We start from the raw sequence: 57,671 nt of genomic DNA on the forward strand, positions 1-57,671 counted from the left end.
TCGCCGGCGAGCCGGCTCCTACAAAACCTGCATACCTCCTGCCCCGTAGGAGCTGGCTTGCCAGCGAAGGCGCCCGCACGGCCTGCACCTCATCCAGAGGCCTCTTCGCCGGCGAGCCGGCTCCTACAAAACCTGCATACCTCCTGCCCCGTAGGAGCTGGCTTGCCAGCGAAGGCGCCCGCAAGGCCTGCGCACCATCCAGAGGCCTCTTCGCCGGCGAGCCGGCTCCTGCAGACCCTGCATATCCCCGGCTCCGGCGATCAGAAACAGGTTTCCAGGTTCTCGATCACCTGCAGGCGCTCATCCACCAGCAACCCGGTGCGCCATTTGTCGAAGGTCAGGCAGGGGTGCGAAGTACCGAAGGAAATGATGTCGCCAATGCGCAGCTCCACTCCCGGCGCCACCGTGAGAAACGCATGCTGGTCCATCACCGCAGTGACCTTGCACGCCCCCACGTCATCCCCGGCACTGGCCTGGGCCCCGGCGCGATAACGCCGCAGCGGCACCGGCAAGCCGGCGTCATAGGCCACATCGCGCTTGCCCAGGGCCACCACGGCAAAGCCCGGCTCCGGCAGCGACTGCACATGGGCCCAGACCTCCATGGCCGGGCGCAGGCCCTCCTCCAGGTCGGCGCGGCGATCCAGCACGCAGCACTGCGCCTCTTTATAGATGCCATGGTCATGAGCCACGTAACTGCCCGGGCGCAGCACACTGAGGAAGCGGCCCTTGGCGTTGTGGGTCTCGAAGGATTCGGCAATCAGGTCATACCAGGCTGACCCCGAGGCGGTGATAATCGGCCGCTCGATGGCGAACAGCCCGTCGTTGTGCAGGTCCACCGCCAGGCGCACCAGGGAGTCGGCGAACTGGCGGATGCCACTGATGGCCTGATCGCCATGGATCACCCCTTCATAACCTTCGATACCGCACAGCGCCAGGGCCGGCTGAGCCTGGATCGCCTTGGCCAGGGCCAGCACCTCTTGCTCGGTGCGGCAACCGCAACGCCCACCGACCACGCCGTACTCGATCATCACCTTGAGCGTGACCCCACGCTGGGCGAAAAACGCCCCCAGGTCGGCGACGCTGTCCGGGTGATCGACCATGCAATAGAAATCGAAATCCGGATCCGCCAGCAGCTCGGCGATCAGCGCCATGTTCGGCGCCCCCACCAGCTGGTTGGCCATCAACACCCGGCGCACGCCATGGGCATAGGCAGCGCGAGTCTGTACCGCAGTGGCCAGGGTGATGCCCCAGGCGCCGGCGTCCAACTGCCGCTGAAACAGCGCGGGCATCATGCTGGTCTTGCCGTGGGGCGCCAGCTCGGCGCCGCTGTCACTGACGAACTTCTGCATCCAGCGGATGTTGTGTTCCAGGGCCTCGCGATGCAGCACCAGGGCCGGCAGGCTGACGTCTTGCAACAGGCTCGCGCCCTGGGCAGCGGCGCCCTTTTCCACCAGTGGCAGGTTCAATACGGAAGACATCTTGGCACTCCTTATCAAGGCAGCTGCGCACAGCCGCGAAACAGTCATCAATCGTTGATACGCCGGGCCAGACGGTTGGCGCTGTCGATCAGCACCCGGCGATATTCCTGGTAGTTGCGCTGGGCATCGGCCCTGGGCGCGACGATGCAGAGCGTGCAGATGCACACCCCGTGCTCATCGCGCACCGGTGCGGCAAAACAATGGGTAAAGGTGTCGGCCACGCTGTCGAAGGAAAAGAACCCATCCTCGGTGGCCTGGCGGATTTGCTTGAGAAACGTCTCCAAGGGCAGACGCTCACCGTCGGGCAGAACGAAGTCCCGTTCATCGATCAGGTCGACAATCTGCCCATCGCTCAAATGCCCCAATAGCAACCGCCCGGAAGCGGTCCAGGGAATCGGCGCGTTCTCGCCGATGTTCGAGGAAATGCGGAAGTGCCGCTCGCCCTCCTTCATCAGCGCCACCGTGTATTTGCGCCCGTTGAGCAGGCACATCTGCGCGGTTTCCTGGGTCTGGCGGACGATTTCCTGCAAGGCCTGATCGGCCTCGCGGCTCAGGTCGAAATGACGCAAATGGGCCTGGCCGAGAAAGTACAACTGGCGGCCCAGGTACACATGCCCCTCCTGGCCCACCGGTTCCAGTACCCGCCGCTCCAGCAGGGAAGCCACCAACTCATAGACCGTGGACTTGGGGCCGCCAATGCCCTTGGCGATATCGTTGGGCCGCAACGGCTGGCCGATCTCCTTGAGGAAATCGAGAATATCGAACGCCCGATCCAGGCCCTTGGCCCGACGCTTGATGTTGTCTTCGCTCATCTACCTGCGCCCCCTCTATCGCCCCGTAGGAGCCGGCTTGCCGGCGAAGAGGCCCTCAAGCCTTGTGCCACCCTCAGGGGCGCCTTCGCTGGCAAGCCAGCTCCTACAGGCCAGCTCCTACAGACCGTGGCCATCAGGCCTTCTTCTTGTAGGCCACACAATCGATCTCGACCTTGCAATCCACCATCATGCTGGCCTGCACACAGGCCCGGGCCGGCGCGTGTTCGGGCTTGAAGTACTCACCGAACACCTTGTTGAAACTCCAGAAATCCCGCGGGTCTTCCAGCCACACGCCAACCCGCACCACATCCTCCAGGCCATACCCGGCCTCTTCGAGAATGGCCACCAGATTGCGCAGCGTCTGATGCGTCTGCTCGACGATCCCACCGTGAATGATCTCGCCATCCAGCGCCGGCACCTGGCCGGACACATGCAGCCAGCCATCGGCTTCGACGGCGCGAGCGAAAGGACGCGGCTGGCCACCGCCTGCGGTGCTACCGGTGCCGTAACGGGTGATGCTCATGAGAGGTTCTCCTGGTTGAAGGCTGAGCAGACAAGACCACCCTCGGGAAAACAAAGGCGGCCTGGGTCACACAGCAATAATTCCGCTACAACGGAATTAAATATCAAATAACGGAATAAATTCCGCAGGAGTGTGCCATGGGAAGCACGGAACATGACAGGGGGGTCAGAACGATCGGGCCGGGAGCGACCATGGATCGGCCGTCCAGTTGCATGGCAAACCCGAATACCCTCCCCGCCCCACAGCCCTCTCGTGCTTACGCCTTGAACGTCAGAATCGGCGAAAACCGCGCCATCACCGATACCGTCCCTTCTTCCACCTGGGAACGAATCACCTGGCCAATTTCCTTGTAGGCCCCCGGTGCTTCTTCAATCATCCGCTCTTCCTTGGTGGTGATGCACTCCACGCCCTGCAGGCCGAGGAAGGCCTTGTCCTTCTTGGCCTTGAACACCACCTCGCTGCGCGACATGGAGCGCCCGGCGCCGTGGCTGGCCGAGCGCAGCCAGCGTTCGTTGCCCAGCCCGGTGAGCAGGTAGGAGTCATGCCCCATGCTCCCCGGAATCAGCAGCGGCTGCCCGGCATAGGCCGGTGTGGCGCCTTTGCGGTGGACGTTGCCGCCTTCCTCGCGCAGCACGATGTTGTGCGGTACATCGACAATCAGCGGCGCTTCGATGCCCGCGCCGAACACCTGCCGAGTGCGCTGGCGCACCATTTCGGCGATCAGTGCGCGGTTGGCGTCGGCGTAGTGCGCGGCGCTGTGCATGGCCAGCAGGTACTCATCGGCCATCTCGCCAAACAGGGCGAATATCTTCGAATCGGGATGCTTGATCCCCGCCGGCCACAGGGCCTTGGCCTTGTCCATCCAGCGTCGGCCTACATAGAAGCCCACGTCGCGAGAGCCGGTGTGGATCATCATCACCACCTGCCCCACGGACAGGCCCTGGGCGAAACAGGCCTGGCGATCCACCAGTTCGGTGACGACCTGGATCTCGACAAAGTGATTACCACCGCCCAGGGAACCCAGGCCCGGGTCGCGAAGGATCTTGCGCGAAAGGTCCTGCAGGGCCTCCGGTGCATAGTCGGCGCTGCCGCGGGCAAAGGACGACTCATGCAGGCCCGAAAGCTCACGCTGCAATTGAGCGAAATCTGCCCCGGCAAACAGCCCGATCGGGTCCTGTTGCTGTACCTGAGCCCAGAAATCCCCCAGCCCCGAAGCAAACAGCGCGCTCATGGCCGTGGGGCTGGTGGGAATATTGCGCGTGCCTTCCAGCAGATCGCCACGCACCAGGGCGGTCCACTTGGCCTTTTGTGCCATGAACTGCTCGTAGTTCAGCCCCAGCTTGTGCAGGCGCATGCCGCAATTGATGTCGGTGCCGATGGCTTGCGGCACCACCATGTCGTGGCTGGTGACGATCACGCTACCCACCGGAATCGGGCTGCCGGTATGGAAATCCGGCGTGGCGCAGGCGCACTTCACTTCGCCGCCATGGGGGTGGGCGACCTTGGCGAAATCCATCAGTTGCAGGATGGCTTTCTCTTCGATGGCAAAACTGTCGGGCAGCAGCAGATCCACCTTGAGGCCGGCGTCATTGGTGGACGAGATAGAGAGGGAATTGGAATTCAGGCGTTCGATGGCCACCCCGGAACGGGCGAGCTTGTGCTGAATTCTTTTCAGAGGAGTCTTGGTCATTTTTCAACTGCTTTTCTTGGACGCAACAAAACAACCACCCTTTTGGTGGCTGGAATTGTCTGGTCAGCAGCGAAACTTAGACGGCGCGGATAATGGGGGAATGACGCTGTGGATGTAAATAGCCGGGGAGAAATTATTTAAGAAGGCGCCTGGCGAGACGCCTTCGCCAGCAAGCGGGCTCCTACAGAGCTGCGCGGGGTCAGAAGTTGAAGCGCACGCCCTTGATCTGCACCTTCTGCACCTGGCAGTTGGCGGCCTGTCCGGCATATGCGCCTTGCGCCAGCAACCGTCTTCGCGAGCAAGCTCGCGCCTGCAACGGCGGCAGGCGTGCCAGGGTCTGCTGCCAGAGGAAGCGGCCCTGGGCATAGCTCTGGGTCTTGAGCCGTAGTAACTGCTAAGGCCCCGGCGCATGCCGAGACCCTGAACGATGAAACCGCTCAACGATAACTCATCGTCAAGGTCGCCATCCCACGGACCGTTCCTGGGGTGACTCGCGAAGCGGTCTGGACATAACGCGCGGTCAGGGGAATGTCGTAGCTCGAGACCCCAGCGGAGATATTCCCCGCCCACCATTGATTGACAGAGCCCGAACCGTAGCCGAGAACAGTCGCTCCCTTGAGGATCTGCACCCCCACTCCCGAGGCAGTCGACCCGGCGCTCAGCGACAAGGTGCTGCCCTGGTTAGCCCAGTTGTTCACATCTATGAACGAGACATAAGCCCCGATCGAAGCCCCGGCATCCCCTCCCGAACATGACAGGTTGATTTTGAAGGGCACCGCTTTGGAGGTACTCCCCACTCCGGAAAAGGTCATGTTCGATGTTCGCCCCAGGGGCACTGAAATCTGCGAGCTGGACACACTGCAGGTCGGTACCCTGAGCTGCACCGTCACTGCGCTTTTACCGCTGGTGTAGACCGTCCAGCCTTTGGAGTTGCAGATACCAACGCAGTTGAACGCAACGTTCACCAACCCGTTACCAGCCAAGGTCCCACTCTGGATGTCGCCGATCTTTATGATTTCCAGCCACATGGATTGCTTGTAGACATCACCCTTGACCCATCTGAGTTTTACGGATGACTTTCCGCTCCCCACCAGATACTGGCTGGACCCGGACTGATTTTCACGCCATCTCCATTTGGCGTTCCACCTGAATCCGACTCCAGGCACGTTGCTCGAGTAGACGTTGTAGTAACCTGGGGCCAGCGTAGCGCCTTGAAGCTTGTAGACCATGGGCTCGGAACTGAATATTTGCGGCCATGGATCCCTCATCATCGAGTCCACCTCTGCGGTGGTCGCAATGACGTCGCCATTCATGGTTCCTGCACTGATGTAAATGCTGGCAGGCAACTGAATGATCGATGACTCGGGAGAGAACTCCCCGCCGGCATACGCCGGCCCCTCACCCCATAGCGACAACACCAGGACAAGAGCCGAGAGCAGAAGGGTGCGCTTCATGAAAGTACGGTGCCTGTTCAAATGTCCACGACGTTTGGCGCTCTTTCCACTGAGGACGAGGCGACCCAAACTTCGACTTTAAGCCCCCCCCCATCACGGCACCTATCAGCCCGAACACAGAACGCTGTCGATAAATCCTCAGGAGCCAAGGACCTATCCTACAAAGCGCTGTTGCAGGGGTCAGCAACACGCCAACGACAGCAGCCCTCCCCCCCTTGCCCAGCAACGAAATGTTCCATTGAGTCGCTGAAATCGGGCTATTCTGCGCGCCCCCAATACTCATTCGCCTCAGCAAGGACAGCTGCCCATGACCCGCGCCATTACCCTTGTCTGCGACAATTTCGCCGACTGGGAAACCGCCCTGATCAACGCCACCGGCCGTGGCTACTATGGCTTCGACTGCCGTTACGCTTCCCCCAAGGGCGCCATCGTGACCTCCATGGGTGGCCTGCGGGTGACCCCGGACCTGGCGTTGGAAGATATTCGTCTGGATGAGGTGGACCTCTTGATGGTCTGCGGCGGGACGGTCTGGCAAAGCCCCCAGGCGCCGGATATCCGCGAACTGCTACGCGCGGCCAAGGAGCGCAAGCTGGTCCTCGCCGGTATCTGCGACGGCACCCGCGAACTGGCCCGGGCCGGGGTGCTGGACCAGCTCAAGCACACCTCCAATTCGGCGGACAACCTGCTGGCGGTGGGTTATGCCGGCGCCGCGCACTACCAGGATGTGCCCCACGCGGTAGCGGACCAGCGCGTGATCACCGCCCCGGGCAGCGCTCCAGTGAGTTTCATGGCACAGATTCTCGGCACCCTGGGCATCAGCGACGACAACCTGACCTTCTACCTGGGCCTGCACGCCGCCGAGCACCGCCAGCAAGCCTGACCCTCCCCTGTAGGAGCCGGCTTGCCGGCGAAGGCGATCTCCCGAACGCCTTGGCTGGCAAGCCAGCGCCTACGCAAGGTAGTGGGTGGGCGGCAGTGCGGGCGTGTAGCCGTGGATTATTTCACCAGTCGAAAATCCCGGTGGCCCAACCATGCCGAAAAGTCCGCAGCGCTGAAAATGCTCTCGCCCTCATGCTCGAGGATCGCCAGCCCCGCCAGAAATTCGCTGTCCCGGGTGTAGGCACGGATGCTGGCGCCGAAGGCCAGTACGCCATCCAGGTGACGGGCCAAGGCCAGCGCCGCCTGCCCTAGGCGCTGGTGATCCGCCTGGTCTTTATCCATGGCCGCCAGGCTCAGAATGTCTTCAGGGAGCCATCCCAGTTGCCCGGCCAGCCCGGCATATTCCGCCAGTTCCCCTGGATATTCGGCCCCCATCCCAAACAGCATGGGGCTGCCGTCAATGAAGAACGAGCTCGTACCGGCCCAGGGTTGATCCGCAATTGCGGCCAGACAGGCCCGCACCCGGTTTTCGAGCAAGCCATCGATCTGGCGCGGTAAAAGCACCCTGACAGTCGGCCCGGCCATTGATTCACCTCCTCCAGCGCGCCGCATCCGCATCAGGGATAACAGGCGAGCCCTTGTTCGCTGCATCAGCAGGCATCAATGCTCAAGCCCCCTGCCGGTCAGTGCATTCACCGGACCGGGAGCATAAAAGCCCGTGGTGCAATAGCCAAGCTCAGCGCCTGGAACCATTGACCCCCAACACCTCTTCCAACCGCTTCGCCTCGCCCTCCGTCAACAAGGGCGCAGGCGGTTGGACAAGGCGCTGGCTGGACAGGGCGGGCACCGGGGCCGTTGGTTGGGCCGCCTTCGCAGTACGGCTGCGGCTCGCGCTGCTTTGCGGGTACAGCGCTTCATCCAGGCATTTGTCGCGCATGCCCTGGCTGGACAGGCCGTGGCAACCGGTGCCGTTGGACAGGGCGCGGGCGCCGCAGGTGGCCTTGCTGTCGGGGTCCTTGAGGTCGATGCAGCCCAGGGAACCAAAGCCATGGCCCAGTACCGAGGCGGGGTCTTCGGCGCAAGCTGCGCCGGCACACAGGAACAGGGAAGTCAGCACAAGTGCATTTCGCATAGGGGCGCGTCCATGGCTAGCGTAGGTCCCCCGGCGCCTTTCCGGCCGCCGGGCAGGTCTGTCGAGGGAAAAAGCCGTTGTAGCAGATGAACATGACCGTTTCCCTTCCCCATAACCACCGCGGTTGCGTGACTAGCGGAAACGCCCCGCCAGGAAGGGTTGCAGGGTCACGCTCGGGGTCAGCCCGCTGGCCTGTTCCGCCACCAGTTGCCCACTGATGGCGGCCAGGGTCAGGCCAACGTGACCGTGGCCGAAGTTGTAGTGCACCTGGGGCAGCAGCCGCGACTGGCCGAGCACCGGCTTGCTGTCCGGCAGCGAGGGACGAAAGCCCATCCACCGGGAAACCGGTTCGTGGTGCAGGGTGAGGAAGCGTCGCGCCGCCCGGGCCAGGTAGTGATAGCGGCGCGGGTCCGGCGCGGCGTCGAGGCCGCCGAACTCCACCGTGCCCGCCACCCGCAGCCCTTGGGCCATGGGCGTCAGGTAGAAACCGCCGGAGCCCCAGCACACCGGGCGGCTGAGCAAGCCGCCAGCCTGATCGAACAGCACGTGATAACCGCGCTCGGTGTCCAGGGGAATCTCGTCCCCCAGGCTCTGCGCCAGGCGGCGGGACCAGGCGCCGCTGCACAACACCAGGCGTTCGGCGGGCAGTTGCTCGCCACTGCCGAGGCGGGCAAGCACCCGCTCGCCGTCCTGGGCGCTGCGCTCGACCCCCTGCAACTCATCGCGGCGAAACACTCCGCCGCGCTCGATGAAGCACCGCAGCAAGCGCTGGCTCAATGCGAAGGGATCGAGGGTGCGGCTGACCTGGGGCAGTTCCAGCGCCAGGGCCGCACGGGCGTTGAGGGCCGGCTCCATGGCCCGTAGCTCCGGCCCTTCCACCAGGCGCATGGGCACCTCGAACCCCTGGTGATAGGCCAGCATGTCGATAGCGCTCTGCCGCTCGTGGGCCTCGAAGATGTACAGCGAGCCGTCATGGCGCACCAGGTCGTTGGCCCCGGCATCGTCGAACAACGCCTGCCAGGCGCCCATGCAGGGCTTGAGCAGGCTGTGCAGATCATGACTGATGGCCTTGACCCGCGGCTCGCTGGAGCTTTGCAAAAAGCGCCATAGCCAGGGGGCGATCCGTGGCAGGTAACCCGGGCGGATCGCCAGCGGGCTGTCGCGCCGCAACAGCATGCCCGGGGCCTGGCGCCAGATGCCGGGGGTTGCCACTGGCTCCACGGCATAGGTGGCGAAGGTACAGGCATTGCCGAAGGAAGTGCCGCTGCCCGGCGGCTGGCGGTCCAGCAGGGTCACCCGCCAGCCCAGGCGCTGCAGCCACAGGGCGCTGGCCAGGCCCACCACCCCGGCCCCCACCACCACGGCGTGGCCGCGTTGTTGCTGACTTGCAATCATGCCGCGCTCCTCATGTGCCGCTGACGACCCGGGTCCACAGGCGAGTGCTCAGGCGCATGCCGGCCGGGGTCATGGTCTTGATCGGGAACAGCGTATCGAGCACCGACTGCGGCGGGTAGGCCGCCGGGTTGCTGCGCAACTGCGGTTCGATGTAGGGCAAGGACGCCGCATTGCCGTTGGCGTACTGCACGAAGTTGCTGATGTTGGCGATCACCTTGGGGTCCAGCAGATAGTTCAGGTAGGCGTAGGCGTTGTCCAGGTGCGGGGCGTTCCTGGGAATCACCACCATGTCCATGGCCACGGTGGAGCCTTCCCTGGGGATGCTGTAGCCGAGGTTCACGCCGTTTTTTGCCTGCTGCGCGGTGGCCATGGCTTGCAGCACGTCGCCGCTAAAACCCACGGCCACGCAGATGTTGCCGTTGGCCAGGTCGCTGACGTACTTGGCCTGGTGGAAGTAGAGGATCGAGGGGCGGATCGCCTGCAGCGCCGCTTCGGCCTTTTTCAGGTCCGCCGGCTGTTCGCTGTGGGGGTCCAGGCCCAGGGCATTGAGGGTGATGGGCACCATCTGTGTCGGGTTGTCGAGAAAGGCCACGCCGCACTGCTTGAGCTTCTGGATGTTCTCCGGCTTGAACAGCAGCTGCCAGGACTGGGTGACATCGGTGTCGCCGAAGATCGCCTTGATCTTGTCGACGTTGTAGCCGATGCCCACGGTCACCCACATATAGGGAATGCCGTACCTATTGCCCGGGTCGCTGGTTTCCAGCAGCTTCATCAGCTTGGGATCGAGGTTGTTCCAGTTGGGCAGCTTGCTGCGATCCAGGGGCTGGATCGCCCCGGCCTGGATCAGCCGCGGCAGAAAGTGGTTGGACGGGCTGGCCAGGTCATAGCCGCTGCCGCCGGTCATCAGCTTGGCCTCGGTGGTCTCGTTGCTGTCGATCACGTCGTAGGTAGTCTGAATTGCGGTGCGCTGGGTGAACTGGGCCAGGGTGTCCGGAGCGATATAGCCGCTCCAGTTGGCGATGCTCACGGTCTCGGCCGCCTGGACGCTTGCGGCGCACAAGGCCAGGGATAAAAGTGCCGTAGTGGTGCGATTGATCATGTTGCCGCCCTCTGTGCTCTTATTATTGCGGCGTTTCATTCGCCGCGACGGTTAACGTTCGTGTCGCGCGCGCTGCACTTCCCAGCCCATGCGCAAGCTTGCTCCAATGTCGAAAAACGGTCGGGGTGGCAGGTAGCCGGGCCGGGCCTGGGACAGCACGTCCCGCAGCAGCGAGGAGTCGCAGCCGGCGGCCATTTCCACCAGCAGCCGGCCCCACAGGGTGCCCCGCGCCACCCCCGAGCCGTTGCAGCCGGCCACCGCGTGCAGGCCTTCGGCGACCCGGCTGAAGTACGGCTCGCCGGAACGGGTGCCGCTCAGGTGCCCGGTCCAGGTGTATTGCAGGTCGGTATCGGTAATGCCGGGAAAGCGCTTTTGCAGGCCCCGCAGGTGTTCCTGGCGGCGCACCGCCAACTGCGCCGGGCCGAGATCGCGCTGGCGATACTCGACGGTGTTGCGCATCAGCAGGCGGCGCCCGGGCAACAGGCGCACCGTGGCCGCCCCGGGCAAGGTGGAGAGCACGCCCCAGCCCAGCTCATCCAGCAGCCGCTGCCAGTGATCTTCCTGCAGGGGCCGGGTGATGCTGGCGCTCAGCTCCAGGGGGAAGGTGCGGCTGTGCCGGACTCCGAGCCGGGGCAGAAAGGCACCGACACAGGCCAGCACCTGGGGCGCCTGGATCTCGCCCTCCCCGGTCACCGCCCGCCAGCCCCGGCCCGGCAGAGACTGCAGGTCCTGCACCGGGCTGTTCTCGAACACCTCCACCCGCTCCGGCAGGCGCTCCAGCAGGCCCTTGACGTATTTGGCCGGCTGCAGCAGCGCGTTGCCACCGGCGCAGTGGATGGCCCGCTGGTAGAAGCCGCTGCCCAGGCGCTGCTGCAAGGCCGCGCCTTCCAGGTACTGGGCCTGGGCGCCCGCGGCATTCAGGGTAGCGACTCGGGCGCCGCTGTCCTGCAAGTGCTGCCCCTGGTGCACGGCGAAGTGATAGCCGCCAGCGTCGAACTCGCACTCGATGCCCAACTCGTCAATGCGCCGGCGCACCTCTTCACCGGCAGCGATACCGATGCCGCAGGCAAGCTGATAGGCCGAGTGGCCGGGCCGCCCCAGCAACTCATCGGCGCCGGGCAATTCATGGCTGACCACAAACCCCGAGTTGCGCGCCGAAGCCCCCTGGGCCGCCCGCTGGCGATCCAGCAGGACGATGCGTTGCTGGGGAAACATCCGCGCCAGGGCATGGGCCGCCGAGAGGCCGGTGATGCCACCGCCAATGATCAGCCAGTCGGCTTTCTGTAGGCCCTTGAGGGTTGGCCGCTGGGAAGTCTGCCCTGCCAGGGCGATCCAGCCACATACATTGTTCAAAGCCTGTCACTCCTGCACAATCCATGCGCCCGGAGCATTCAACAGAACACTCAACCCGGCGCCACATGCCTACAATCTATGGATATGACGGCTTTATTTCGAACGTTATTAATTCATCCATCTATTCGGAAAACGCATGGATAACCCTCTTCGACTGCCCTCGTTGCAGGCCCTGCAGACCCTGGTCAGCGTGGCCCAGACCCACAGCTTCACCGAGTCCGCGGCGCGCCTGCACCTGACCCAAAGCGCGGTGAGCCGGCAGATCCAGCAACTGGAGGAGCACTATGGGGTCAGCCTGTTCGAGCGCAGCAGCCGAAGGGTCTCGCTGACCGAACAGGGGCGCGATGTCTGCACGGTGGCCACCCAAGTCCTGAGGTCCCTCGGCTCCCTGCAGGAACGCCTGGCCCCGGCGCCCCTGGACCGGCCGTTTCGCATCCGCATCTTTGTCTCCCTGGCGGTGCGCTGGTTGCTGCCGCGGCTCAGCGGTTTCTACGCCGCCAACCCCGGGCTGTGCCTGTCGATCGAGACCGTGGGCGGGGCCACGGTAGACCCCGGCGGCGATTGCGACGCCTATGTACTGTACCTGCCGGAAGGCCTGGACGAGCGGCCGCTGACCCCGCTGTTCGACGAATACCTGGTACCGGTGTGTGCCCCAACGCTCAGTGACGGGCAATTGCCGCCGCGCTCCCTGGAGGAACTGGCCGGGCACGCGCTGATCCACGGTTCTACCAGCCGCCAGGAATGGACCGCCTGGCTGCAGGCCCAGGACGACCAGACGCCCCACAGTTACAAGCATCTGCTGTTCAACCTCGACGACCTGGCCCTGGACGCCGCGGCCCGGGGGCTGGGGGTGGCCATGACGGACCTGATCCTGGCCCAGGACTCGATTGCCCGGGGCAGCCTGCTGATCCCCTTTGGCCAGGCGCTCAAGACCGGCGGGGTCTATGCCCTGTGGCTACGCGACAGCGGCGCCGCGCATCCGGCCTGCGAAACCGTATTGAACTGGTTCCAGGCTCAGGCAGCCGAACGGGATCTGCCCGCGGCACGAGGCCTGGCTGGGGCGATTGCAGCAGCCCTGCCCACCCTGGGTGGCAGTAAATCCCTGGCTGAATGACTGGACCAGGCCCTGCTGCTCATGGGCCTGGGCAAACAACATTGAAGGGCCGATGAACACTGCCCGGGAAAGCTCGAGCGCCGCCGGCGCTCAGCTGTAGAGCGTCACCATTGCCCAGGCAAAACACGCCAGCACCAGGGCCATCCCCACTACATACACCGCTAAAGCACGACCCACAGCATCACTCCACGAACCAGGCAGTCATCAACACACTCACTCTCGGGGTGAGTCATGGCGCGCATTCTAGCAGCGCGCGACGTCATTTTGACACGAGCCTCTAAGCCTGATTAAAAGCCTCCCGACAAATGGTATTGGCGTCAATTTAATGGCTTAAATCAGCCTGACTCTTCTTAACGGGCAGCCGAACTGCGCAACATCATCTTGCATTGCGCCCAGTGTTTTCTTTCCGCCGAGAAACCTGCTGCCTCCGGGATCAATGCAAGCCCCCTTTTCCCGCTAAACCGCGAACCTGAGCGCTATCAGCGCCTGCACTCCTGGTTGGACAAGAGTGATTCTCACTGCTTTGATCTCAACGCCAGGTCCGGTTTTCACAATCCCAGGGAGGGTCCATGTCGTTCAAGGTCATGATGGTTTTCGGTACACGTCCTGAGGCGATCAAGATGGCACCACTGGCTCGGGTTCTAAGGCACTGGCCAGGTATCGAGCTGCACATCTGTTCCACCGGCCAGCACCGGGAAATGCTCAAACAGGTACTCGACGCCTTTGAGCTCGAGGTCGATGTGGACCTGCAAGTGATGACCCAGGGCCAGACCCTCAACGGCTTGTCGCAGCAACTGCTGATCCACCTGGACACCAGCTACGAGCGCCTGAAACCGGACATCGTGCTGGTCCATGGCGACACCACCACCAGTTTTATCGCCGCCCTCGCCGCCTTCAACCGGCAGTTGCCCATTGGCCACGTCGAGGCCGGCCTGCGCACTGGCAACCTCCAGGCACCCTGGCCCGAAGAAGCCAACCGGCGCCTGACCGGGGTCATCGCCGACCTGCACTTCACCCCGACCGCCAGGTCCGCAACCAACCTGCTGCGGGAAAACGTGCCCGCTGAAAACATCGAGGTCACCGGCAACACGGTGATCGACGCGCTACTGTGGATGCGCAACCGGCAGAAGCACACCCACTGGCGCCCCGCGGCCAACTCGCCCCTGGCGGTGCTCGACGACAGCCGGCGCATGGTGCTGATCACCGGCCACCGCCGGGAGAACTTCGGTGACGGTTTCCGCGATATCTGCGAAGCCCTGGCAACCCTGGCCGAGCGCTACCCGGACGTGCAGTTCGTGTACCCGGTACACCTCAACCCCCAGGTGCAGAACGCGGTGTACGGCCTGCTCTCGAACAAGCCGAACATCTACCTGGTAGCGCCCCAGGACTATCAGCATTTTGTCTGGCTGATGGGACGTTCGCACTTCATCCTCAGCGACTCCGGCGGTGTCCAGGAAGAGGCCCCGGCCATCGGCAAGCCCTTGCTGGTGCTGCGCGAGGTCACCGAGCGGCCGTCGGTGCTGGAAGGCGGCACCGTGCTGCTGGTGGGCACCGATCGCGAGCGCATCGTGCACCACGCCAGCGAACTGCTGGACGATGCACAGCTGCATGCCCGCATGAGCCGCGTGTACAGCCCCTACGGTGACGGCCGCGCCAGCGAACACATCGCCCGCCGCCTGTGCACCTGGCTGGAGGCCCAAGCCCCCCGTACTCCGGCATGAGCCTGGGCAGCCCCCGCAGCCCGCAGTCGCAAAACGTCCAGTTGGCCATATGGCTCCACACCTTGTGCGAGAACTGGAAGCTACCGGTCACTGGCAGGTACCTGCCGATTGAACTGGACGACCTACACTTTCAAGCAGCGGATCGTCGCGCCCCCTCCAACCCCGGCGCGGTGTTCTCCCTGCGCTATCGCCCCTGGGGCAAGCCGCTGCTGGATCATCAGCTCACATCCAAGGCCCGCGATGTTCAGAACCCTTGAAGAACAAGTGCTCAAACAGGCCGCTCCGGCGGCCTTGAAGCTTGAATTCGCGCAACATGATTTCGAACGCCTGCGCAGCTTCTGCGTCCTGATCTACACCGCCAGCATCCTGATCTGGCTGATCTTCGACCTGATCGTCAGCTTTCCCGGGCAGCAGGGCTTCACCGCCTATTCGATGGTCTTTCTGAGCATTCTGTCCTTCACCACCATCATCCTCGGCTTCACCCGCCAGGACCGGCACTTCCAGTGGGTCAACCTGCTGTTCGTGCTGACCATCACCATCGGCGTGCGCCTGGTGATCGAGGGGCTGCCCATCGACCAGCGCCCGGTCTGGCTGATTCTCGGGGCGTCGAGCATGCTCTACGGCGCCTCGGTGATGCCTCTGCGACGCTGGTCGTTCGTCAGCGCCATCTTCATCACCTGGCTGGTGCTCAATCCGTTCTGGCGCACCAGCACCACCCTGCAGGAACTCAAGGGGCTGCTGGTGCTGGTTTACGCATTGTTCCTCAGCGCATTGACCCTCTACAGCTTCATCACCCTGCGCCGGGCCCGGCTGCACAACTACATCATGTCCAAGTTGCTGCTGGACCAGGCCTACCTCGACACCCTCACCGAGATCCCCAACCGCCGCTCGTTCATGGCCCGCGCCGGCCAGCGCCTGCAGGCTCTGCCCCGGGAGCACGACCATTACCTGGCGATGGTCGACATCGACAACTTCAAGAAGGTCAACGATGTGTACGGGCATGACATCGGCGACGAAGTGCTCAAACGCATCGCCGCCGATATCGAGGGAGTGATGAGGGATTTCGACTATGCCCGCCTGGGCGGCGAGGAGTTCGCCATCTACCTGGCCGACGTGCCCCGCGCGGATGTGGAGGCGCTGGCCGCGCGGCTGTGCCAGGTGGTGCGCGACCAGCCGACCCGGCACCCGGTGACCATCAGCATGGGCCTGGCCCGGGTCGAGCCTGGCGAAACCCTGAACCAGGCCCTGATCAAGGCCGACCAGGCGCTGTACGAATCCAAGCACGGCGGCAAGGATCGCTACACCTTCCATCCAGCCGGCAGGCCCGCACCACCCGCGTAGGAGCTGGCTTGCCAGCGAAGAGGCCCCAGTGTCAGTCCACGCTCCTGCGCGACAGCAGCACCTGGGTTACCCGGCGCTCTTCCACTGCCCTGACCTGCAGGCTCCAGCCTGCCCACTCCACCCGATCGCCCTTGACCGGCAGGCGGTCCAGCAGGCTCATCACCAGACCGGCCAGGGTCTGGTAGTCCTCGGTGGGTTCAGCGCCGAAACCGGTCCGCTGGCGTACCTGAGGCAGGTTCAGCGCACCATTGACCAGGAACCCGCCCTCTTCTTCGATCACATCCGGGCCTTCGATCTCGCTGGCATCCGGCAGCTCGCCGGCAATGGATTCGAGAATGTCGGTCATGGTCAGGATGCCCATGAAGTCACCGAATTCGTTGATCACAAAGGCAATGTGAGTGGACGCCTGGCGCATCTGTTCCAGGGCGTTGAGGATCGAAAAGCTGTCCAGCAGGTTAATGGTCTTGCGCGCCAGATGCTCAAGGTTCGGCTCACTGCCCGCCAGGTACTCCTTGAGCAGTTCCTTCTTGTGCACGAAGCCCAAAGGCTCATCCACCGCACCATCGCGAATCAGCGGCAGGCGCGAGTACGAAGAATGCATCAGCTTGGTACGAATACTCTCCGGGCTGTCCGTAAGGTCGATGCAGTCGACCTCGGCACGCACCGTCATCAGGCTGCGGATCGGCCGCTCCGCCAGTTGCAGCACACCACTGATCATCACCCGCTCACGGCGGTCGAACAGCTCGCTGCTGGGGGCCTCATCAGTTTCCAGCAAGTCGGCAATTTCCTCGCCCACTTCTTCCGCCGCCAGCCTGCGCCCACCCAGCAGGCGCATCACCGCATAGGCCGTGCGCTCGCGCATCGGCCGCAGGCCCTGCATGGATTTCTTGCGCCGGGCCCGGGCGATCTGGTTGAACACCTCGATCAGGATCGAGAAGCCGATGGCCGCATACAGGTAACCCTTGGGAATATGGAAACCCAAGCCTTCGGCGGTCAGGCTGAAGCCGATCATCATCAAGAAGCCCAGGCACAGCATGATCACCGTCGGGTGCGCGTTGACGAAACGAGTCAGCGGCTTGCTGGCGACGATCATCACGCCGATGGACACCACCACCGCGATCATCATCACCGACAGGTGCTCGACCATGCCCACCGCGGTGATCACCGCGTCCAGGGAGAACACCGCATCGAGCACCACGATCTGCGCCACGATCGGCCAGAACAAGGCGTAAGTGGTACTGCCGGCGCGCTGGCTGACATGGCCCTCCAGGCGTTCATGCAACTCCATGGTGGCCTTGAACAGCAGGAACACACCACCGAACAGCATGATCAGGTCACGCCCCGAGAAGCTGTGCTCGAAGACCTCGAACAGCGGCTGGGTCAGGGTCACCATCCACGAGATGCTGGCCAGCAGGCCCAGGCGCATCAACAACGCCAGGGACAGGCCGATGATCCGCGCACGGTCGCGCTGCTCGGGCGGCAGCTTGTCCGCGAGGATGGCGATAAACACCAGGTTGTCGATGCCCAGCACCAGCTCCAGGACGATCAGGGTCAAAAGGCCAAGCCAGGCCGTGGGGTCTGCGATCCATTCCATAACGACGACTCAAGTGCTCCGGAAAATTCAAACGGCCAGGCGCGACGCAGCGCCAAGGTGCAGGGGCTGCAAAACCTCGGGTACGGGCGGATAAAGGCAGGAAGTGGCAAGTGCCAGGCAAGTGCAACCGGGAGAATGGCTGCCTGAGCGTCTGGGGCTCAGGGCCGCCGGATGGCGCGAGAAGTCATGGGGCAAAGCGAGGAAAGAGCGCCGACTGGGGGGCTCCGAGAGCGTGTTCATGCAAGTCCTGAAGGAAAAAACGGACTTGGAGATTACAGGGAGGGCGAGCCGATTCCCCAGCGGGAAATCATTACAAGATTTTATCCGGCCCGCGTCTCTGACGCAGGCCGGCACCGTTACAACTGCTCGGAAATCTCGATCAGGTTCAGGTCCGGGTCCCGCAGGTACACCGAACGGATCGGGCCGGTGGCGCCGGTGCGCGGCACCGGCCCTTCGATGATCGGCCAGTTGGCCTGTTGCAGATGGGCAATCACCTGGTCCAGGGGCACGCTGGCGATGAAGCACAAATCCAGCGCCCCCGGCACCGGCAGGTGGGCCTTGGGTTCGAACTCCTGGCCGCGCACATGCAGGTTGATCTTCTGGTTGCCGTACTTGAAGGCCTTGCGCCCGCCGGCAAAGGTTTCCAGTTGCATGCCCAGCACGCGGACGTAGAAATCCTCGGCGGCAATCGGGTCGATGGTGGTCAGTACCAGGTGGTCAAGGTGGTCGATCATCGAAGACGCAGCTCCTGAAGCGAAAGGAATGGCCCGGGGATTATGCGACCCGGGCCGCCGCTTGAACATGCCCCATCAGGCTTTGCCGCGGTACTCGCGCCGTACCTGCTCGATGTAGCGCACCACCGCCGGTGCCTGCTCGAAACGCCGGTGGATCAGCGACAGCCAGGACGTCGCCGAGCTGCCGCCAATCGGCCGGTACAGCACATGGGGCAGGCTGATGTGGCCCACCACCGACTCCGGCACCACTGCCACGCCCTGCCCCAGGGACACCAGGGCCAGTACCGCCACCAGGCCGCCGGGCTGGGGGCCCAGCTTGGGGGCGTAGGCACCCTGGGCCGCCACCTGCAAGGTGCCGCTGATCTGCTCCGGAAGAATGAAGGTTTCATTGAGCAGGTGTTCGGAGGCGATCTGCGGCAGGCGGCACAGCCAGGATTCATCGGACAGCGCCAGGACAAAGCCCTCGGCGTCCAGGCGAATGGCCTCGACCCCTTCCGGCAATGTCATGGGCGAGCGAATGTAGCCCACGTCCAGGCGACCATCGGCAATCCGCGCCGGCAGCGTCGCCATCGGGCACTCTCGCACGTTGAGGCTGACGTCCGGGCAGTCGCGGCCAAAGCCCTGCACCTGTTTCTGCAACAGCCCGCAATACACCGCCGAGGCCACATAGCCCAGTTCGATATGGCCGATCTCGCCGCGCCCGGCACGCTGGGCATTGCGCTGGGCAAACTCGAACTGGCGCACCGTGGCCTCGGCTTCCAGCAGCAGGGTGGCGCCGGCCTCGGTCAGGCTGACCTCGCGTTGCTGGCGCAGGAACAGCCGGGTGCCAAGGGTGTTCTCCATGTCCTGGATCTGCCGGCTCAGGGTGGGCGGGGCAATCCCCAATTGCTCGGCGGCGCGGGTGAAATTGCGCTGCCGGGCCACCGCCAGGAAGTAGCGAAAGTGACGAATTTCCATGATGGGCATTAGCTCAAAGGTAATGAACTGGTCGCCAGCAGCTAACAAAGACCGCGAAAGGCCGGGATAAGCTGAGCGAACCTTCACAGTAGAGAGCCTCTGCCATGCGCGTCAAACCCCTGTTTCTGGTAATGATCACCTGCTGCGTGCTGCAGACTGCGGCAGCCGAGGACAGCCGCCCCGTCGTTGCCCACAAGGCAATCCTTACCCTGGACAACGCCCAGCGCCTGCTCAGGGCCGCCCAGCAAACCGCCCAGGCCAAGGGCTGGCCCTGCGCCGTGGCAATCGTCGACGACGGCGGCTGGCCGATACTGGGCGCGCGCATGGACGGCGCCCCAGTGGTGGCCGGAGTCGAGCTGGCCCAGGGCAAGGCACGCACCTCGGCATTGTTCAAGCGGCCCTCCGGGGATCTGGAAAACGCCGTCAATGGCGGCCGCCCCGCCGCCCTCAGCGCCGGCCTGGTGATGATGAAAGGCGCCCAGCCGATCATCGTCGACGGCCAGGTGATCGGCGCCATCGGGGTCAGTGCCGACACCCCGGCCCACGACGATGAAATCGCCCTGGCCGCCCTCGCCACCCTCAGTCGGCAGGCCACGCAATGAACCGCTCCGTCAACCCGCGCCTGACCCTGCTCACCGCATCCGGGGTCTGTTCGCTGATCGTTCTGGACACCAACATCGTCGCCGTGGCGCTGCCGAGCATCGCCCGTGACCTGGGGGCCAACTTCGCCGATATCGAGTGGGTGGTCAGCGCCTACATGCTGGCCTTCGCCGCCCTGCTGCTGCCCGCCGGCAGCCTGGCCGACCGCTTCGGCCGCAAGCGCACCCTGCTCTGCGGCCTGGGCCTGTTCATCCTCGCCTCCCTGGGCTGCGGCGCGGCGCCCAACGCCCTGCTGCTGGACATCGCCCGGGCGCTCAAGGGGGTGGGCGCGGCGCTGCTGCTGACCTCGGCCCTGGCCTCCATCGGCCATACCTTCCACGACGAAGTGGAACGGGCCAAGGCCTGGGCCTTCTGGGGCGCCTGCATGGGCATGGCCATGACTGCCGCGCCCACGGTCGGCGGGCTGATCACCGAGTACTTCGGCTGGCGCTGGATCTTCTACTTCAACCTGCCGGTGGGTGCGTTGCTGCTGTGGAGTGTGCTGCGCAACGTGCCGGAATCCCGGGATACCCAGGCGGCGCGCCTCGACCCCTGGGGCAGCCTGGCCTTCAGCGCCAGCCTGCTGTGCCTGATCTGGGGCCTGATCGAGGCCAACCGCATCGGCTGGAGCCACCCGGCGACCACCACCCGCCTGCTGGCAGGCGTGGCGCTGCTGGGGCTGTTCGTGCTGATCGAGCGGCTGCAAAGCCGGCCCATGGTGGACCTGCAACTGTTCCGCCACCCGCGCTTCATCGGCGCCCTGCTGGGCATGTTCGCCTACGCCGGCTGTGCCCAGGTGATGATGACGCTGCTGCCCTTCTACCTGCAGAACGGCCTGGGCTTCTCGGCCATCGCCTCGGGCCTGGGCATGCTGCCCTTCGCCCTGACCATGCTCATCTGCCCGCGGATCGGCGCACGCCTGGCCGGGCGCTATGCGCCGGCCACGCTGATGGCCGCAGGGCTGACCCTGGTGGGCTGCGGCAACCTGCTCAGCGCCTGGGCGGTACACGCCGGGGGCTACCTGAACTTCGCCCTGGCAATCGCCGTGACCGGCGCCGGGGCCGGCTTGCTCAATGGCGACACGCAGAAAAACATCATGGCCTGCGTGCCGCGGGAACGCACCGGCATGGCCTCGGGCATGAGCACCACCATGCGCTTTAGCGCCATCATGCTGGCCATCGGGGTGTTCGGTGCGCTGCTGGCCAGCCATACCCAGCAGCTCTTGCAGGGCAGCCTGCACGCCGTGCCCGGGCACTGGCTGGAGCAGGCACCGGAGATTGCCTCACGGGTGGTGGCCGGGGATATGCAGGGTGCGATGGCCGGCTTGCCGCCCGATGCCCGGGCCCTGGTCGAGCCCCTGGCCCGGCAGGCCTTTGTCGGTGGTTTCGGCCTGGTGCTGACGGTGGCCGGGATGCTCGCCCTGCTCGGCGCCCTGGTGGTGGGCCGGCTGATGCGCAATCCACTGCCCCAGGCATCGGGGCTGACGCTGAAGCTGCAATAGCCCAGGCACTGCACAAACCGCTGCCGCGCCTGCGGCAGCGGTCCTGGCCCGCCCGCTTGCAATTTCACAACACTCGTTCAATTGCTGGGGCAATCCGCCACGGTTAAGGTGCGCCCTTCGCAACGCCCCATTGAATGGATAACGAGGTGAGCGTGAAGCCTTCAAGCGTGATCGTGGTGGGCGCCGGGATTGTCGGCGCCGCCATTGCCTACCACCTGGCCCGCCAGGGCGCGCAGGTGACCGTGCTGGAACAGGACAGCCCGGGCTCGGGCGTCACCCGCCACTCCTTTGCCTGGATCAACCCCCACGGCGAGTTCCCGGCAGCCGCCCGCGCCCTGCGGGCCCAGGCGCTGGCAGACTACCGCCGCCTGCAGCACGAACTGCCGGCCTTGCAGATCCGCTGGTCCGGCGCGCTGACCTACGGCGCGGCCGACCAGCAAGCGCCAGATACCGACGAGCCAACCGCCGAGGCCTCGACCCGGTGGCTGGACCGGGCCGGCGTTGCCCAACTGGAACCCCACCTGCAAGTGCTGCCGGAGCGTGCCCGCTATGCACCCGGCGAAGGCAGCCTGGACCCGGTGGCCGCCACCCGCACCCTGCTCGATGCGGCCTGCACCCACGGCGCCCGGGTGTTCGACCAGACCCGGGTACTTAGCTTGCGGGTCGAAGGCCAGCGGGTACTCGGGGTAAACACCGCCGCAGGGCTCCACCGTGCCGACCAGGTGCTGCTCGCCAGCGGCTGCGCCACCCCGGCCCTGCTCGCGCCCCTGGGTATTCAGTTGCCGGTGCAGGCCTCGCCGTCGATCCTGATCCGCGTCAATGCGCCACCGGGCCTGGTCAAGACCCTGGTCTCCAACAGCCAGCTGGAAATCCGCGAAGCGGCGGACGGCAGCCTGCTGCTGGCCGAGGACTATATCGATGCCCAGGGTCCACAGGGGCCCGAGGCCATCGCGCAACAGGCCCTGGCCAGCATCCGCCAGCTGTTCCGTGGCGCCCAGGCCATCACCTTGCGCAGCGTGGAAGTCGGCCAGCGGCCGATGCCCGGGGACCAACTGCCGATCATCGGCCCCAGCACCCGCTACCAGGGCCTGTACCTGGCGGTGATGCACGCCGGCGTGACCCTGGCCCCCACGGTGGCACGCCTGATCAGCCAGGAACTGCTGCACGGGCAAACCTGCGCCGAACTGGCCGCCTGCCGACCGGCACGCTTCGCCTGAACACCAGCCCCTGTCGCCACACCGCGGCAGGGCCTGCAAGATTTCACGGAATCATCCGCACTCGCCTGTTGTCCTCTTTTGATTGCACGACTTCTTAAGCGGACCGCAGGAGCTCTTCATGGCGAACATCACCATCGCCCAGCAACTGGCAACCACCCTTGAACAGGCCGGGGTCAAGCGTATCTGGGGGCTGACCGGCGACAGCCTCAACGGCCTCACCGACGCTCTGCACAGCATGCAGACCATCGAGTGGATGCATGTGCGCCACGAAGAGGTGGCCGCCTTTGCCGCCGGCGCCGAAGCCGCCGCCACCGGGCAACTGGCGGTGTGCGCCGGCAGTTGCGGGCCGGGCAACCTGCACCTGATCAATGGCCTGTTCGACTGTCACCGCAACCATGTGCCGGTACTGGCCATCGCCGCACAGATCCCCTCCTCGGAGATCGGCCTCGACTATTTTCAGGAAACCCACCCTCAGGAGCTGTTCAAGGAGTGCAGCCACTTCGTCGAACTGGTGAGCAACCCGGCGCAGATGCCCGAGGTGCTGCACCGGGCCATGCGCAGCGCGATCCTCAACCGCGGCGTGGCGGTGGTGGTGATCCCCGGCGACGTGGCCCTGCAGCAGGTACCCGCCGCCAGCAAGCCATGGCCGGCCCTGCACGCACCGCGCACCCTGCCCGCCCCCCACGACCTGGACAAGCTGGTGGAACTGCTGAGCCAGAGCAAGGCCGTGACCCTGCTCTGCGGCAGTGGCTGCGCCGGTGCCCACGATCAGGTGGTGGCCCTGGCCGACGCCCTCGGCGCACCGGTGGTGCATGCCTTGCGCGGCAAAGAGCACGTGGAATGGGACAACCCCTTCGACGTCGGCATGACCGGCCTGATCGGCTTCAGCTCCGGCTACCACGCCATGCTCAACTGCGACACCCTGGTGATGCTCGGCACCGACTTTCCCTATCGCCAGTTCTACCCCAGCGACGCCTGCGTCATACAGATCGACCGCAACCCCCAGGCCCTGGGCCGGCGAGTGCCGCTGGACCTGGGGATCGCCGCCGACGTCGGCGAAACCCTCGCCGCACTGCTGCCGCGCCTGCCCTATAAGGGCGACCGCCGCTTTCTCGAAGAATCCCTCAAGCACTACGCCAAGGCGCGCCAGGGCCTGGACGACCTGGCCCAGCCCTCGCCCGCTGGCCGGCCGATCCACCCGCAGTACCTGACCCGGCTGCTCAGCGAACTGGCAGACCAAGACGCCATTTTCACTGCCGACGTCGGCACCCCCACGGTGTGGGCCGCGCGCTACCTGAAAATGAACGGCCAGCGGCGCCTGCTGGGCTCTTTCAACCACGGCTCCATGGCCAACGCCATGCCCCAGGCCATGGGCGCCCAGGCCGCCTTCCCCCAGCGCCAGGTGATCTCGCTGTCCGGCGATGGCGGCTTCAGCATGCTGATGGGCGACTTCATCTCCCTGGCCCAGCTCAAGCTGCCGGTGAAGATCGTGGTCTACGACAACGCCTCCCTGGGTTTTGTCGCCATGGAAATGAAGTCCGCCGGCTACCTGGACACCGGCACCGACCTGCACAACCCGGACTTTGCCGCCATGGCCAACGCCATGGGCATTCTCGGCCTGCGGGTGGAAAACTCCGAAGAACTGGAAGGCGCCCTGCGCACCGCCCTGGCCCATGACGGCCCGGTGCTGGTGGACGTGGTCACCGCCACCCAGGAACTGGCCATGCCGCCGGCAATCAAGCTGGAACAGGCCAAAGGCTTCAGCCTGTACATGCTCAAGGCGGTGATGAGCGGGCGTGGCGATGAGGTGATCGAACTGGCCAGGACCAACTGGCTCAAGGGCAGTTGGCTCAAGATCACCTAGGAAGGGTCTATACCCCAGGGAATACCGGCTCCTGCGTCACTGCAGCCTCTAATGAGCCAACATTAGAGGCGTGCATCCATGAAAATTGCTGCAGTAGCATCCACCGAAGCTGGCATTGGGAAAGCCACCACATCCGCCGGTATTGGCGCCTTTTTCGCCGATGCTGGCCTACGGACCCTCCTCTTCGATCTGGATCCTATACAGCCATCCCTCTCTTCCTACTACCCTCTGATAGAAGAGGCGCAGGGCGGAATCTACAACCGGCTGACGTCAAACATCACCGATCCTCAGCGCATCATTTCTGAAACATCGATTCCCAATCTTTCCCTGATTTTTTCCAACGATATTAATAACCAGTTGCCGGCCATATTCGTGAAGCTGCAGGTCGATGAGCAAGGTTGTTTGATCGCCCCAAATACCGGCTGCGCAACATCATTGAGCCCATGTTCAGGCGGCCGAAGGAAAACCGCCGCATTGTTACGCGCTTCGACCAGCTCGCGAAAAGCTAAGCCGCGATGGCCTCACTGGCTTGTGTCATGCGGAGGTCATGACATTACTTTTCGTACAGAACCTAGCCATCTCTTAACTGCAGGGGCTTCATGAAGAATCAGGACTCCACTTAAACAATGGCTCTTAAATCCCATTGACTCCGCCCAGCCCCCCTAAGAAAGGCCCAGCTCTGCGATCGCAACCATGTCATTTCTGCCGCCCCTCTACTCGGCATACGAGATAGAACACGAACTAGATAATCATGATACTTCTGCAAACAACGCTCCCACCAAAGGTTAAAACCTGAACTGGGAGGGGACAAAAACAAAGAAGCTGGATCGCTCAAGGCCGTATTAGCTTACTACTCTGGAGTCAACAGCATCGAGAGAAGGCGCGGCGAAAAGATGTGAACTCCCTCGAAAACGGTTAACGCCGCATGCGTCAAGCCGCACAAGCACAGAGGGGGCATACACCTAGCTATTGATGCAAAATTTCAGATTATTCTCATATAACCATCAGATAATTCTGATATACATTCACGCTGACTTTATAAAATTTATTTCCATCAAACCGACTCACATGACTAAAAACCAACATCTACAGCCCTAGCGGACTGCATGAACAACTGAGAGACCATCATCAAGTGGCAATACAAGTGCCTTTAAAGTAAGCGCTACCATAACCAAAGGTCTCTGAAGAGACTCTGACTAACAACCTAGTAATACTTGGTTAGTTAGCCCGCATGAAACTCGCATGCGCACACTCAAAGGCAGCACGTATCTCAAAAAAATTAAGCATCAGAATGAGCCGTTTATGAAGAGAAATCTGCAAGACCATCAACTCAACCGATTCTGTGTCGCAATACGCATGACTTGTTTCTTTCTGGCCTCTGCAAGCTTGACCGCTTTCCCTGCGTCATCTGCTTTTTCTGAGGAGATTATCTACCTGGGAAATAATTCTGATTTAAAAGCTGACCCAACTGGGAACACATCACTCCCGAAAAGCAGTCTTTTTCCATCTAGCGCCGCAAACAATAGTGTGACCGTCGGCAACAAGAATGCCACAACTCAAGAATCTTGGAATACCAATAGCACGCCCCAAAGCGCGCCATATGTAATTTACGGCGGCGTTGATGTACGCGGTGCTGGTGGCGGTGCTAGTGCAGACATATACGAAAACAAGATTTTTATCAGTAATGTCCAGTATGACTGGAGCGGCCAAACAGCACCTAATGCTGAAAAGTTTAGTTCAGGAAATGGCGGAGACGTTGGAGGCATGGGCGGTGGGAGTGTCTATGGAGGTTTAAGTATCGGCGGAAATGGTGGTAACGGAACCAGTCGCATAGGAGGCAACGGTGGCTCTGTTTATAACAATCACATAACACTGAATCAGGTTTCTTTAGGGGGCGCAGCTGGCGGCACAGGAGGTTCCCGCGACGGTGGGAATGGTGGCGGCGGTGTTGGCGGCATGGGCGGCGGGAGTATTTATGGTGGTTTAAGTATAGGCGGCGCCGGCGGAGGACTAGTAGGTCACGGAGGTGATGGTGGCGCCGTTTATAATAACTATTTGAGTTTAAGCGGAGTAACACTTATAGGCTCAAAAGGTGGCGATGGCGGATCAACAAATGCAAGCTCTGCTTCTGGCGGCGTTGGTGGCATGGGTGGGGGTAGCGTTTATGGTGGGCTTAGCATAGGCGGTACATCGGGCCTTGATGACTTCATGGATCTTACACCCGGCGAAGGTGGTGCGTCAGGATCAGTCATTAGAAATCATTTAATATTGAATAATGTGACACTGATCGGTTCGACAGCAGGGATTGGAGGGGCTGGAGACTCTTACATGGGGGGTAACGGCCTGGATGGTCTCAATGGCGGCAGTATATATGGAGGTGCGAGTCTAGGTGGAGCAGGTGGGGACCAAGGTGGTGCGAGCGGCAACGTCACTGACAACACAATAGTACTCTCCGGAACCTCATCTATTTCTGGCGACATATACGGAGGGTATACCCGTGGTGGCGCGGCAAACATTGATACAGACACCCTCAGCGCACTCGGCGGAAACGCCACTAACAATACCGTAACACTTGAAGGTTCTGACTTGACGATTGCTGGCTCGGTCTACGGTGGTTACAGCGTTGACGGTGACGGAACTGTTCAAAACAGTCGAGCCTTTACAGGTAACACTCTAAACCTTTATGGCTACAGAGGTTCTCTGACAGGTATCTACAACTTTGAAAACTATAATTGGATCTTGCCTAAGGACGTGGTCAACAACGATACCTTGATCCGTATAACAGGTACCGACAAGGTCCAGCTCGACAATACCCAGCACACCGTAGCGATGGAAAACGATGGTACGCGCCTTAATGCAGGTGACATCGTGACGCTTATCGATAAGGCTGAGGGCACGCCTACACTTACAACCAAGCAGATTAAACAGGGCCACTTCATCATTTACGATGCAAGCCTCAAGACCAGCAATGATGCGCTTGTGCTGAGCATTGACGGAAAGCAGGACTCCACGCCTGCCGGTCGCATCAATCCCACTTCAAAAGCCTTTTTGGAAGGTCGGGCAGCATCCCTTGCCTTCACCAATCAAGGCGCTGACCTGATCAGTGACTATGGGATCAGTGCTGCTGGTTCAAGTGTTAAACGAGCCCAGCGAGAGGGTATTAACCTGACTCCATTTGTTGTAGTCAATGGCGGCTCCAGCCGATACAACACGGGGTCTCATGTTGATGTACGTGGTTTCAACCTGCTCTTTGGTGTGGCTACAGGCCTTGAGCTTCAAGACCAAAGCGCTATTACCCTGGGTGTCTTTGCTGAACGCGGCGACGGTAACTACGACAGCTACAACCACTTCTCTGATTACGGCTCCGTCCATGGGACTGGCAATGTGCGCTATACCGGTGGTGGTGCGTTGTTCCACATGGATGTTGCCGGGACTGCTCTGAGTAAAAAACCCTCGTCGGTTGAGCGTGGACATGAAGGTCTGTACTTGGATGGGTCGGTACGTACCGGTAATGCCGACATGAGCTTTGACAGCAATGACCTGACGGACGCTGAAGGAGTTCGTGGCAAGTACAACCGAAAGTCCAAGTACTACGGCGCCCATGGTGGTGTAGGTTACGTCCTGAACATTGATGAAAAACAGTCAGTCGATGTATATAGCCGCTACACTTGGACGCGCCTGGACGCAGAAAAAGTCAATATCGGCAAGGACAAGTTGAGCTTTAACACTTCAGAAAGTTCCCGCCTCAGGCTGGGTAGCCGCTACACATATGCCTATACACAAAAAATAAAACCCTATGTAGGGGCAGCCTATGAGCATGAGTTCAAAGGTGATGTTTCAGGCAGTGCCTATGATCTTTCAATCGAGAAACCATCGCTCAATGGCAACACCGGTATATTTGAAGTGGGTGTAAGTATGAACCCACTGGGGTCTGACGCGGCGCTTAGTATTGATCTGGGTCTACAGGGCTACGTAGGCGAGCGCGAAGGTGCCGCAGGTACGATTAAGGCTAAGTACGCGTTCTAATACGACCGTCCGATGCAGTCTCTACGGTGCCACAGGAGCGCCGTAGAGGCTGAAGTTTTCGAGAACACACAGTTCGACAGTTGATCACTTTGACCTTCTCGACATATCGAAAAGCGTGTGATGTTCATCTCGACCAGAGCCATCCCTAAAAAATTTCTCCGTATAGCAAGTCTACCCTCACGCCGCTAAACCAACCCGCCCTCCAACTTCAGAGCGAGTGCCCGAAGTTTAAAACCAAGTTAATACTAACCGCAGACCACAGGAAACCGAGAATACCTTGTGAGACACCACCCGTTGCCTGATGGATGAATATAGCTGAATTCGGCCATACCAGTTCAATAACAGCGCGGCACCCACTCAGCACGAAAAATACTTAATTCGCGCGCGGATTACCCCCCCTAAAACACAGAAATCTGCCAGCAAGTTTCTAGGCCTTTATCCCAACTAATTTAGCGCCCTACCCTACAAACCTCCGAAGCTTTTTCTAATCAAAAAAAACGGCTGCCCAACCCTAATCACGTACTTTAAGAATATTCTTGTTTTTTTCCAAGATCCTTCCTGATAGTTTTTCCGCACAAAATATTCAATTAGCCAAAGCTTATATCCCCATACAAAAAACAGTATTTTCGCCTACGCAAAACAAACTAACAGCAACAAATCAAGAACACTATATTAACAACTACACCATACGAGAATATCAATAATGCCAACTAGAGAACTCGAAGATCAACAATATTAAAGCGCATACACCATACAACTTAACAATTAAAAGCAGCACCTACAACCCAGAGAAAAATGAGTTGAACAGCCATGGAAAAATTTAGAAAACTCTTCACATTTCGCCTTTCAAGTCTCACCACAGCTATCTCTACCTCGATCTTTATTTCCTACGCATTTGCTGACGGCGGGGAGGCAGGTGCAAACGGCAATAACGTCTTTGCCGGCGGCTACAGTCAGGGAACTTCTGGCGTCAATGATACTAATGATACTAATGGTGGCAATGGTAATGATGTCTCTGGTCACACTGTCACAAAAGAAAGTGTAAGCATTACAGGAACCGACGGAGGCAATGGTACAGAAGCTGATGACTATACCGGTGGCGCAGGCGCGGGAGGCGCGGGAGGCGGCTCTGTCTTCGGCAGTTTCAGTTCTGGGGGGACAGCTGGATTTCCCAATACCGACATCGATGCCAACGGAGGAAACGGGGGTGAGTCTTCTCATAACACCATCAACCTGACCGAAGTCGAACTCAACGGAGGAAAGGGGGGGAATGGGGGGGACTCATCTTTTGCTGGTAATGGCGCAGGCGGTCTAGGAGGCGGATCTGTAGTTGGCGGATTTAGCTCAGGAGGTGCGGGAGGATACATCAACACCAACGGCAACGCTAACGGCGGCGGCGGCGGCAATGCCTCCTACAACACCATCAACCTGACAGATGTGAAACTCAACGGAGGAGATGGGGGAAATGGAGGAAACGCTTCTAGCACGGCAAATGGTGTAGGTGGTATGGGAGGCGGCTCTGTAGTTGGCGGTTTCAGTAGCGGGGCTGCCGCAGGAAGTTCCAACGCTACCTACGGTAGCAACCATAATAGTAACGCTAACGGCGGAAGCGGTGGTGAAGCCTCCAACAACATTATCACTCTGACCAATGTCACCCTTAACGGTGGAGCCGGTGGTTCTTCTAGCGACCCAGCTATTGCACCTGGGCAAGGCGGCGGTTCTGTTTTTGGCGGATATAGCTCCGGCGGCGCTGGGGGAAGTGCCAGCGCTAACAACACCCTCCTCAGCTCCGCAACCGGAGGACGCGGCGCTAATACCTCAAACAACATCATCAGCCTCTCAGGTAAATCATCCATTTCTGGCGATATCTACGGCGGCTACAGCCGTGGGGGCGCAGCGGGGACCATTTGGACTTATGCTAATGGTTTGATTCAAAGTGCCGGCGCCCCTGGGTCAGGCGGCAATGCAACCAATAACACCGTAACACTTGAAGGTTCTGACTTGACGATTGCTGGCTCGGTCTACGGTGGTTACAGCGTTGACGGTGACGGAACTGTTCAAAACAGTCGAGCCTTTACAGGTAACACTCTAAACCTTTATGGCTACAGAGGTTCTCTGACAGGTATCTACAACTTTGAAAACTATAATTGGATCTTGCCTAAGGACGTGGTCAACAACGATACCTTGATCCGTATAACAGGTACCGACAAGGTCCAGCTCGACAATACCCAGCACACCGTAGCGATGGAAAACGATGGTACGCGCCTTAATGCAGGTGACATCGTGACGCTTATCGATAAGGCTGAGGGCACGCCTACACTTACAACCAAGCAGATTAAACAGGGCCACTTCATCATTTACGATGCAAGCCTCAAGACCAGCAATGATGCGCTTGTGCTGAGCATTGACGGAAAGCAGGACTCCACGCCTGCCGGTCGCATCAATCCCACTTCAAAAGCCTTTTTGGAAGGTCGGGCAGCATCCCTTGCCTTCACCAATCAAGGCGCTGACCTGATCAGTGACTATGGGATCAGTGCTGCTGGTTCAAGTGTTAAACGAGCCCAGCGAGAGGGTATTAACCTGACTCCATTTGTTGTAGTCAATGGCGGCTCCAGCCGATACAACACGGGGTCTCATGTTGATGTACGTGGTTTCAACATGCTCTTTGGTGTGGCTACAGGCCTTGAGCTTCAAGACCAAAGCGCTATTACCCTGGGTGTCTTTGCTGAACGCGGCGACGGTAACTACGACAGCTACAACCACTTCTCTGATTACGGCTCCGTCCATGGGACTGGCAATGTGCGCTATACCGGTGGTGGTGCGTTGTTCCACATGGATGTTGCCGGGACTGCTCTGAGTAAAAAACCCTCGTCGGTTGAGCGTGGACATGAAGGTCTGTACTTGGATGGGTCGGTACGTACCGGTAATGCCGACATGAGCTTTGACAGCAATGACCTGACGGACGCTGAAGGAGTTCGTGGCAAGTACAACCGAAAGTCCAAGTACTACGGCGCCCATGGTGGTGTAGGTTACGTCCTGAACATTGATGAAAAACAGTCAGTCGATGTATATAGCCGCTACACTTGGACGCGCCTGGACGCAGAAAAAGTCAATATCGGCAAGGACAAGTTGAGCTTTAACACTTCAGAAAGTTCCCGCCTCAGGCTGGGTAGCCGCTACACATATGCCTATACACAAAAAATAAAACCCTATGTAGGGGCAGCCTATGAGCATGAGTTCAAAGGTGATGTTTCAGGCAGTGCCTATGATCTTTCAATCGAGAAACCATCGCTCAATGGCAACACCGGTATATTTGAAGTGGGTGTAAGTATGAACCCACTGGGGTCTGACGCGGCGCTTAGTATTGATCTGGGTCTACAGGGCTACGTAGGCGAGCGCGAAGGTGCCGCAGGTACGATTAAGGCTAAGTACGCGTTCTAATATGACCGTCCGATGTAGCCTCCCTTAACGGTCTGATCAAGCAGGACATCCATTCAGACGAGAATGCTCGCCAGATAGAAGTGCCTGATGACCGAGCAGAGTCGTTCGTGTTCCGCTGAGTTCAAACGCGAGGCCGCAGGCCTCGTGCTTGACCAGGGCTTTAGTCACGTCGAGTCCAATCGTTCTACGTGGAGTTGTCGAATCTGCGCTACGGCGCTGGGTTAAACAGCTTCAGCAAGAGCACGATGATGTAGCTCCCAAGCAAAGCGCATTCATGCAACTTAAGGCGAGATCTACCACCTGCTGCGGTCAAACGTCACCGACCCTCGACGCATCACTTCTGAAACGTCCACTCCTGCTGTTTCCCGGTTCTATCCAACGGTATCAATAACCAGCTGACCACATTGCTGCCGCAGGCGACGGTGCTTGTCAGTGTGTAATCAGTGTTGTTGATAATCATTTGCAGTTGCGGATAGAATTCCGCCCCCTGGTCTGATCCCGCCTTGAATGATCGCCGCCGTGTCTTATCTCAGCGATAAACTCGAGCTCTACCTTTCCCACCGTACCGCGCTGGTCGACTATTCGGCGCCCATTGTCGGTTGTCGGGCTCAAGCCGAAGAAGTGGTCCAGGAGGCCTGGCTGCGCTTCTGCGGCCAGGCCGATAGCGCCGCCCAGCCGAGCAACCCGGTGGGCTACCTGTACCGCATCGTGCGCAACCTGTCCTTTGACCTGCTGCGGCGCTCGACCCTGGAAAATCGTCATCCCGATGGCGCCGATCTGCTGAACGAGCTGCCCTCGAGTACGCCATCACCGGAGCATCAGGCGCTGCACAGCGACCAGTTGCGCCTGCTGCAAGATGCGCTGGCACTGCTGCCGGAGCGCACGCGCCGGGCCTTCCACATGCACCGCCTGCAACACCTGACCTTCCAGGAAATTGCCGCTGAGCTGAAGATCTCCTCCAGCTTGGCGCACCAGCTGGTGCGTGACGCACTGACCCACTGTGCGGAGCACCTGGCCGATGACTGATACCCCCTTGCCTCAACCTGTATCCGGTTCACTGAAGGACGACCCCGTGTGGCAGGCGGCGATGGATTGGCTGCTGCAATGCCACGCGGCGCCGGATGACGCCTTGCTGCAACAGGCCCATGCGCGCTGGCTGGCCGCTGACGAGCGCCATGCTGTCGCCTGGCGCAAGGCCGAGAAAGTCTGGTTGCTCAGTGGCGGCCTGGCGCCGCTGGAACCACTCGTGCCCCAGCCTTTGCCCACCCCGCTCCGGGCTCGGCGCAACAGGCCGCGGCGGGCACTGAAGGCGCTTGCACTGGCGGCCTGCCTGCTGTTGCTGGCCGGGCCGACACCACCGACCGCCCATACCAGCCCAGCCGGCGAGCACCGACAAGTGCTCTTGAGTGACGGCAGCCGTATTGAACTGGGCAGCGACAGCGCTATTCGAGTGGACTTCGAACCGGGTACGCGGGCGGTCACCCTGCTCAGGGGGCAGGCGTTCTTCGAGGTCAGCCACGATGCCTCGCGCCCGTTCACGGTGCAGGCTGCGGACGTCAAGGTCAGGGTCATAGGGACCGCGTTCGACGTGGACCTCAGCCGCACCGCCGTGGTGGTAGCCGTACAGAGCGGCGCTGTCCAGGTTCGCGATGGGCGCGGCGAACTCGCGGTGCCGGCCCTGGGCCCGGGCGATAGCCTTCGCCTTGGCCTGGACCAGGGCCCGCCGCAGCGCGGTCGGCGATTGCCTGGCCAGGTTGCCCCCTGGCGCCAGTGGCAGTTGCTGGTCAATGACCGGCCACTCTCCGAAGTGGTTGAAGCGCTGCAGGACTATTACCCCGGTGTACTGCTATTGACGGACCCTGCTCTGGGCGAGCGGCGCATCACCGCTTCGCTGAACCTGCGCTCGCCAGTCAGCGCGCTGCAACTGGCGATCGCTCCGTTGGGTGGGCATCTGCGGCAATGGGGCCCCTACCTCACGCTGATCCGCAAAGAGCCGCAAGTGCCGGCAAAACAATAAATTTCAAAATTTTCTGGAAGTTCTCGATCGCCGTTCGTTTATTGCCCCGCTGAGTTAATCATAATTATTCTCACTAGCATGTGCGTATTGTTCGCACTGAACGGGGAGTTCACCAGAGCATGTCCATTTTCCCCCAACAGGGACTACAGGGTTGCCGACGCAGTGCGCGGCTGTTGTGGCTGTCAGTGGGGCTGGCGGTGTCCCTGCCGGCCTTGGCCAGTGACCATCGGACACGGCATAGCATCGACATCGCACGCCAGCCGTTAAGCACGGCGCTGATGGCGCTGGCACAGCAGACCGGCCTGCAGATCAGCGTCGAGAGCCAACTGCTGCTCAACCTGAACGCTCCGGCGGTGCAGGGCGAACTGAGCACCGAGCAGGCGCTGGCGAAACTGCTCAAGGGCAGCCAGCTGGAGTGGATCTACATCGGTGACGACGCGCTGATGGTGCAACGGGCGACTCGCCCGCGTACCGACCCGGTCCGCCTGGGCAATACCAAGGTGCCTGGCGAGTTGTCGCTGCCCCAGGGTGAAACCCGAGTGGACCGCGCGACGATCGAAGCAATGCCGGCGGGCAATGGCGACATCACCAGCCTGTTGCGCAGCCATCCCAACGTGCAGTTCGACGACGCTCAGCTGAGCAGCAAGACCCCTGGCGAAATCGGCCCGGCCAACATCAGCATCAACGGGGCGCAGTTCTACCAGAATGCCTTCCTGGTCGATGGCATCAACATGAACAATGACATCGATCCGGCCGAATACCGGGTGCAATTGCTGGACGCGGTGCCGGGGCGCAGCCAGGGCCTGGCACTGGACACCGACCTGCTGGAGAACATCACGGTCTTGGACAGCAACGTGCCAGCGGCCTATGGCGGCTTCAACGGTGGCGTCATCGATGCACAGACCCGTGCACCGACCCAGGCGCTGCACGGCAAATTCTCGGTGCAGACCACCCGCTCCGCCTGGACCCAATATCACGTCGACGAAAGCGAAGAACAACGCATGGAAAACTCGGGCTCTCCCGACGAGCAGCCCAAGTTCGACAAGGTCACCGTTCGTGGCACGCTGCAGGGCCACCTGACCGACAATTTCGGCCTGCTTGGCAGCTTCAGCCAGAAGCGCTCGACCATCCCCCTGGGTTTCTACTCCTACAACAATGTCGAGGAGATGGGCTTTCACGAGGAGAAGCAGCAACGGCGCATCGACAACTACTTCCTCAAGTCGGTATGGAAAGCCAGCGATCAACTCACTGTTGAGACCAGCGTGACCCATGCCCCCGAGGAGAGTCACTACTTCCGTGCCAACGTGGCCAACTCGGGTTATGACAACAAGGCCGGTGGCACCCAAGTGAACCTGCGCACCGTCTGGGATGGCGACCTGGCGCGCGTCGAACAGAACCTGGCGTGGAGCGGCCAGGAACAGAGCCGCCAATCGGACTCCGCCGACTACTGGACCTGGCGCAAGTCGGCCACCAAGGACTGGGGCATCGGCAACAAGGCCACCTCCAATACCCTTGAAGGCGGTTGGGGTGATATCGAGCAGCAGCAACGTACCTGGCAGTACAAGCTCAATGCCGACTGGCGCAGCGTCGACTGGCTGGGCATGACTCACCGCCCGCAGACCGGCCTGGAGTTCTCCCGCCAGTACGTGCGCTACGAGCGCCTGACCGACAGCAGCACCTATGTCACCCCCGCGGCCACCACTACCTGCACCAACGGCGCCGGGGTTACCGACAGCGTCGCCTGCAACATCGGCCAGACCCTGAACGGCTGGGCGGGCCAGTACATGAAAAGCCGTACCCGCTATGCCACTGGCGAATTCGACTTCACCACCACCTCCTGGGGCAGCTGGCTGCAGGACGAGATCACCCTCGGCCAACTGACCTTGCGCCCGGGCGTGCGCGTGGACAGCGACGACTACATGGACAAGACCACCTGGGCGCCGCGCTTCTCCCTGGAATATGACCTGTTCGGTGACCGCACCACCTTGCTCAATGCCGGCGTCAACCGTTACTACGGGCGCAGCGTCAGCAGCTGGCAACTGCAGGACGGGCGCAACCGCCTGCGCTTCAACGAAACCCGCGACAGCCTGGACAAACCCTGGGTGGTCAAATCCAACGCGGCCAACCAGGTGCGCTTCAATCAGCTGGACATCCCCTACGACGACGAGCTGATGCTGGGCGTGGTGCAGCAATGGGCCGGGGTCGAATATGCCCTCAAGTATGTCAATCGCAAGGGGCGCGACCAGGTGGTTCAGGTGTCCGGCAAGACCTTGGGCGAGCCCTCCACGGACCCGACGCTGGCGAGCAACTACACCACCTACACCAACGACGGCAAGAGCGAGACCGACACCTACACCCTGACGGTGACACCGTTGCAGCGCTGGACACTGCTGGGCACCCAGACCGGCGGGCAACTGGCGCTCAACTGGACCGACAGCAAGGCCTCCGCACCGACCTACGTCGCCGCCGAGAACCTGTACTACCAGAACAGCGTCATCCAGTACCAGGGCAGCTTCATCAATTATGACGACCGCCCGGCCAGCAACTTCAACCGGCCCTGGACGGCCCGCCTGACGACCATCACCGAGATCCCCCAGGCCAATCTGCAGTGGAGCAACTTCTGGCGCTACCGCGCCGGCTACAAGCGCATTGGCGACACGGGGCGCAATGTGGACTACATGGGCACCTCGGTGGATGTCTGGGAGGAACAGAAATTCCAGGCGGCGCTGACCTGGGACACGCGCCTGGGCTGGCGTATTCCCACCGCCAGGGACCAGAACGTGTTCATCAATGTCGACGTGTTCAACGTGCTCGACAAGAAGTCGGTCAATGCCAACCAGACGGTCAACAGCAACTCGGTCTCGACCTATGAGGTGGGCCGCCAGTACTGGCTCGAAGTCGGATACGCGTTCTGAAATGCGCCGGTCCCTGAAGAGCCTGCAGGTCATGCTCGGCATGGTGCTGGTAATTGGCCCGCAGCACGTGCTGGCCTGCGCCACGAGCGAACCGTCTTGCCTGCGCGAGTTGTACAGCCGCCCCCCCGCGCAGTGGCCGGCGCCGCAGGTGGATGCCGGCGTGGCCTGGCAAGAGTTGGGCCCCTTGCCCGAGCGGGCGCCGTCTCCGGCGTACAACCCCTACACGCAGCAGAAGGCCGATCTGGGCCGCCGGCTGTTCTTCGACCCGCGCCTGTCGCGTTCGGGGCAGATTGCCTGCGCCTCCTGCCATGAACCGGACCTGGGGTTCGCCGATGGGCGTCGGGTTTCGTTCGGGCATGACCGTGCCGCGGGCCGGCGCAATGCACCGAGCCTGGTGGCCAGCGGCCTGGCCAAGAAGCTGTTCTGGGACGGGCGCGCCGACAGCCTGGAGATGCAGGCCCTGATGCCGGTCGTCGACCCCAAGGAGATGGCCTTCAGTGTCGCGCAACTGGTGGCCCGGCTGCGTGACACCAAGGACTACCCGGCACAGTTCGCCCAGGTATTTCCCGGACAGGCGCTGGGTGCCGAGCAGGTGGCGGCGGCATTGGCGACTTATCAGCGTGGCCTGCTGCGGGTTGCCCAACGCACCCCCTTCGAGCGTTTTCTACGGGGGCAGGCGAAGGCGCTCAGCGACCAGCAATTGCAGGGGCTGCACCTGTTTCGCACCAAGGCACGCTGCATGAACTGCCACTTCGGCCCGGGGATGCAGGACGACCGCTTCCACAATGCAGGCCTGACCTTCTATGGGCGCCTGCGCGAAGACCTCGGGCGCTATGAAGTCACCGGGCTGGCGCAGGATGTCGGGCGCATGCGCACACCTTCACTGCGGCTGGTGAGCCATACCGGCCCCTGGTTTCACAACGGGCTGGCCAGCAGCCTCGATCAGGTGCTGTTGTTCTACAACGCAGGCATGCCCAGGCCCGTACCCAAGGAGGGGCAGCTGCAAGACCCGCTGTTTCCCGTGACGTCGGCGCAATTGAAGGTATTGGAGCTGGACCGGACCGAACTGAAGGCACTGAAGGCTTTCCTGGAGGCCCTATGAGAGGTTGGCCGCGGCGGCTGCACATCGGTGTGCCCACACAGGGCCAGCGCCAGGGACTTGATCACCTCCTGCCCGCTGCGGATACCGCTGTCGAGCCAGACTTCGAGGCGCTGGGCAACAGGCGCCTGGCGGCAGCGGGCCGGCGGCTGGCGATCTAAAGAGTTCGTAAAGTCTGCCCGCCCGCCCCTCCCGGCACCTGGCAAATGCGCTTCAATAGCCTGCAAGCCAAGCCTGAAGCTCCCGGAGAAGCCCATGAGCAAAGTCGCCCGCTATCTGCAGGTCGAAGACATCCTCCTGGCGGTCAATGTCACGAACAAGCAGCGCCTGTTCGAGCAGGTCGGCCAGCACCTGCAAGAGACCCGGCAACTGCCGGCGGATTGGGTGGCCGCCAGCCTGTGGCGCCGGGAGCTGGCCGCCAGTACCGCCATCGGTGAAGGGGTCGCGGTGCCCCACGCGCGACTCGCCGAGCTCGATCGCATTCATGCGCTGTACCTGCGGCCGCAGACCGCCATGGCCTTTGCCGCCCCGGACCAGCAGCCGGTCAGCGATATCCTGGTGCTGCTGGTGCCCGCTCCCGCCGATCAGCAGCACCTGGACCTGCTGGCCGACACCGCCCGGCTGTTTACCAACCCGCGGTTTCGCCAGGCCCTGCTGCGCTGTACTGCACCGATGCAGGTCAAACAGCTGTTCGATCACTGGTAGCTTGACCCAGACACCTGCTCCAGCACGCAATACCCATTTGCCGCTCCCCGCGGCAAATGGGATAGCCCAAGCCCCACCGATCACCTTCCGGCACAAGATTTCATCTATTGGCGGTTAGCCGACTCATCCATTAACGTTCACTACACCTCACGCAGCCCAGCGCTTGAGGGGGGCGCCTGCCCTGCCGTCGCGCCGCTCTCCATATTCCTGTTGAACTCACTCACTGATTGCTCAATTAGAGAGAATATGAACAAGCCACAGCTGCTGCCTGTAGCCACTGGCGGCCGGCGTCCTCACAGGGACGAAGGTACCGGTCGAAAATCCTCTGGGCACCTGTCTCTTCTGTTGCTTGCCCGCTCGTCCCTGAACCTGATCTGCATCGCAGCCCTCGCCAGCTGCGCCGTGGGGCCGGATTTCAGCCGCCCGGAACTGAGCCGGGACGCCGGCTACAGCGCCACGCCCCTGCCGCCCGGCACCGTCACGGCGGGGGTCGCCGCCGGTGGCGCGGCGCAGCGACTGGTGAACGGCATGGACATTCCCGGGCAGTGGTGGACGCTGTTCCGCTCGCCGCAACTCGATGCCCTGGTGCAGGAAGCGCTGCAGGCCAACCCGGATATCGACGCCGCCCAGGCCGCGCTGCGCCAGGCCAATGAACTGCTGTACGCCGAACAGGCGTCGCTGTTTCCCTCCCTCAGCGCCTCGGCCTCGAAAACCCGCGAGAAGGTGTCCGCCGCCAGCGCCCTGGGCTCCAGCGGCGGTGCGGCAGCGGCCGGGGGCTCTGCGGCGCAGATCTTCACGGTCAACTCGGCGTCCCTGAGTGTGTCCTACGCCCCCGACGTGTTTGGCGGCACCCGCCGGCAGATCGAGGCCAGCGGTGCCCAGGCCGACTACCAGCGCTACCAGCTGGAGGCGACCTACCTGACCCTCACCGCCAACCTGGTGAACACCGCCATCAGCCTGGCCTCGATCCGTGACCAGATCGCCGCCACCGAAACCGTGATTCGCCTGCAGAGCGACCAGCTCGACCTGCTGCAGGCCCAGCGTCGACTGGGTGCCATCGGCGACAGCGATCTGCTGACCCAGCAAGCGACCCTGGCCCAGACCCGCGCCACCCTGCCGCCCTTGCAGAAACAGCAGGCCCAGACCCGCAACCAGTTGCAGGCCTACCTGGGTCGCTTCCCCAGCCAGGACCGTGGCGAACACTTCCAGCTGGCCTCCCTGCACCTGCCCGAGGAACTGCCCCTGAGCCTGCCTTCGGCCATCGTCGAGCAGCGGCCCGACGTGCGTTCCGCCGAGGCCCAGTTGCATCAGGCCAGCGCCGATATCGGCGTGGCCATCGCCAACCAGTTGCCGCAGTTCAGCATTACCGGTTCCCTGGGCTCCACGGCGCTGGCGGGCACCAAACTGTTTTCCTCCGGCACCGGGGTCTGGAGCCTGGCCGGCTCCATCGCCCAGCCGCTGTTCGACGCCGGCGCCCTGGAGCATCGCAAGCGCGCCGCGGTGGCCGCCTATGAGCAGGCCGCAGCGCGCTATCGCGGCACGGTGATCACCGCCTTCCAGGACGTAGCCAATGCCCTGCGTGCCCTGCAGGCCGACGCCGAGGCCCTGCAACAGCAAGTGCTGGCCGAGACCGCCGCGCGCCAGAGCCTGGACCTGGCCCAGGCCCAGTACCGCCTGGGCGCGGTGGGCTACCTGAACCTGCTGACCGCGCAGCAGACCTACCAGAACGCGATTGTCAGCCGGGTGCGGGCCCAGGCCGCCCGCTACAGCGACACCACGGCGCTGTTCCAGGCCCTGGGGGGCGGCTGGTGGCAGCGCCAGGATGTCGACCCCGACAGCCTCGGCAGCCCCGATCGTTTCGGCTGGCCGTCGCTCAAGGAGATGTACCCGCCGCCCGCGACCCAGCACCGCGAACAGGCTCAAGCCGGCCAGCCGGGCCGGCTCCAGGGGCCGGCAGCAGCCGCGCCGTCCACTCGACCTGCACCCTTGCCTTAAGTGAGATCCGCCATGGCCGATGTCCACTCCAGCCCCTCCCCTGCGCACCCCGGCGCGGCCCCCCAGGCGCCGCGCAAGCGCCGGCTGCTGCGGCCGATGCTGATCATGCTCGGCGTGGTGCTGCTGATCGTCGCGGTGATCGGTGGGGTCAAGTTCGCGCAGATCTCCAAGCTGATCGCCCAGGCCAAGGTGCCCCTGCCGCCCGCGGTGGTTACCGCCATCAAGGCCCAGTACGAAGAGTGGCAGCCCAGCGTCTCCGCGGTGGGCTCGATGAAGACCGTGCGCGGGGTGGACGTGACCACCGAGGTCGGCGGCATCGTGCGCAGCATCGGCTTCAAGCCCGGCCAGGAAGTGGCCGCCGGCGACCTGCTGGTGCAGTTGAATGCCGACTCCGACATCGCCCAGTTGCATTCCCTGGAAGCCACCGCGGCCCTGGCCGGCACGGTGCTCAAGCGCGACCGGGCGCAACTGAAGGTGAGCGCGGTGTCCCAGGCCCTGGTCGAGGCCGACGAAGCCGACCTCAAGGCCAAACTGGCCGCTGCCGAACAGCAGCGCGCGCTGGTGGCGAAGAAGAGCATCCGCGCGCCCTTTGCCGGGCGCATCGGCATCACCGCGGTCAACCCCGGGCAATACCTCAACCCGGGGGACAAGATCGCCAACCTGCAGACCTTCGACCCGATCTACATCGACTTCAACGTGCCCCAGGCCCAGGTGCAGCAGGTGGCCCTGGGCCAGAGCGTCACGGTCAGCGCCGACGGCCTGCCCAAACAGACGTTCACCGGCCGGGTCAGCTCCATCGACACCCAGTTCGACCCCAACACCCGCAACGTCACAGTGGAAGCCACCATCGACAACCCCAAGCGCAGCCTGGTGCCCGGCATGTTCGCCCGGGCCGTGGTGGCCTCCGGCGGCACCCAGCGTTACCTGACCCTGCCCCAGACCGCGGTCACCTATAACCCCTACGGCACCACGGTGTTCATCGCCAGCCAGAAGAACAACGACCAGGGCGACGCAGTGCTCACCGCGCAGCAGACCTTCATCGAAACCGGCCCCAACCGTGGCGACCAGGTGGCGGTGCTGTCAGGGGTCAAGGAAGGCGACCTGGTGATCACCAGCGGCCAGATGAAACTCAAGAACGGCTCGCCGGTGAAAGTCGACAACAGCCACGCGCCGCGCAACGATCCTTCGCCGACGCCGCAAGAGCACTAGGGCCCGCCATGAACTTCACCGATACCTTTATCAAGCGTCCGGTCTGGGCCGTGGTGGTCTCGCTGTTCATCCTGATCCTGGGCCTGCGCTCGATCTTCGAGCTGCCGGTGAACCAGTGGCCGCGCACGGAGAACACCGTGGTCACCATCAGCACCTATTACTACGGGGCCGACGCCGCCACCGTGGCCGGTTTCATTACCCAGCCCCTGGAGGCCGCCATCGCCCAGGCCCAGGGCATCGACTATCTGTCGTCCACCAGCATCACCGGGCTCTCCACCATTACCGCGACCCTGCGCCTGAACTACGACTCCAGCAAGGCGCTGACCGAGATCAACACCCAGGTCAACTCGGTGAAGAACCAGTTGCCGGCCCAGTCCCAGGAACCGGTGCTGACGGTAGCGGTGGGCCAGACCACCGACGCCATGTACCTGGGGTTCTACAGCGACACCCTGGCCACCAACAACATCACCGACTACCTGGTGCGGGTGGTCAAGCCCAAGCTCGATTCCCTGGAAGGCGTGCAGACCGCAGAGATCCTCGGCGGCCGCCAGTTCGCCCTGCGGGCCTGGCTCGACCCGGACAAGCTGGCGGCCCACAACGTCACCGCCCAGGACGTGGCCACGGCCCTGGGCAACAACAACTACCTGTCCGCCGTGGGCTCCACCAAGGGGCAGATGATCACTGTGGACCTCACCGCCGGCACCGACCTGCACACGGTGGACGAATTCAAGCGCCTGGTGGTCAAGCACAACGGCGACGCCCTGGTGTACCTGGAGGACCTGGGCAACGTCACCCTGGGGGCGGAAAACTACGACAGCAGCGTGGCTTTCTCCGGCAAGCGCTCGGTGTTCATCGGCATCAAGGCAGCGCCCACCGCCAACATCCTCAACGTCGCCGACAACGTGCGCAAAGCCTTCCCCGAACTGCAATCGCAACTGCCGGCCGGGGTGCGCGGCGAGATCGTCTACGACTCCACGGCCTTCATCAACACCTCGATCTTCGAGGTGGTGAAGACCCTGGTGGAAGCCATGATCATCGTCTCGGTGGTGATCTACCTGTTCCTCGGTTCGTTCCGTGCGGTGATCGTGCCGCTGGTGGCGATCCCGCTGTCGCTGGTGGGCACCTTCTTCGTCATGTACCTGCTGGGTTATTCCATCAACCTGCTGACCCTGCTGGCCCTGGTGCTGGCCATCGGTCTTGTGGTGGACGACGCCATCATCGTGGTGGAAAACGTCGACCGGCATATCAAGGAGCAAGGCCGCGGCGTACTGGAGGCGGCGCTGCTGGCGGCCCGCGAGCTGGGCGGCCCGATCATCGCCATGACCGTGGTGCTGATCGCCGCCTACGTGCCCATCGGCCTGCGCAGCGGCCTGACCGGGGCGCTGTTCAAGGAGTTCTGTTTTTCCCTGGCCGGCGCAGTGACGGTGTCGGCGGTGATCGCCCTGACCCTGTCGCCAATGATGACCTCGCGGCTGTTCAAGAGCGGCCAGGAGGAAGGCCGGTTCGCCAAGCGCCTGGACCGCTACTTCGACTGGCTGCGGGGGCGCTACCACCGGGTGCTGGCGGCCGGGCTGGATAGCTGGCCGGTGCTGGTGACCTTCGGCTTCCTGCTGTTCGTGCTGGTGGCCGCCAGTGGCCTGACCGCCAAGAGCGAGCTGTCGCCCACCGAGGACCAGGGCCTGGTGTTCATGCAGATCAAGGGCGCGCCCACCGCCTCGCCGCAGCAGATGGAGTGGATTGCCGACCAGGCGTTCCAGATCGCCAACAAGGAGCCCGAGTACCTGCAGATGTTCCAGCTCACCGGCCTGCCCTCGCTGAACCAGGGCCTGGGCGGGGTGCTGCTCAAGTCCTGGGAGGATCGTGACCGCTCCCAGGCGCAGTTGATCCTCGACCTGCAACAGAAGTGGAACCAGGTGCCCGGCGCCACCATCGCCGCCTTCCCCCTGCCCTCGCTGCCCGGCGCCCAGGGCCTGCCGGTGCAGTTCGTGATCAGCACCACCGAGTCGGTGGCCAACCTCAACGAGGTGGCCCAGGCGGTACTGGCCGAGGCCACCAAGCAGCAGCTGTTCTGGTTTTCCGACCTGGACCTCAAGCTCGACAAGCCCCAGGCCAAGCTGGTGGTGGACCGGGAAAAGATCGCCGCCCTGGGCATGACCCAGGCCGACGTCGGCGCCGCGCTCTCGGCGGCCCTGGGGGGCAACTACGTGAACTACTTTTCCACCGCCGGGCGCTCCTACAAGGTGATCCCCCAGGTGCTGCAGGTGGACCGGCTGAACCCCGAACAGATCCTCGACTACTACATCCGTACCCCGTCGGGGGCGATGATTGCAGCGCGCACCGTGGCCCATATCGAAACCTCCACCGAGCCTGAGTCGGTCAACCACTTCCAGCAGCTCAACTCGGCGACCCTGTCCGGGGTCAGCGGCGTGTCCCAGGGCGAGTTGCTGGCCCGGCTCAAGGGCATTCTGGAACAGGTGGCACCATCCGGTTACTCCAGCGACTACGCCGGCGAATCACGGCAGTTCATCCAGGAGTCGGGGGGGTTCGTCGGCCTGCTGCTGTTCTCGATCCTGATCGTCTACCTGGCCCTGGCGTTCCAGTTCGAGAGCTATCGCGACCCGGTGGTGATCCTGTTCTCGGTGCCGCCGGCGCTGTTCGGCGCCCTGGCCTTCATCACCATGGGGTTCGCCTCGATCAACGTCTACACCCAGGTCGGGCTGGTGACGCTGCTGGGGCTGATCACCAAGCACGGGATCCTCATCGTGCAGTTCGCCAACCAATTGCAGCGCGCCGGCCACAATAAGCGCGAAGCCATCGAAGAAGCCGCCGCAGTGCGCCTGCGGCCGATCCTGATGACCACCGCGGCCATGGTCCTGGGGGTGGTGCCGCTGGTCTGGGCTTCCGGCGCCGGCGCGGCGGGCCGCCACGACATGGGCCTGGTGATCTTCGCCGGGCTGTCCATCGGCACCCTGCTGACCCTGTTCATGGTGCCGGCCATGTACCTGTTCATTGGCAGTACGCACTCTGCCGCAAGCATCGAGAACCCGGGGGCGCAGGCGGATGCCGGAGCTTCCGACAGCGCCTGAACCCCTGCTCGATCGAAACCGCCGGGTATCAGGCCGGCACGCCCAGGATGATGTGGGAAGCCTTGATCACCGCCGTGGCGCTGACGCCCGGAGCCAGGCCCAGTTCGGTCACCGCATCGCGGGTGACGATGGAATACACCTGGCTGCCGCCGCTGAGCTCCAGCACCACTTCGGCGTTGACCGCACCATCGGTGACGCTGATCACCTTGCCCTGCAGGCAGTTGCGAGCGGACAGGCGGATGCCCTCGGCATCGGTCATGAGCATCACCCAGGGTGCCTTGACCAGGGCCAGGGCCTCGGTGCCCGGGGCGATGCCCAGGCTACGCAGGCTTTGCAGGGTCACCACCGCCACAAGTTGCTCGCCGCCCTCCAGGGACAGCACCACCTCGGCGTTGACCGAACCCTCTTCCACCTGGCTGACCCGGCCTTTGAACACGTTGCGTGCACTGACTTTCATGTTGCATTCCTTTTATTGACTGCGGGGTTAGGATCGCCCGGCATGATCCGGGCGCACGTTGTGGAGAAACAACCATAGCGCCCGCCACTCAAAGCCGGATATTTCTCGCAGGCCCCGGGTCAATCCTGCTCTTGCAGGTGTTCGATAAAGGTCGTGCCGCTATAGCGCTCGCGAAACAGCCCCGCCTCCACCAGCATCGGTATCACCTGTTCCAGGAAAATGTGCATCGAACGAATCGAGCCCCCCGGCGCGGCGATAAAGCCGTCCATGGCGCCGGCCTCGGCCCATTCCACGATCTGTGCAAATGCATCTTCGGCGGTGCCTATCACTTGCCAGTGGGCCGCGGAAATCACTTCCGGGCGCAGCAGCAGTTCGTCCAGGCGCAGGGTTTCGCGCTCGATCAACCGCCGCAGCAGGTTGGTGTGGGTACGGCTGCCGGGGTTGTGCACCGGGGCCGGCAGGTCGGCGGCGCTCACCGGGCGGTCCAGGGGCCAGTCGCTTAAATCGAGGCCGATCATCTGCTGGATCGAGGCGAACTTGCGCGCGTTGTCCGGGCGCCCGTGGGTTTGCATGAACAGCTCGCGGGCCTGTTCCCGGGTCGGCGCCAGGTACAGGCTCAGGCCCGGCAGCAGGCGGATGTCCTCGGGGCGGCGGCCGTGGCGCCGGGCCCGTTGCGAGAGGTCGCGACGCAGTTCCAGGGCCGCATCCTTGTCCGGGGTCGGAGCGAACACCAGGTCGGCCACCGAGGCGGCAAAGTCGCGACCGGTGTCCGAGGCGCCGGCCTGGACCAGGGGAATCCGTGCCTTGCCGAACGCCGGCAGGTTGAGCGGGCCGCGCACCCGGAAGTGCTCGCCGGCATGGTCCACCGGGTGCACCTGGCTGCGGTCGGCGTAACGGCCGTTCTCCCGGTCCAGTAGCAGCGCCTGGTTAGGGTAGCTGGCCCACAGGTCGTGCACCAGGCGGGTGAACTCCGCCGCCCGGGCATAGCGCTCATCCGCGCCGGGCATGGCCTCCAGGCCGAAGTTCTCGTGGCCCTGCAAGGCGGTGACGATGTTCCAGCCGGCGCGGCCGTTGCTCACCCAATGCAGCGACTGCAACTGGCGCGCCACCACATAGGGCGGGAAGAAGGTGGTGGAAACGGTGGACACCAGGCCGATGCGGGACGTCTCCCGGGCGATGCACGCCAGCAGCACCGTGGGATCGAGGCTGGCGAAACCCGAGCCGCTTTCCAGGCCGTCCATGTTCAGGCAACTGACGTCGGGGCGGAACACGAAATCCAGGTGCGCGGCCTCGGAACGCTTGGCGATGTCCACGGCGAAGTCGGCGCTGTAGATGCCTTCGATATTGCTGTCGGGCTGGCGCCAGGCATCGCCACTGAGCCAGGTGGGGGCCAGGGACATGCCGATATGCAGGCGTTTGCGGTTACTCATCTGTTGCCAATCTCCTGTGTACGAATGAACGCCGGCAGCGCCTCGAGGGGCGGCCGGCGACGGGTTCCCGGGGGCCTCAGAACGCCCCTTTGACGCCGATGCCCAGGGTCCGTGGCTGGGTCATGCTGGCCTCGATGCCGCCGATGCCGCGGTTCTGCTGCATGTAGGTGGGCGAGCGGTCGTCGAAGACGTTCTTGACGTAGCCATAGAGCTGCACCTGGTCGTTGAAGCGGTAGCTCATGCGCGCATCGGTCAGGGTGTAGGGCTTGATCGAATAGGCCGAGGTGTTGGCGGTATCCGAGTAGTAGCCGTCCAGGTAGCGCACCTGGGCATTGAGGTTCAGGCGCTCGGTGATGTCCCAGCTGGGGCCGACGCTCAGGGTGTAGCCCGGCGAGCGGGCAAACTCGTTGTGGGCGTAGTCGGCATTGCTGGAAATCTTGTCGATGCGGGTGCGCAAGGTGCCGGCGCTGGCCTTGAGCCGCAGGTTGTCCAGCAGGCGATAGTCCAGATCCAGCTCCAGGCCATAGGCGTGGGCCTTCTCGGCGTTGATGGTGTAGGACTGTGCCACCCCCGGGGAAATCACCACCGGGATGTTGTACTGGGCGTCCTTGAAATCCATGTAGAACAGGTTGGTGTTGATCAGCAGGCGGTCGTCGAGAAAGCTAGCGCGGCTGAACAGCTCATAGTTCCAGATCGACTCTTCCTTGAAATAGGCCCATTGCCGGGTCGTCAGGTTCAGCGACACACCGCCCGGGTTGTAGCCCCGGCTGACCAGGCCACCGACGGTCCAGTGCGGGGTGGCGGCGTAGGCCAGGGAAACCTTGGGCAGCACGGTGGAGAAGGTCTTGTCGTAGTTCAGCGCGCCGGGAGCCAGCACCGAGTTGCCCGTGCGCTCGATGTGGTCCTGCTGGTAGCGCAGGCCGGTGCTCAGGGTCCACAGGTCGGTGAGCCGGTAGTTGAGCTCGCCGAAGATCCCCAGGTTGGTCTTGGTGTCGTCGAAGGCCGAACGGCCCCGCAGGTTGAGGGTTTCGTCGGTGCGGGTGCGGGCGTAGTAGATCCCGCCCATGCCACTGAGCAGGTCCTCTTTCTCACCGAAGGTCAGGCGCGACTCGTTGGAGGCGTTCTTCTGGTGGATGTCGGCATCGCCCTCGCCCGCCGCCCCGGTCACCCGGTGCACCGACGACAGCGAATACTGCGCCTGGTTGAACAGCTTGAGGCCATTACCCAGCTCATAGGAGACGTCGAGGATGCTGGTGTTGGTGTCCTGTTCCCAGGACGGCATGGTGGTGGAGCTGTGCTCCAGCTTGTGGAACGGCGCCGAGGCGGCTTCCTGGGTCGGGCGGTTGCTGTCGTTGTGGGCGAAGGTGAACTGGCTTTCCAGCCCTGGAATGTCGGTGGGCAACCACAGCAGCTTGGCCCGGGCATTGAGGTTGCGAAAATCCTGGTCGGTCTTGCCGCCCTGGAACTTCGGGTTGTCGTAGTCGATGAAGGTGTCGCGGGCCGAATAGTCCACTGCCAGGCGCCCGGCAAAGTCCTGGGCCAGGGGCCCGGACACCGCCACCGAACTGCGCCGCGAGTGGTAGCTGCCGATCTCCGCCTGGTAGGCCGCCTCGGGGGTGAAGGTCGGGTTCTTGGTGTTGACGATGATCGCCCCGGCAATCGCATTAGCGCCCTGGGAGGTGGTCTGCGGGCCGCGGAACACCTCGATGCTGTCCAGGTCCCAGACCGAGGTCGCGCCGAAGAACATCTCGTTGTAGTTCAGGTAGTGGCCGTCCAGGTTGATGGTGGCCCGCGGCACCGTACCACCCCAGAACACGTTCTGCCCGTTGTTCGGGCCCTGGGTGTCCTGGCCGCGGATGATCGGCGCGCCCACCGAATCGGTGTAGATCACGTTGGGGCTGCCGTTGATGACCTCCGACACCGACGCATCGCCGGTCTTGTTCTGGTCGATATCGCGGTCGGTGATGATCGACACCGAGGAGGCGGTGTCCTTCAGCTCGCGGTCGAGTTTCTCACCGGTGACCACCAGCGATTCCAGGGCCAGGCTGCCTTTCCCTGGCTTGTCTGGCTGCCTGCTGTCCTCGGCCATCAGCGGCGGGCTCGCCAGCAGGGTGGACAAGGTGAGAACGCCAATACCGTGACTGAATGTGCGGTGCGTAAGGGCCATCAAAACTTCCTTCCAAATGAGAATGATCCTCTTTCACGATTAGGCTATCACGCTGCCATGATATTCCTCAATACGGAATACGTTCTGCAAATTGGAATGATCTACACTTTTGGCCCGGGCGCATTCCCCCGTCCCAGGCAGGCGGTGGAACCGGTATCATGGCCGCCGCTAGCGCCAGCGCCGCGCAGGCCGTAGCCTGCGTACCCCACGCGGCCAGACATTGGTGAGGAGACCCAGCCGTTGAACAGTTCGCAGCCCCCGTTGGACGAGACCCTGGATGCACCGCCGGAAAAACGTTCCGGGGTGATCCAGTCGGTGTCGATCGCCGCGCGTTTTCTCAACACCCTGGCCAATGCCGAGGGTGAGCTGGCCCTGGGGGAAGTGGCCAGGCGCACCGGCACGGGTGGCTCCACCGCCCACCGCTACCTGCAAAGCCTGGTCAAGGAAGGGCTGGCCAAGCAGGACCCGCTCAGTGGCCTGTACGACCTGGGCCCGGCGGCCCTGAGCATCGGCATTGGCGCGCTCAAGCGCATCGATGCGGTGGACATCGCCGCCCAGCGCATGAAAGCCCTGGCCCAGCGGCATGCCGCCAGCGGGGGCGTGGCGATCTGGACCGACCGCGGGCCGACCCTGGTGCGCTGGTACCGCAGCGCCTATTTCTCCATCAACCCCCTGGCCCTGGGGGACATCCTGCCCATCGACAACACCGCCTGCGGCCTGGTGTTCCAGGCCTTTCTGCCCAAGGCCGTGATCGACGCGGCGCGCAAGCAGCAGCCGGCGCATTTTCGCGGCACCCCGCCCAGTGCCGCGGTGCTCGACGAGGTACGACGCCGGCATTGGGCCGAACTCACCAGTCACCTGCTGTCCAACGTCACCGGGCAGGCCGCGCCGGTATTCGACGCCCAGCAGGAGATCGTCTGCGTGATGACCACAGTCACTGACCTGGGACAATTGCAGGCCCCGCAAGACCGCGATGCGCTGTTCCATGAAGCGGCCCAGGTCAATCAGGCCACCGGTGGCCAGCGCGTGCCCCAGGAAGCGTTGCCGGCGCGCCCCTGAGCCGTGGCTTCAGGCCGGGTCGATCCGGCCCTTGGGCACCATCAACGGCGTGCCGCTGACCGGGTCGCGGATGATCACCGAGGCCAGGCCGAACACCTGCTCCACCAGGGCCTCGGTGAAGATCGCCGCCGGCGCGCCCTGGGCGACGATGGCGCCGTCGCGCAGGGCGATCAGGTGGCTGGCATAGCGGCAGGCCTGGTTCAAGTCATGCAGCACCGCGACGATGGTCCGGCCCTGGCGGTTGAGCTCGGCCAAAAGCTCCAGCAGCTCGATCTGATGGACGATATCCAGGTAGGTGGTGGGCTCGTCCAGCAGCAGGATCGGCGTTTCCTGGGCCAGCACCATGGCGATCCAAACCCGCTGGCGCTGGCCGCCGGACAACTCGTCCAGCAAGCGTTCGGCCAGCGCCTCGACCCGGGTCGCGGCCATCGCCCCGCGCACCGCCTGCTCATCCTCCTTCGACCACTGGCGCAGCAACGACTGGTGCGGATAGCGCCCGCGCGCCACCAGTTCGGCAACGCTGATGCCATCCGGCGCCATGGCGCTTTGCGGCAGCAGGCCCAGGCGCCGGGCCACTTCCCGGGCCGGCAGTTGGCGGATGTCCTTGCCATCGAGCACCACCCGCCCTTCAGCCGGTGCCAGTAGCCGGGACAACGCCGCCAGCAAGGTGGATTTGCCACAGGCGTTGGGCCCGACAATGACCGTGAACGAGCCGTCGGGAATGCTCAGGGACAGGCCCTGGGAAATGATTCGCGCGTCGTGGCGCAAGGTCACGGCATCGGCGTGCAAACGGTGAGTCATGGCGGGGTTTTCCTTGGGAGACAAGCGCTTGCAGTATTGCAATTGCGGAATGGATTCTACAATATGGAACGCATTGCATGAGAAGCATTATCATATGGTTCTGCTGTTCAGGCCCCTGCGCCCCACCCTTTACCGTCCGATGGATCGATGATGAACCCACGCCTTTGCGCCCGGCTGCTCAGTGCAGCGGTCCTGGCCCTGAGTTGCCAGCTGGCCCTCGGGGCAAGCACCACCCCCACCCGTATCGTCTCCACCAGCCCCAGCGTCACCGGGATCCTGCTGGCCATGGATGCGCCGCTGGTGGCCAGCGCCGCCACCACCCCCAGCCGCCTCACCGATGAGCGCGGGTTCTTTTCCCAGTGGGCAGAAGTGGCCAGGCAGCGCGGCGTAGCGGTGCTGTACCGCAACCTGCAATTCGATATCGAAGCGGTGATCGCCGCTGACCCGGACCTGCTGGTGGTGTCCGCCACCGGCGCCGACAGCGTGGTCGCCCACCGCAGCGAGCTGCAGGCCCAGGGCCTGGAGACCCTGGTGGTGGACTACTCGAACCAGAGCTGGCAAGACATCGCCACCGCCCTGGGCCAGCGCACCGGCCTGGAGCAACAGGCCCGGGCGGCGATCCAGCGCTTCGACCAGTACACCGCGCAAACCGCCGCCCGCATCACCCCGCCCCCGGGGCCGGTGAGCGTGGTGGGCTACAACATTGCCGGCAGCTATTCCATCGGCCGCCTGAACAGCCCCCAGGCCCGGCTGCTCGGCGCTCTTGGCTTCAAGGTCGCGGAGCTGCCCGAGGCGCTGGCGGGCAAGGTCACCCGAGCGTCGGACTTCCAGTTCATCTCCCGGGAAAACCTGCCGGCGGCGATCACCGGTGACAGCGTGTTCCTGCTCAGCGCCACCGACGGCGACGTGCAGGCGTTCCTCGCCGACCCGGTGCTGGCCAACCTGCCAGCGGTGATCAACCGGCGGGTGTATGCCCTGGGCCCGAGTTCGTTTCGCATCGACTATTACTCGGGACGGCAGATGATCGATGCCGTCGCCGCGCACTTTCGCTAAGCCATGAACCTCGTTGCCCAGCCCCTGGCCCGACCGCTGTCGCGCCCTCACCACCGCACCTGGGGCCTGCTGGCCGGGCTGCTGCTGTTGTTGGTGCTGGCCCTGCTGAGCCTGGCCATCGGCTCCCGGGCGATCCCCCTGAGCGTGACCTGGCAGGCGTTGCAGGCACCCGACCTGCACAACGACCAGCACCTGATCCTGCGTGAACTGCGCCTGCCCCGGACCCTGATCGCCCTGCTGGCCGGCCTCGCCCTGGGGGTGGCCGGCGCGGTGATGCAGGCGGTGACTCGCAACCCGCTGGCCGAACCGGGCCTGTTGGGCATCAATGCCGGCGCCGCCGTGGCGGTGATCGGCGGCGTGGCGCTGCTGCACTTGACCAGCCTGGCCGAGTACCTGTGGCTGGCGTTCGGCGGCGCCGGGCTGGCGGGAGTGGTGGTGTTCCTGCTGGGGCAGGCCCATGAGACCGGGACCAACCCGGTGCGCCTGGTGCTGGCCGGCGCCGGGCTGTCGGTGATGCTGACTTCACTGACCGGGATCATCGTGCTCAACAGCCCGCCCGAGGTCTTCGATCACTTTCGCCACTGGGCCGCGGGCTCGCTGTCCGGCAGCGGCTTCGCCCTGCTGCAGGTTCCGGCCCTGGCCATCGCGCTGGGCCTGGCCCTGGCCCTGGGGATCGCCGCCCAGCTCAACGCCCTGGCCCTGGGCCAGGACCTGGGGCGCGCCCTGGGAGTGAACCTGCGCCTGACCTGGCTACTGGCCTGCCTGGCGGTGATGCTGCTGGCCGGTGCCGCCACCGCCGTGGCCGGGCCGATCGGTTTTGTCGGGCTGGTGGCGCCCCATCTGGCGCGGATGCTGGTGGGCACCGACTACCGCTGGATCCTGCCCTACTCGGCGCTGCTGGCCGCCGGCCTGCTGCTGGGGGCGGACGTGCTCGGCCGGGTGGTGGCAGCGCCGGAAGAAATCGCCGCCGGCATCATCACCCTGCTGCTGGGTGGGCCGTGCTTCATCGTACTGGTCAGGCGCTTTCGCCTGAGCCGCCTGTGAAGGGGCTCAAGGCCCTGCGCCTGGGCTCGCTCTCGCTGCGCTGGCAACCGCGCACGGCCCTGGTCTGCGCCGTGCTGCTGGTGGCGATGCTGCTGCTCTGGGCGCTGCTGCTGGGTACCGGCAGCCTGTCACTGGGCCCGGAACAGGTGCTGGCCAACCTGCTGGGCCAGGGCCAGGACCCCACCGCCCAGCGGGTGCTGCAACGCGTGCGCCTGCCCCGGGCCCTGACCGCGACCCTGGTGGGCGCGGCACTGGGCATGGCCGGGGCGATCTTCCAGTCGATCTCGCGCAATGCCCTGGGCTCGCCGGACGTGATCGGCTTCACCACCGGCGCCGCCAGTGGCGCCATCGTGCAGATCATGCTGTTCGATGCCGGCCCCCTGGCCACGTCCCTGGCAGCAGTGGCGGCCGGCCTGGGCACCGCCCTGCTGGTGTTGCTGCTGGCGCGAAACGGCCACAGCAGCGGGGGTTATCGCCTGGTGCTGGTGGGCATCGGCGTGGGCGCCAGCCTGTCCGGCCTGAACAGCATCCTGCTGGTCAGCGGCAACCTCGACCAGGCGATGTTCGCCCAACTGTGGCTGGCCGGCTCGCTGAACACCCGCACCTGGTCCCATGTACTGCCGGCAGCCCTGGACCTGCTGCTGATCGCCCCGATCGCCCTGTACCACGCCCGGCGCATCAACCTGCTGGAAATGGGCGACGCCACCGCCAGCCAACTGGGGGTCGCGGTGGAGCACACCCGATTGATCATGGTCCTGGCCGCCGTCGGCCTCACTGCCATCGCCACCGCTGCTGCCGGGCCCATCGCCTTTATCGCCCTGGCCGGCCCGCAACTGGCCCGGCGCCTGACCCGCAGCGCCGAAGTGCCGCTGGGGTCGGGCGCGCTGATGGGCGCGGTATTGCTCCTGGCCGCAGACCTGCTGAGCCAGCGCCTGGCGTTCCACGCCAACCTGCCCATCGGCCTGATGACCGGCCTGCTGGGAGGTTTCTACCTGTTGTGGTTGCTGGGCCGTAGCCGGCGGGTTTGAGCCTCGGCGTGTACCGCATAAAAAGACGCAGGCGAGCAATAGGCTCGCCTGCCCCAGGTGGTCCACCAGGCTCCAGCCATCAGGCCAGAGTGAAGGTCCCGGTGCCACTACCATGGAAATAGCCGTTGTAGTAGTGCCCCGGCAGCGAGTGCATCACCCCCAGCACCCGCCCCTGGTCGTAAAACGTCATGGTGACCGCCCCCGAAGAAATCTCCAGGTTGAATGGCAACGTGTGGTTGACCACGCTGTTGACATCCGGGAACACCCCACTCATGTAGACATCTGACAGGTTGATGCCGGCGTTCATCGGCCCGTTCGCGCTGCCGTTGAAATGCGCGGGCATGCCCTGGCTTTGCGTCGGGCCGATGGTGGTCAGGTTCGAGCTGATGTAAAGGTAGCTGCTGCATCCACAGCCCTGGGTACTGAAGCAGTAGTAGCCGCACACATACTCCTGGCAGCCACAACCGCACAGCGACTGGGGATGCGGCTGCTGGCTCAGCGAGGAGGCCAGGCCGGGTTTGCCTGCGGCCATCTCGACACGTTGGGCGACGGCGGCGTCATAGGCGACCTTGGACAGCACGAACAAGGCATTTTTTTGTTCTTCAGTCACTTTGTTGGCAGGGTTCGAGTTCATTTCAAAGTCCTTTTTTCCAGAGTTGGGTCACGGTTTTCTTGCCAGCTAAGTCGCTATGGCAACTTGCTGAAAACGACTATAAAGCGACCCAATCAAGCTGAAATTGGTACTTTTACCAAATCTTCCTCCCGCACTTTTCGAGACGGCCTACCGGTCCTCTTTTCGATAATCTTTCTGCATATCCAGAATGGCGTCTATTGCCAAACAAGTTGACTCCTTGCGCCCTCTTCCCGGGGCTCATTCGGCCCCGCTCAACGGTGCCCGCAAAATTCATCAGTACCCACTTCATAGAACCTGACAGAACAGTTCCGGCACTGATTCCAAGGAGTATGCAGCGTCCCTTCGCAGCATTTTCAAACGCTCGCCAGCAACTACACTGGAACCTCCAAGGCAACTTGATCAAACACCACGAGGTGCGGATCAAGTCCCGGCTTGAGTTCGGAAAAGCGCACTTCTGGCCTTTCCCCACGCATTTTTCAGGCCGATTCTAAAGGAGTAGAAAATGGGACGTTATACGAGAAGATCGCCCGAGATAGAGTTCAAGAGAGTCAATATCCCGAGCAAGTTATGTGATGAGATCAGGACCGAGCTGGAACGAGAAACCAACCACACCGAGTTCTCTTTCATACTGCGCTCGGATCTGAAGTCCCACAGCAAAGTTGTCTACAACATCGATAGCTACAGCTACGCCTGGCGCCGGGACTACGAAGCGGAAAAATTCTGGATAGTGGACCCGATCCTGAAGATCCATTCTCCGACCCCCTACTTCCCGACGATATGGAGCGACGACTTCATCGAGAGCAAACTGTTTCTCCAGGCGGGCAAGGACTATGGCTTTCTTTCCGGGATGAGCATCGGCCTGCCCTGCAGCTTCGGCAACTACGGGGTGTTGTCGATCGCCTCGTTGAAGCAGGGTTCCCTGCAAGGCGTCGACCCCCTCGACTGGTCGGCTTGCGTCCTCAAGGTCTACGCCAAGCTGATCGACTACATCAACCGCCAACACTCCCTGCAGCGCATCTTCAACGATCATCAGCAAGCCCTGAATGATCGCGAGATCGATATCTTGCGCTACACCGCCGATGGCATGTCCTCCACCGATATCGCCATGCGCATGCACCTGAGCAAAAGCTCGATCGACTACCACATCGCCAAGATCCTGCAAAAACTCGACAGCCCCAACAAGCACCAGGCCCTGGCCCTGGCCATCAAGAAAGGCAAGATATGAAGCGCGTACAGACACCTGCGGCCTGCGTATCGTGCTATGGCGCAAAGACTTTCCCGAACCGCAGATTGCGCGCCACGCTGCTGGTCAGCACCGCGCCTTGCTCGGCAAAGCTGAGCACCCCCAGTTCCCCGGCGCTGAAACGCTCAGCGGTCAGGGGCTGCATCGGGTAGGTGTACAGGCCGATGCGTACATAAAGCTTGCCTTGCCGGGCATGGACCTTGAGCTGTCCGGGGCTGGTTTCTAGGGTATAGAGGCCGACGTAGGGGCGGATATCATCGGGCTTCCAGGGCGGGGCCAGGGCATAGGTCGAGGCCGGGTTGTTGAGCGCGATCCGCCCTCCCGGGGCCGCCGCGAGGTAGATCGGGGTGCCGTCGTTGTCCGCCACCAACACCTCATCGCTCTGCCGGGTCAGCGGCAGGACGTCGGGGAAGGTTTCCAGGCTCCAACCCTTGCCGCTGCGCCGCAGCTGCAACTGATGGCCGCCATCGTCCAGGTAGGTGCCGGCCACCAGCGTTTTCAGCGAGGCCTTGGGCAGCGCCCGGATGCTCGGGGGTGGCGGAGGAATGTCCGCTTCCCCGGACGGCGCCGGCGAGCCCAGCAGGGTATCGAGCAACTGGCGGCCGCGCTCCGAGGCACGGCCGTCATCGCTGTTGCACAGCACCACCGTGGCCACATCGAGCTTGGGGTACCAGGCCACGTCGGTGTTGAAACCGGCCCAGCCGCCGCTGTGGGACAGCTCTTGCAGCCCGCGGTAGCTGCGGTTGGCAAGGCCCATGCCGTAATAGCCGGGATCACCGTCGTTCAGGGGCTCGGTCTGGCGCATGTTCTCCACCAGCGCCTTGCCCCCGACCCGCCCGGTGGATAGGTTGCGCAACCACCGCATCAGGTCCGCCACATTGCTGTGCACCTGGCCGTCGCCGGTCTGCTCCCAGCGCGCATCCACCGCCACCTGGGCCTTGCCCTGCCCGCCCGGTTCATAGCCCCGGGCCAGGTTCGGCAACTGCACCGGGTACTGATCGACGATGCTTGAGTGATCCATGCCCAGGGGCAAAAAGATGTTCGCCCGGGAGTAGTGTTTCAGCGACAGGCCGCTGGCTCGCTCGACGATGCTCGACAGCAGGACGTAGCCGCTGTTGCTGTAGCTGAATTCGCTGCCGGGCGGGAACATCAGGCTGTTCTGGCGCACCAGCAGGTCCAGGGCCTGTTGCTGGGTAAAGCGCTGGCTCAGGGGAATCCCCGCCAGTTCGGCCAGCAGCATGTAGTCCTGCAGCCCTGAGGTGTGGTGCAACAGGTGACGGATCCTGATGCCCTGGGCATAGGCCGGCAGCTCCGGCAGAAAGCGCCGCACCGGGTCCTCCAGGCTCAGGCGCCCCTGGGCTTGCAGTTGGAGGATGGCAAAGCCGGTGAACTGCTTGGACACCGACGCCAGGTTGAACAGGGTATCGGCCTGGATCGCCGCTCCGGTGGTCAGGTCGGCGGCGCCATAGCCTGCGCTCCAGATCACTTTGCCGCCGCGCATCACCCCGGCGGCGCAGCCGGGCTGGTCGGCCGAAATATCCTCGAACACCTTGGAAAATGGCGCTGGTCCATCGGCACGAACCAGAGAGGCCGCCCCCAGGGTCGAGATCAGTACGGCGGTCAACAGTCTACGCATGGGGTTCTCCAGTCACGTCGGTCCTTGGCGCTCCGGCGGAGCAGGCGCCAGTATCCCCAGCAGCGGTGTTGGAATCTGTCGTGGGTCGGTGATTTTCTGTGAACAAAGGTGCAGGGATGTAATGAACGC

42 protein-coding genes and 3 pseudogenes are annotated in these 57,671 nt (G+C 63.1%); 26 read left to right on the forward strand and 19 right to left on the reverse strand.

Annotated features, from left to right (window positions below):
* Positions 1-260: 260 nt before the first annotated feature.
* From AC1RMG_RS18905 to AC1RMG_RS18925, 5 genes are all read right to left on the reverse strand, one after another.
* A complete protein-coding gene (locus AC1RMG_RS18905) occupies positions 261-1,478 on the reverse strand; it encodes an amino acid deaminase (RefSeq protein ID WP_015636023.1) in 1,218 nt (405 codons plus the stop codon).
* A 47-nt stretch (positions 1,479-1,525) separates the two neighbouring features.
* Positions 1,526-2,290: an IclR family transcriptional regulator gene (locus tag AC1RMG_RS18910; protein ID WP_047287579.1), complete on the reverse strand. Its 765-nt coding sequence runs from the start codon at positions 2,288-2,290 to the stop codon at positions 1,526-1,528.
* 133 nt (positions 2,291-2,423) lie between these two features.
* Complete coding sequence (locus AC1RMG_RS18915) at positions 2,424-2,813, reverse strand: RidA family protein (RefSeq protein ID WP_011061860.1); 390 nt, start codon at positions 2,811-2,813, stop codon at positions 2,424-2,426.
* 256 nt (positions 2,814-3,069) lie between these two features.
* Complete coding sequence (locus AC1RMG_RS18920; RefSeq protein ID WP_015636025.1) at positions 3,070-4,503, reverse strand: RtcB family protein; 1,434 nt, start codon at positions 4,501-4,503, stop codon at positions 3,070-3,072.
* A 437-nt stretch (positions 4,504-4,940) separates the two neighbouring features.
* Complete coding sequence (locus AC1RMG_RS18925; protein ID WP_370059286.1) at positions 4,941-5,957, reverse strand: fimbrial protein; 1,017 nt, start codon at positions 5,955-5,957, stop codon at positions 4,941-4,943.
* A gap of 307 nt (positions 5,958-6,264) precedes the next feature.
* Here AC1RMG_RS18925 and AC1RMG_RS18930 point away from each other — a divergent pair, with 307 nt between their 5' ends.
* Positions 6,265-6,837: a type 1 glutamine amidotransferase family protein gene (locus AC1RMG_RS18930; protein WP_053152414.1), complete on the forward strand. Its 573-nt coding sequence runs from the start codon at positions 6,265-6,267 to the stop codon at positions 6,835-6,837.
* A 116-nt stretch (positions 6,838-6,953) separates the two neighbouring features.
* Here AC1RMG_RS18930 and AC1RMG_RS18935 read toward each other — a convergent pair whose 3' ends face one another.
* From AC1RMG_RS18935 to AC1RMG_RS18955, 5 genes are all read right to left on the reverse strand, one after another.
* The gene (locus tag AC1RMG_RS18935; RefSeq protein WP_493169914.1) at positions 6,954-7,421 is read right to left on the reverse strand and encodes a DUF6368 family protein; all 468 of its coding nucleotides are present in this window, start codon (positions 7,419-7,421) and stop codon (positions 6,954-6,956) included.
* A 151-nt stretch (positions 7,422-7,572) separates the two neighbouring features.
* The gene (locus AC1RMG_RS18940) at positions 7,573-7,968 is read right to left on the reverse strand and encodes a hypothetical protein (RefSeq protein ID WP_015636029.1); all 396 of its coding nucleotides are present in this window, start codon (positions 7,966-7,968) and stop codon (positions 7,573-7,575) included.
* Positions 7,969-8,100: 132 nt separating this feature from the next.
* On the reverse strand, positions 8,101-9,363 hold the full coding sequence (locus AC1RMG_RS18945) for an NAD(P)/FAD-dependent oxidoreductase (protein WP_493169916.1): 1,263 nt from the start codon (positions 9,361-9,363) through the stop codon (positions 8,101-8,103).
* Positions 9,364-9,373: 10 nt separating this feature from the next.
* Positions 9,374-10,462: a polyamine ABC transporter substrate-binding protein gene (locus AC1RMG_RS18950; protein WP_015636031.1), complete on the reverse strand. Its 1,089-nt coding sequence runs from the start codon at positions 10,460-10,462 to the stop codon at positions 9,374-9,376.
* A gap of 51 nt (positions 10,463-10,513) precedes the next feature.
* On the reverse strand, positions 10,514-11,815 hold the full coding sequence (locus tag AC1RMG_RS18955; RefSeq protein WP_401017915.1) for an NAD(P)/FAD-dependent oxidoreductase: 1,302 nt from the start codon (positions 11,813-11,815) through the stop codon (positions 10,514-10,516).
* Between the two features lie 136 nt (positions 11,816-11,951).
* On the opposite strand from AC1RMG_RS18955, the gene AC1RMG_RS18960 reads away from it, so the two are divergent.
* The 3 genes from AC1RMG_RS18960 to AC1RMG_RS18970 all read left to right on the forward strand — a co-directional run bounded on the left by AC1RMG_RS18960 (position 11,952) and on the right by AC1RMG_RS18970 (position 15,991).
* A complete protein-coding gene (locus AC1RMG_RS18960; protein ID WP_019095395.1) occupies positions 11,952-12,929 on the forward strand; it encodes a LysR substrate-binding domain-containing protein in 978 nt (325 codons plus the stop codon).
* Positions 12,930-13,498: 569 nt separating this feature from the next.
* Entirely contained in the window at positions 13,499-14,650 is a 1,152-nt protein-coding gene (gene wecB, locus AC1RMG_RS18965; RefSeq protein WP_123473584.1) for a non-hydrolyzing UDP-N-acetylglucosamine 2-epimerase, read from the forward strand.
* Between the two features lie 240 nt (positions 14,651-14,890).
* Positions 14,891-15,991, forward strand: a complete 1,101-nt coding sequence (locus AC1RMG_RS18970) for a GGDEF domain-containing protein (protein WP_493169919.1) — start codon at positions 14,891-14,893, stop codon at positions 15,989-15,991.
* A gap of 31 nt (positions 15,992-16,022) precedes the next feature.
* Here the strand turns inward: AC1RMG_RS18970 and AC1RMG_RS18975 are convergent, their stop codons facing one another.
* From AC1RMG_RS18975 to AC1RMG_RS18985, 3 genes are all read right to left on the reverse strand, one after another.
* Positions 16,023-17,585 (reverse strand): TerC family protein, encoded by a 1,563-nt coding sequence (locus tag AC1RMG_RS18975; protein ID WP_011061874.1) that lies wholly within the window; start codon positions 17,583-17,585, stop codon positions 16,023-16,025.
* 356 nt (positions 17,586-17,941) lie between these two features.
* Positions 17,942-18,319: a VOC family protein gene (locus AC1RMG_RS18980; protein WP_041118828.1), complete on the reverse strand. Its 378-nt coding sequence runs from the start codon at positions 18,317-18,319 to the stop codon at positions 17,942-17,944.
* A gap of 75 nt (positions 18,320-18,394) precedes the next feature.
* A complete protein-coding gene (locus tag AC1RMG_RS18985; protein ID WP_011061876.1) occupies positions 18,395-19,276 on the reverse strand; it encodes a LysR family transcriptional regulator in 882 nt (293 codons plus the stop codon).
* A gap of 104 nt (positions 19,277-19,380) precedes the next feature.
* On the opposite strand from AC1RMG_RS18985, the gene AC1RMG_RS18990 reads away from it, so the two are divergent.
* The 17 genes and pseudogenes from AC1RMG_RS18990 to AC1RMG_RS19070 all read left to right on the forward strand — a co-directional run bounded on the left by AC1RMG_RS18990 (position 19,381) and on the right by AC1RMG_RS19070 (position 44,990).
* Entirely contained in the window at positions 19,381-19,878 is a 498-nt protein-coding gene (locus tag AC1RMG_RS18990; protein WP_493169922.1) for a GlcG/HbpS family heme-binding protein, read from the forward strand.
* A complete protein-coding gene (locus tag AC1RMG_RS18995) occupies positions 19,875-21,416 on the forward strand; it encodes an MFS transporter (protein WP_011061878.1) in 1,542 nt (513 codons plus the stop codon). The genes AC1RMG_RS18990 and AC1RMG_RS18995 overlap by 4 nt, the downstream gene beginning before the upstream one ends.
* 152 nt (positions 21,417-21,568) lie before the next feature.
* On the forward strand, positions 21,569-22,633 hold the full coding sequence (locus AC1RMG_RS19000) for an NAD(P)/FAD-dependent oxidoreductase (RefSeq protein ID WP_493169924.1): 1,065 nt from the start codon (positions 21,569-21,571) through the stop codon (positions 22,631-22,633).
* A gap of 118 nt (positions 22,634-22,751) precedes the next feature.
* The gene (poxB, locus tag AC1RMG_RS19005) at positions 22,752-24,497 is read left to right on the forward strand and encodes a ubiquinone-dependent pyruvate dehydrogenase (RefSeq protein WP_493169926.1); all 1,746 of its coding nucleotides are present in this window, start codon (positions 22,752-22,754) and stop codon (positions 24,495-24,497) included.
* Between the two features lie 78 nt (positions 24,498-24,575).
* A pseudogene (locus AC1RMG_RS19010) lies at positions 24,576-24,857 on the forward strand (ParA family protein); the annotation flags it as partial.
* 35 nt (positions 24,858-24,892) lie between these two features.
* Positions 24,893-25,048: pseudogene (locus tag AC1RMG_RS19015) on the forward strand (IS5/IS1182 family transposase); the annotation flags it as partial.
* Positions 25,049-25,739: 691 nt separating this feature from the next.
* Positions 25,740-28,523, forward strand: coding sequence for an autotransporter outer membrane beta-barrel domain-containing protein (locus AC1RMG_RS19020; protein ID WP_493169928.1), 2,784 nt, complete (start codon positions 25,740-25,742; stop codon positions 28,521-28,523).
* An 810-nt stretch (positions 28,524-29,333) separates the two neighbouring features.
* Entirely contained in the window at positions 29,334-31,964 is a 2,631-nt protein-coding gene (locus tag AC1RMG_RS19025) for an autotransporter domain-containing protein (protein ID WP_493169930.1), read from the forward strand.
* Positions 31,965-32,051: 87 nt separating this feature from the next.
* A pseudogene (locus AC1RMG_RS19030) lies at positions 32,052-32,235 on the forward strand (transposase); the annotation flags it as partial.
* A 236-nt stretch (positions 32,236-32,471) separates the two neighbouring features.
* Complete coding sequence (locus AC1RMG_RS19035; RefSeq protein WP_011061887.1) at positions 32,472-32,990, forward strand: sigma-70 family RNA polymerase sigma factor; 519 nt, start codon at positions 32,472-32,474, stop codon at positions 32,988-32,990.
* Positions 32,983-33,981, forward strand: a complete 999-nt coding sequence (locus tag AC1RMG_RS19040) for a FecR family protein (protein WP_493169932.1) — start codon at positions 32,983-32,985, stop codon at positions 33,979-33,981. Before AC1RMG_RS19035 ends, AC1RMG_RS19040 begins: the two co-directional genes overlap by 8 nt.
* A 119-nt stretch (positions 33,982-34,100) precedes the next feature.
* Positions 34,101-36,896 carry a TonB-dependent receptor plug domain-containing protein gene (locus AC1RMG_RS19045; protein ID WP_493169934.1) on the forward strand — a complete coding sequence of 932 codons (2,796 nt, stop codon included), beginning with the start codon at positions 34,101-34,103 and terminating at the stop codon, positions 36,894-36,896.
* Position 36,897: 1 nt separating this feature from the next.
* A complete protein-coding gene (locus tag AC1RMG_RS19050) occupies positions 36,898-37,998 on the forward strand; it encodes a cytochrome-c peroxidase (RefSeq protein WP_123397344.1) in 1,101 nt (366 codons plus the stop codon).
* Positions 37,999-38,250: 252 nt separating this feature from the next.
* On the forward strand, positions 38,251-38,700 hold the full coding sequence (locus AC1RMG_RS19055) for a PTS sugar transporter subunit IIA (protein ID WP_015636047.1): 450 nt from the start codon (positions 38,251-38,253) through the stop codon (positions 38,698-38,700).
* 246 nt (positions 38,701-38,946) lie between these two features.
* Positions 38,947-40,695, forward strand: coding sequence for an efflux transporter outer membrane subunit (locus tag AC1RMG_RS19060; RefSeq protein ID WP_493169936.1), 1,749 nt, complete (start codon positions 38,947-38,949; stop codon positions 40,693-40,695).
* Positions 40,696-40,707: 12 nt separating this feature from the next.
* A complete protein-coding gene (locus tag AC1RMG_RS19065) occupies positions 40,708-41,904 on the forward strand; it encodes an efflux RND transporter periplasmic adaptor subunit (protein ID WP_053159263.1) in 1,197 nt (398 codons plus the stop codon).
* 8 nt (positions 41,905-41,912) lie between these two features.
* Entirely contained in the window at positions 41,913-44,990 is a 3,078-nt protein-coding gene (locus tag AC1RMG_RS19070; RefSeq protein WP_011061894.1) for an efflux RND transporter permease subunit, read from the forward strand.
* 28 nt (positions 44,991-45,018) lie between these two features.
* Here AC1RMG_RS19070 and AC1RMG_RS19075 read toward each other — a convergent pair whose 3' ends face one another.
* From AC1RMG_RS19075 to AC1RMG_RS19085, 3 genes are all read right to left on the reverse strand, one after another.
* Positions 45,019-45,447 carry a TOBE domain-containing protein gene (locus AC1RMG_RS19075; RefSeq protein ID WP_015636050.1) on the reverse strand — a complete coding sequence of 143 codons (429 nt, stop codon included), beginning with the start codon at positions 45,445-45,447 and terminating at the stop codon, positions 45,019-45,021.
* A gap of 119 nt (positions 45,448-45,566) precedes the next feature.
* Positions 45,567-46,877, reverse strand: coding sequence for an NtaA/DmoA family FMN-dependent monooxygenase (locus tag AC1RMG_RS19080; protein ID WP_093403948.1), 1,311 nt, complete (start codon positions 46,875-46,877; stop codon positions 45,567-45,569).
* A 76-nt stretch (positions 46,878-46,953) separates the two neighbouring features.
* On the reverse strand, positions 46,954-49,047 hold the full coding sequence (locus tag AC1RMG_RS19085) for a TonB-dependent receptor (RefSeq protein WP_026020119.1): 2,094 nt from the start codon (positions 49,045-49,047) through the stop codon (positions 46,954-46,956).
* Positions 49,048-49,317: 270 nt separating this feature from the next.
* On the opposite strand from AC1RMG_RS19085, the gene AC1RMG_RS19090 reads away from it, so the two are divergent.
* A complete protein-coding gene (locus AC1RMG_RS19090; protein ID WP_169893601.1) occupies positions 49,318-50,103 on the forward strand; it encodes an IclR family transcriptional regulator in 786 nt (261 codons plus the stop codon).
* Positions 50,104-50,112: 9 nt separating this feature from the next.
* Here the strand turns inward: AC1RMG_RS19090 and AC1RMG_RS19095 are convergent, their stop codons facing one another.
* Entirely contained in the window at positions 50,113-50,904 is a 792-nt protein-coding gene (locus tag AC1RMG_RS19095) for an ABC transporter ATP-binding protein (RefSeq protein WP_011061899.1), read from the reverse strand.
* Between the two features lie 147 nt (positions 50,905-51,051).
* Between AC1RMG_RS19095 and fepB the strand changes: the two genes are divergently transcribed.
* Genes fepB through AC1RMG_RS19110 form a run of 3 tightly spaced genes read left to right on the forward strand, consistent with a single transcriptional unit; the run spans position 51,052 to position 54,029 of the window.
* Positions 51,052-51,957 (forward strand): Fe2+-enterobactin ABC transporter substrate-binding protein, encoded by a 906-nt coding sequence (gene fepB, locus AC1RMG_RS19100; protein WP_011061900.1) that lies wholly within the window; start codon positions 51,052-51,054, stop codon positions 51,955-51,957.
* Positions 51,958-51,960: 3 nt separating this feature from the next.
* Positions 51,961-53,001, forward strand: coding sequence for a FecCD family ABC transporter permease (locus tag AC1RMG_RS19105; RefSeq protein ID WP_015636053.1), 1,041 nt, complete (start codon positions 51,961-51,963; stop codon positions 52,999-53,001).
* The gene (locus tag AC1RMG_RS19110; protein ID WP_493169940.1) at positions 52,998-54,029 is read left to right on the forward strand and encodes a FecCD family ABC transporter permease; all 1,032 of its coding nucleotides are present in this window, start codon (positions 52,998-53,000) and stop codon (positions 54,027-54,029) included. Before AC1RMG_RS19105 ends, AC1RMG_RS19110 begins: the two co-directional genes overlap by 4 nt.
* A 79-nt stretch (positions 54,030-54,108) precedes the next feature.
* Here AC1RMG_RS19110 and AC1RMG_RS19115 read toward each other — a convergent pair whose 3' ends face one another.
* Entirely contained in the window at positions 54,109-54,663 is a 555-nt protein-coding gene (locus tag AC1RMG_RS19115) for a hypothetical protein (protein WP_019094352.1), read from the reverse strand.
* A 502-nt stretch (positions 54,664-55,165) separates the two neighbouring features.
* Between AC1RMG_RS19115 and AC1RMG_RS19120 the strand changes: the two genes are divergently transcribed.
* A complete protein-coding gene (locus tag AC1RMG_RS19120; protein ID WP_011061904.1) occupies positions 55,166-55,888 on the forward strand; it encodes a helix-turn-helix transcriptional regulator in 723 nt (240 codons plus the stop codon).
* A gap of 34 nt (positions 55,889-55,922) precedes the next feature.
* On the opposite strand, the gene AC1RMG_RS19125 is transcribed toward AC1RMG_RS19120, so the two are convergent.
* Complete coding sequence (locus AC1RMG_RS19125) at positions 55,923-57,542, reverse strand: serine hydrolase domain-containing protein (protein ID WP_125063356.1); 1,620 nt, start codon at positions 57,540-57,542, stop codon at positions 55,923-55,925.
* Between the last annotated feature and the right edge of the window lie 129 nt (positions 57,543-57,671).

It is taken from the genome of Pseudomonas sp. GW822-FHT04H02 (genome assembly GCF_058800645.1).

Coding starts and splice junctions, on each gene's coding strand:
- AC1RMG_RS19040 (WP_493169932.1), top strand. CDS start 32,983: ATGACTGATACCCCCTTGCCTCAACCTGTATCCGGTTCACTGAAGGAC.
- AC1RMG_RS19050 (WP_123397344.1), top strand. CDS start 36,898: ATGCGCCGGTCCCTGAAGAGCCTGCAGGTCATGCTCGGCATGGTGCTG.
- AC1RMG_RS18910 (WP_047287579.1), bottom strand. CDS start 2,290: ATGAGCGAAGACAACATCAAGCGTCGGGCCAAGGGCCTGGATCGGGCG.
- AC1RMG_RS18920 (WP_015636025.1), bottom strand. CDS start 4,503: ATGACCAAGACTCCTCTGAAAAGAATTCAGCACAAGCTCGCCCGTTCC.
- fepB (WP_011061900.1), top strand. CDS start 51,052: ATGATGAACCCACGCCTTTGCGCCCGGCTGCTCAGTGCAGCGGTCCTG.
- AC1RMG_RS19020 (WP_493169928.1), top strand. CDS start 25,740: ATGCGCACACTCAAAGGCAGCACGTATCTCAAAAAAATTAAGCATCAG.
- AC1RMG_RS18985 (WP_011061876.1), bottom strand. CDS start 19,276: ATGGAAATTCGTCACTTTCGCTACTTCCTGGCGGTGGCCCGGCAGCGC.
- AC1RMG_RS19075 (WP_015636050.1), bottom strand. CDS start 45,447: ATGAAAGTCAGTGCACGCAACGTGTTCAAAGGCCGGGTCAGCCAGGTG.
- AC1RMG_RS18935 (WP_493169914.1), bottom strand. CDS start 7,421: ATGGCCGGGCCGACTGTCAGGGTGCTTTTACCGCGCCAGATCGATGGC.
- AC1RMG_RS19045 (WP_493169934.1), top strand. CDS start 34,101: ATGTCCATTTTCCCCCAACAGGGACTACAGGGTTGCCGACGCAGTGCG.
- poxB (WP_493169926.1), top strand. CDS start 22,752: ATGGCGAACATCACCATCGCCCAGCAACTGGCAACCACCCTTGAACAG.
- AC1RMG_RS18925 (WP_370059286.1), bottom strand. CDS start 5,957: ATGAAGCGCACCCTTCTGCTCTCGGCTCTTGTCCTGGTGTTGTCGCTA.
- AC1RMG_RS18905 (WP_015636023.1), bottom strand. CDS start 1,478: ATGTCTTCCGTATTGAACCTGCCACTGGTGGAAAAGGGCGCCGCTGCC.
- AC1RMG_RS18975 (WP_011061874.1), bottom strand. CDS start 17,585: ATGGAATGGATCGCAGACCCCACGGCCTGGCTTGGCCTTTTGACCCTG.
- AC1RMG_RS18995 (WP_011061878.1), top strand. CDS start 19,875: ATGAACCGCTCCGTCAACCCGCGCCTGACCCTGCTCACCGCATCCGGG.
- AC1RMG_RS19080 (WP_093403948.1), bottom strand. CDS start 46,877: ATGAGTAACCGCAAACGCCTGCATATCGGCATGTCCCTGGCCCCCACC.
- AC1RMG_RS18970 (WP_493169919.1), top strand. CDS start 14,891: ATGTTCAGAACCCTTGAAGAACAAGTGCTCAAACAGGCCGCTCCGGCG.
- AC1RMG_RS19065 (WP_053159263.1), top strand. CDS start 40,708: ATGGCCGATGTCCACTCCAGCCCCTCCCCTGCGCACCCCGGCGCGGCC.
- AC1RMG_RS19105 (WP_015636053.1), top strand. CDS start 51,961: ATGAACCTCGTTGCCCAGCCCCTGGCCCGACCGCTGTCGCGCCCTCAC.
- AC1RMG_RS18960 (WP_019095395.1), top strand. CDS start 11,952: ATGGATAACCCTCTTCGACTGCCCTCGTTGCAGGCCCTGCAGACCCTG.
- AC1RMG_RS19025 (WP_493169930.1), top strand. CDS start 29,334: ATGGAAAAATTTAGAAAACTCTTCACATTTCGCCTTTCAAGTCTCACC.
- AC1RMG_RS19055 (WP_015636047.1), top strand. CDS start 38,251: ATGAGCAAAGTCGCCCGCTATCTGCAGGTCGAAGACATCCTCCTGGCG.
- AC1RMG_RS18930 (WP_053152414.1), top strand. CDS start 6,265: ATGACCCGCGCCATTACCCTTGTCTGCGACAATTTCGCCGACTGGGAA.
- AC1RMG_RS19035 (WP_011061887.1), top strand. CDS start 32,472: ATGATCGCCGCCGTGTCTTATCTCAGCGATAAACTCGAGCTCTACCTT.
- AC1RMG_RS18940 (WP_015636029.1), bottom strand. CDS start 7,968: ATGCGAAATGCACTTGTGCTGACTTCCCTGTTCCTGTGTGCCGGCGCA.
- AC1RMG_RS19060 (WP_493169936.1), top strand. CDS start 38,947: ATGAACAAGCCACAGCTGCTGCCTGTAGCCACTGGCGGCCGGCGTCCT.
- AC1RMG_RS18950 (WP_015636031.1), bottom strand. CDS start 10,462: ATGATCAATCGCACCACTACGGCACTTTTATCCCTGGCCTTGTGCGCC.
- AC1RMG_RS19115 (WP_019094352.1), bottom strand. CDS start 54,663: ATGAACTCGAACCCTGCCAACAAAGTGACTGAAGAACAAAAAAATGCC.
- wecB (WP_123473584.1), top strand. CDS start 13,499: ATGTCGTTCAAGGTCATGATGGTTTTCGGTACACGTCCTGAGGCGATC.
- AC1RMG_RS19070 (WP_011061894.1), top strand. CDS start 41,913: ATGAACTTCACCGATACCTTTATCAAGCGTCCGGTCTGGGCCGTGGTG.
- AC1RMG_RS18980 (WP_041118828.1), bottom strand. CDS start 18,319: ATGATCGACCACCTTGACCACCTGGTACTGACCACCATCGACCCGATT.
- AC1RMG_RS18945 (WP_493169916.1), bottom strand. CDS start 9,363: ATGATTGCAAGTCAGCAACAACGCGGCCACGCCGTGGTGGTGGGGGCC.
- AC1RMG_RS19125 (WP_125063356.1), bottom strand. CDS start 57,542: ATGCGTAGACTGTTGACCGCCGTACTGATCTCGACCCTGGGGGCGGCC.
- AC1RMG_RS19120 (WP_011061904.1), top strand. CDS start 55,166: ATGGGACGTTATACGAGAAGATCGCCCGAGATAGAGTTCAAGAGAGTC.
- AC1RMG_RS18915 (WP_011061860.1), bottom strand. CDS start 2,813: ATGAGCATCACCCGTTACGGCACCGGTAGCACCGCAGGCGGTGGCCAG.
- AC1RMG_RS18990 (WP_493169922.1), top strand. CDS start 19,381: ATGCGCGTCAAACCCCTGTTTCTGGTAATGATCACCTGCTGCGTGCTG.
- AC1RMG_RS19095 (WP_011061899.1), bottom strand. CDS start 50,904: ATGACTCACCGTTTGCACGCCGATGCCGTGACCTTGCGCCACGACGCG.